Source organism: Streptomyces sp. Ru71 (genome assembly GCF_002920535.1).
Classification (GTDB): Bacteria; Actinomycetota; Actinomycetes; order Streptomycetales; family Streptomycetaceae; genus Streptomyces.
This window is the reverse complement of the sequence record NZ_PQSS01000008.1, coordinates 114,362-161,830: the sequence shown is the minus strand read 5'-3', so window position 1 is coordinate 161,830 and position 47,469 is coordinate 114,362. Positions and strand designations below refer to the sequence as shown.

Annotated in this window: 33 protein-coding genes and 2 pseudogenes (1 of these 35 running past the window's edge); 15 read left to right on the top strand and 20 right to left on the bottom strand. The window is 73.5% G+C overall.

The window, feature by feature from the left end:
• The first annotated feature begins 317 nt into the window (after positions 1 to 317).
• Both C3489_RS07790 and ptsP read left to right on the top strand, forming a co-directional pair.
• Positions 318 to 766, top strand: a pseudogene (locus C3489_RS07790) (PTS glucose transporter subunit IIA).
• Positions 767 to 844: 78 nt separating this feature from the next.
• Positions 845 to 2,515 (top strand): phosphoenolpyruvate--protein phosphotransferase, encoded by a 1,671-nt coding sequence (gene ptsP, locus C3489_RS07785; protein WP_103781023.1) that lies wholly within the window; start codon positions 845 to 847, stop codon positions 2,513 to 2,515.
• Positions 2,516 to 2,597: 82 nt separating this feature from the next.
• On the opposite strand, the gene C3489_RS07780 is transcribed toward ptsP, so the two are convergent.
• Both C3489_RS07780 and C3489_RS07775 read right to left on the bottom strand, forming a co-directional pair.
• Complete coding sequence (locus C3489_RS07780) at positions 2,598 to 3,491, bottom strand: hypothetical protein (protein ID WP_103781022.1); 894 nt, start codon at positions 3,489 to 3,491, stop codon at positions 2,598 to 2,600.
• A 22-nt stretch (positions 3,492 to 3,513) separates the two neighbouring features.
• On the bottom strand, positions 3,514 to 4,722 hold the full coding sequence (locus C3489_RS07775; protein ID WP_103781021.1) for an MFS transporter: 1,209 nt from the start codon (positions 4,720 to 4,722) through the stop codon (positions 3,514 to 3,516).
• Between the two features lie 111 nt (positions 4,723 to 4,833).
• Between C3489_RS07775 and C3489_RS07770 the strand changes: the two genes are divergently transcribed.
• Complete coding sequence (locus tag C3489_RS07770; RefSeq protein ID WP_103781020.1) at positions 4,834 to 6,153, top strand: aminotransferase class I/II-fold pyridoxal phosphate-dependent enzyme; 1,320 nt, start codon at positions 4,834 to 4,836, stop codon at positions 6,151 to 6,153.
• Between the two features lie 13 nt (positions 6,154 to 6,166).
• On the opposite strand, the gene C3489_RS07765 is transcribed toward C3489_RS07770, so the two are convergent.
• Entirely contained in the window at positions 6,167 to 8,134 is a 1,968-nt protein-coding gene (locus C3489_RS07765; protein WP_103781019.1) for an acetoacetate--CoA ligase, read from the bottom strand.
• Positions 8,135 to 8,347: 213 nt separating this feature from the next.
• On the opposite strand from C3489_RS07765, the gene C3489_RS07760 reads away from it, so the two are divergent.
• The gene (locus tag C3489_RS07760) at positions 8,348 to 10,714 is read left to right on the top strand and encodes a glycoside hydrolase family 31 protein (protein WP_103781018.1); all 2,367 of its coding nucleotides are present in this window, start codon (positions 8,348 to 8,350) and stop codon (positions 10,712 to 10,714) included.
• Between the two features lie 16 nt (positions 10,715 to 10,730).
• On the opposite strand, the gene C3489_RS07755 is transcribed toward C3489_RS07760, so the two are convergent.
• Together C3489_RS07755 and C3489_RS07750 are read right to left on the bottom strand one after the other, a co-directional pair.
• A complete protein-coding gene (locus tag C3489_RS07755; protein WP_103781017.1) occupies positions 10,731 to 11,267 on the bottom strand; it encodes an NUDIX domain-containing protein in 537 nt (178 codons plus the stop codon).
• A gap of 35 nt (positions 11,268 to 11,302) precedes the next feature.
• Positions 11,303 to 12,121 carry a M15 family metallopeptidase gene (locus C3489_RS07750; RefSeq protein WP_103781016.1) on the bottom strand — a complete coding sequence of 273 codons (819 nt, stop codon included), beginning with the start codon at positions 12,119 to 12,121 and terminating at the stop codon, positions 11,303 to 11,305.
• A 171-nt stretch (positions 12,122 to 12,292) separates the two neighbouring features.
• On the opposite strand from C3489_RS07750, the gene C3489_RS07745 reads away from it, so the two are divergent.
• Positions 12,293 to 13,915, top strand: a complete 1,623-nt coding sequence (locus C3489_RS07745; RefSeq protein WP_103781015.1) for a GGDEF domain-containing protein — start codon at positions 12,293 to 12,295, stop codon at positions 13,913 to 13,915.
• A gap of 558 nt (positions 13,916 to 14,473) precedes the next feature.
• Entirely contained in the window at positions 14,474 to 15,997 is a 1,524-nt protein-coding gene (gene glpK / locus C3489_RS07740; RefSeq protein ID WP_103781014.1) for a glycerol kinase GlpK, read from the top strand.
• 99 nt (positions 15,998 to 16,096) lie between these two features.
• Here glpK and C3489_RS07735 read toward each other — a convergent pair whose 3' ends face one another.
• The 5 genes and pseudogenes from C3489_RS07735 to C3489_RS07715 all read right to left on the bottom strand — a co-directional run bounded on the left by C3489_RS07735 (position 16,097) and on the right by C3489_RS07715 (position 24,065).
• The gene (locus C3489_RS07735; protein WP_103781013.1) at positions 16,097 to 16,702 is read right to left on the bottom strand and encodes an ATP/GTP-binding protein; all 606 of its coding nucleotides are present in this window, start codon (positions 16,700 to 16,702) and stop codon (positions 16,097 to 16,099) included.
• Positions 16,683 to 20,307: pseudogene (locus C3489_RS07730) on the bottom strand (hydantoinase B/oxoprolinase family protein). Before C3489_RS07730 ends, C3489_RS07735 begins: the two are co-directional and overlap by 20 nt.
• Positions 20,308 to 20,331: 24 nt before the next feature.
• A complete protein-coding gene (locus C3489_RS07725; RefSeq protein ID WP_103781012.1) occupies positions 20,332 to 20,727 on the bottom strand; it encodes a DUF742 domain-containing protein in 396 nt (131 codons plus the stop codon).
• A 9-nt stretch (positions 20,728 to 20,736) separates the two neighbouring features.
• A complete protein-coding gene (locus C3489_RS07720) occupies positions 20,737 to 21,168 on the bottom strand; it encodes a roadblock/LC7 domain-containing protein (protein ID WP_103781011.1) in 432 nt (143 codons plus the stop codon).
• Positions 21,165 to 24,065, bottom strand: coding sequence for a nitrate- and nitrite sensing domain-containing protein (locus C3489_RS07715; RefSeq protein WP_103781026.1), 2,901 nt, complete (start codon positions 24,063 to 24,065; stop codon positions 21,165 to 21,167). Before C3489_RS07715 ends, C3489_RS07720 begins: the two co-directional genes overlap by 4 nt.
• A 417-nt stretch (positions 24,066 to 24,482) precedes the next feature.
• On the opposite strand from C3489_RS07715, the gene C3489_RS07705 reads away from it, so the two are divergent.
• A complete protein-coding gene (locus tag C3489_RS07705) occupies positions 24,483 to 25,016 on the top strand; it encodes a hypothetical protein (RefSeq protein WP_103781009.1) in 534 nt (177 codons plus the stop codon).
• A gap of 27 nt (positions 25,017 to 25,043) precedes the next feature.
• On the opposite strand, the gene C3489_RS07700 is transcribed toward C3489_RS07705, so the two are convergent.
• The 4 genes from C3489_RS07700 to C3489_RS07685 form a co-directional block, all read right to left on the bottom strand.
• A complete protein-coding gene (locus tag C3489_RS07700) occupies positions 25,044 to 29,657 on the bottom strand; it encodes a hypothetical protein (RefSeq protein ID WP_103781008.1) in 4,614 nt (1,537 codons plus the stop codon).
• Between the two features lie 49 nt (positions 29,658 to 29,706).
• Positions 29,707 to 30,585 carry a hypothetical protein gene (locus tag C3489_RS07695; RefSeq protein WP_103781007.1) on the bottom strand — a complete coding sequence of 293 codons (879 nt, stop codon included), beginning with the start codon at positions 30,583 to 30,585 and terminating at the stop codon, positions 29,707 to 29,709.
• An 82-nt stretch (positions 30,586 to 30,667) separates the two neighbouring features.
• On the bottom strand, positions 30,668 to 32,194 hold the full coding sequence (locus C3489_RS07690; RefSeq protein ID WP_103781006.1) for a hypothetical protein: 1,527 nt from the start codon (positions 32,192 to 32,194) through the stop codon (positions 30,668 to 30,670).
• Positions 32,195 to 32,397: 203 nt separating this feature from the next.
• Positions 32,398 to 33,105, bottom strand: a complete 708-nt coding sequence (locus C3489_RS07685) for a GntR family transcriptional regulator (protein WP_103781005.1) — start codon at positions 33,103 to 33,105, stop codon at positions 32,398 to 32,400.
• Positions 33,106 to 33,230: 125 nt separating this feature from the next.
• Here C3489_RS07685 and C3489_RS07680 point away from each other — a divergent pair, with 125 nt between their 5' ends.
• Genes C3489_RS07680 through C3489_RS07660 form a run of 5 tightly spaced genes read left to right on the top strand, consistent with a single transcriptional unit; the run spans position 33,231 to position 37,655 of the window.
• Positions 33,231 to 34,532, top strand: a complete 1,302-nt coding sequence (locus tag C3489_RS07680; protein ID WP_103781004.1) for an MFS transporter — start codon at positions 33,231 to 33,233, stop codon at positions 34,530 to 34,532.
• A complete protein-coding gene (locus C3489_RS07675) occupies positions 34,529 to 35,380 on the top strand; it encodes a putative hydro-lyase (protein ID WP_103781003.1) in 852 nt (283 codons plus the stop codon). Before C3489_RS07680 ends, C3489_RS07675 begins: the two co-directional genes overlap by 4 nt.
• Positions 35,381 to 35,398: 18 nt before the next feature.
• A complete protein-coding gene (locus C3489_RS07670) occupies positions 35,399 to 36,157 on the top strand; it encodes a LamB/YcsF family protein (protein ID WP_103781002.1) in 759 nt (252 codons plus the stop codon).
• A complete protein-coding gene (locus C3489_RS07665) occupies positions 36,154 to 36,780 on the top strand; it encodes an allophanate hydrolase subunit 1 (protein ID WP_103781001.1) in 627 nt (208 codons plus the stop codon). Before C3489_RS07670 ends, C3489_RS07665 begins: the two co-directional genes overlap by 4 nt.
• Positions 36,777 to 37,655 carry a biotin-dependent carboxyltransferase family protein gene (locus tag C3489_RS07660; protein WP_103781000.1) on the top strand — a complete coding sequence of 293 codons (879 nt, stop codon included), beginning with the start codon at positions 36,777 to 36,779 and terminating at the stop codon, positions 37,653 to 37,655. Before C3489_RS07665 ends, C3489_RS07660 begins: the two co-directional genes overlap by 4 nt.
• A gap of 136 nt (positions 37,656 to 37,791) precedes the next feature.
• Here C3489_RS07660 and C3489_RS07655 read toward each other — a convergent pair whose 3' ends face one another.
• From C3489_RS07655 to C3489_RS07630, 5 genes are all read right to left on the bottom strand, one after another.
• Positions 37,792 to 38,640, bottom strand: coding sequence for an SGNH/GDSL hydrolase family protein (locus C3489_RS07655; RefSeq protein WP_103780999.1), 849 nt, complete (start codon positions 38,638 to 38,640; stop codon positions 37,792 to 37,794).
• Positions 38,637 to 39,794, bottom strand: coding sequence for a glycosyltransferase (locus C3489_RS07650; RefSeq protein ID WP_103780998.1), 1,158 nt, complete (start codon positions 39,792 to 39,794; stop codon positions 38,637 to 38,639). Before C3489_RS07650 ends, C3489_RS07655 begins: the two co-directional genes overlap by 4 nt.
• On the bottom strand, positions 39,791 to 40,918 hold the full coding sequence (locus C3489_RS07645) for a glycosyltransferase family 1 protein (protein ID WP_103780997.1): 1,128 nt from the start codon (positions 40,916 to 40,918) through the stop codon (positions 39,791 to 39,793). The genes C3489_RS07650 and C3489_RS07645 overlap by 4 nt, the downstream gene beginning before the upstream one ends.
• Before the next feature lie 363 nt (positions 40,919 to 41,281).
• Entirely contained in the window at positions 41,282 to 42,700 is a 1,419-nt protein-coding gene (locus C3489_RS07635; RefSeq protein ID WP_103780996.1) for a HEAT repeat domain-containing protein, read from the bottom strand.
• Between the two features lie 337 nt (positions 42,701 to 43,037).
• The gene (locus C3489_RS07630; RefSeq protein WP_103780995.1) at positions 43,038 to 43,430 is read right to left on the bottom strand and encodes an ankyrin repeat domain-containing protein; all 393 of its coding nucleotides are present in this window, start codon (positions 43,428 to 43,430) and stop codon (positions 43,038 to 43,040) included.
• A 320-nt stretch (positions 43,431 to 43,750) separates the two neighbouring features.
• On the opposite strand from C3489_RS07630, the gene C3489_RS07625 reads away from it, so the two are divergent.
• Positions 43,751 to 43,945, top strand: coding sequence for a hypothetical protein (locus C3489_RS07625; protein WP_103780994.1), 195 nt, complete (start codon positions 43,751 to 43,753; stop codon positions 43,943 to 43,945).
• Positions 43,946 to 43,985: 40 nt separating this feature from the next.
• Entirely contained in the window at positions 43,986 to 45,578 is a 1,593-nt protein-coding gene (locus C3489_RS07620; protein WP_103780993.1) for a hypothetical protein, read from the top strand.
• Positions 45,579 to 45,728: 150 nt separating this feature from the next.
• Here C3489_RS07620 and C3489_RS07615 read toward each other — a convergent pair whose 3' ends face one another.
• Positions 45,729 to 47,234 carry a PLP-dependent aminotransferase family protein gene (locus C3489_RS07615; RefSeq protein ID WP_103780992.1) on the bottom strand — a complete coding sequence of 502 codons (1,506 nt, stop codon included), beginning with the start codon at positions 47,232 to 47,234 and terminating at the stop codon, positions 45,729 to 45,731.
• A gap of 102 nt (positions 47,235 to 47,336) precedes the next feature.
• Here C3489_RS07615 and C3489_RS07610 point away from each other — a divergent pair, with 102 nt between their 5' ends.
• On the top strand, positions 47,337 to 47,469 hold the 5' portion of the coding sequence (locus C3489_RS07610) for a YitT family protein (RefSeq protein ID WP_103780991.1). 521 nt of this gene lie beyond the right edge of the window; the window shows 133 of its 654 coding nt (coding positions 1–133); the start codon lies at positions 47,337 to 47,339; its stop codon lies beyond the right edge, outside the window.

The window sequence follows — 47,469 nt, the reverse complement described above, 5'->3', positions numbered from 1 at the left end:
GTTTCCAACTCTACCAGGCTTTTTCCGCCCCCCTGACCACCGTCCCGCAGGCATGCGGAAGGTGATCCCGGGATAGGATCTGACGAGTTGGGTTGCTGCTCGGGCGATGACGCTCGATCGCGTCGCTCAGCCCGTCGCAGGAGTACGACTGTACACGGAGCCGCGGAGCGGGTGCAAATCCGTGGGAGATGTGGTCTAGACCTCTATTCGGATCTCTCGTGCGGAACCGGTACTACCTATGACATACCCTGCTGCCCAGTGCGCCGTCCGGGACAGGCGAGACGGCCCTTTTGATCTCCACCCCTGGGAGGTTTCCCATGACCACCGTGACGTCCCCTCTTGCAGGACGTGCCATCGGACTGGCGGCCGTGCCGGATCCGGTCTTCTCCGGGGCCATGGTCGGCCCCGGTACCGCGATCGACCCCGACCGTGACGCCTCCGAGGCGGTCTCGCCGGTTGACGGAGTCATCGTCTCCCTGCACCCGCACGCCTTCGTGGTCGTCGACGAGAGCGGGCACGGCGTGCTCACTCACCTCGGCATCGACACCGTGCAGCTGAACGGCGAAGGCTTCGAGCTGCTCGTGAACAAGGGGGACACGGTCACGCGCGGCCAGGCCATCGTGCGCTGGAACCCCGCGCCGTGGAGGCCGCCGGCAAGTCCCCGGTGTGCCCCGTGGTCGCTCTGGAGGCCACGGCCGAGGCGCTCTCCGAGCTTCGTGAGGACGGCGAGCTGAAGACCGGCGACAGTCTCTTCGTCTGGAAGTGACGTCGGCGCCGTCCTGTGACGGCTGGTAGGACAACCACCGCGGCGGCGGGACCCGCCGCACTATCGGAGACGGGTGAGATGGAGACAACGCTGCGAGGCGTCGGCGTGAGCCACGGTGTGGCGATCGGCGAGGTTCGGCACATGGGAACGGCGGTCCTCGAACCGCCGGCCAAGCAGATCCCGGCGGAGGAAGCGGAGCGCGAACAGGGGCGTGCCCGCAAAGCCGTGGAGGCTGTGGCTGCCGACCTGATGGCGCGCGGCAATCTGGCGGGGGGCGAGGCCCAGGCCGTGCTTGAGGCGCAGGCCATGATGGCCCAGGACCCCGAGTTGATGGCGGACGTGGACCGTCGTATCGCGGTGGGGAGCACGGCCGAGCGCGCGGTGTACGACGCTTTCGCGGCGTACCGCGAGCTGCTGGCCGCGGCGGGCGAGTACCTCGCCGGCCGGGTGGCCGACCTCGACGATGTGCGGAACCGTATCGTCGCCCGTCTGCTCGGGGTGCCGATGCCGGGCGTGCCGGACAGCGACGAGCCGTATGTGCTGGTCGCCCGCGACCTCGCGCCCGCCGACACGGCGCTGCTGGATCCGACGCTGGTGCTGGGCTTCGTCACCGAGGAGGGCGGGCCGACCAGTCACAGTGCCATCCTGGCGCGTGCCCTCGGTGTGCCGGCCGTCGTCGCTCTGCCCGGTGCCGGTGAGCTGGCCGAGGGCACGGTGGTCGCGGTCGACGGCAGCACCGGTGAGATCTTCGTGAACCCGGGCGAGGACCGGAAGGCGCAGCTGCAGGCTGCCGCCGCCGAGCGCAAGGCCGCGCTGGCCGCCGCGACCGGTCCGGGCGCCACCGCCGACGGGCACAAGGTGCCGCTGCTCGCCAACATCGGCGGTCCGGCGGATGTGGCCGCCGCGGTAGAAGCCGGTGCCGAGGGCGTCGGGCTCTTCCGTACCGAGTTCCTGTTCCTGGACGACAACAAGAACGCGCCGTCCGAGGAGAAGCAGGTCGAGGCCTACCGTCAGGTCCTGGAGGCGTTCCCCGAGGGCCGTGTGGTCGTGCGGGTGCTGGACGCGGGTGCGGACAAGCCGCTGGACTTCCTCACCCCGGCCGACGAGCCGAACCCGGCGCTGGGTGTGCGGGGTCTGCGCACCCTGCTGGACCACCCCGAGGTGCTGCGCACGCAGCTGACGGCGCTGGCCAGGGCCGCTGAGGGGCTGCCGGTCTACCTTGAGGTCATGGCCCCGATGGTGGCCGACCGCACCGACGCCAAGGCGTTCGCCGACGCCTGCCGGGAGGCGGGTCTGCGGGCGAAGTTCGGCGCGATGGTCGAGATCCCGTCGGCCGCGCTGCGGGCGCGGTCGATCCTGCAGGAGGTCGAGTTCCTGTCGCTGGGGACGAACGACCTGGCGCAGTACACGTTCGCCGCGGACCGTCAGGTGGGTGCGGTGTCACGTCTGCAGGACCCGTGGCAGCCGGCGCTGCTCGACCTGGTGGCGCTGTCCGCCGAGGCGGCGAAGGCCGAGGGCAAGAGCTGTGGCGTCTGCGGTGAGGCCGCGTCCGACCCGCTGCTGGCGTGTGTGCTGACCGGTCTGGGTGTCACCTCCCTCTCCATGGGTGCGGCGTCCCTTCCTTATGTACGCGCGACCCTGGCGAAGTACACGCTCGCTCAGTGCGAGCGGGCCGCCGCGGCCGCGCGGGCAGCGGACAGTGCCGAGGAGGCGCGCAACGCGGCTCAGGCGGTGCTGTCCGGCGAGTAATCGCGTCGCGCGCACGCTTCGTGTCGTTGGAGGGGCGCTCCGCTTCGGGCGGGGCGCCCCTTCGCGTCGCTGTGGGGGGTCGTCAGCGTCGGTGGCGGTGGAGTGTGTCGTCGGCGCCGAGGTCGGGGGGCTCGCAGTAGTCGACGTCGGATTCCGGGGAGAGCAGATCGCCGGACTCGATGTCGGTGCAGTAGGCGTCGAAGACCTCGCCGGCGGTCAGCGGGTGCAGGGTGTTGTCGCGCAGGCGCCATCCGTAGATGCGGTCGGGGCTGCCGGGTGTGCTGGTGCGCATGACGAGGCCGCCGGGGCTGTCGGTGGCGAGGCCGAGGGCGAGGACGGTGGTGAACTCCAGGGCTTCGGCTTCGTCGAGTGGGGTGGTGCCGTCGGCGACCTGGTCGGCGTGGAGCACGGCGGTCAGGGTTTCTGGTGGGCCGGAGACGCTGCAGACGAGGTGCCGGTTGCCGGGTGAGGCGGTGTCGAGGACGCGCATGAGGAGGTCGGAGGCGTGTGCGAAGGCGGCGCGTCCGATGTCCTCGCCGCAGGAGGCGCAGCTGCCGAGGCGGGCGAGCAGGGTGGCGGCGTACTCCCAGGTGGCCTGACGGACGGCTTCGTCGACGAGGGCGGGGACGAGTTCGGTCAGCGGTTGTCCCTCGTACAGGACCGTGGGGCCGGTGGCGGCGAGTTCGGCGGTGAAGCGGGTCCGGCTCGCCGGGCTGTCGGGGTCCAGTTCGTGCCAGGTGCAGTAGGCGGCGTACTCCTCGGGGTCGAAGAGGGTGACCGTGGTGTGTCCGCCCTGGGTGGCGCGGGACCTGAGCAGGGCTTCCACTTCGCGCAGGTAGGCGGTGTGGTCGTCGAAGGTGAAGGTGCGGTAGCGCCGCATGGCGCGGAAGTCGTGTTCGTCGGTGAGCAGGCCGATGGTGCCGGCGATTTCGCGGCGAAGGACGCGTCGCATGGTCCGGCGGTCGGTGTGCGCCATGTTTCCCCCTGTGCGCAGTCGATCAGTGCTCACTCACAGTAACCGGGGGCACTGACAACGGGGTCCGGCTGAGCCGCTCGCGGACGAGCCGGTGCTGGATTGCGCAGGTCAGGGCGATGGTGGCGCCGAAGACGGTCCAGCCGGCGGGGCCGGTGGCGATGGCCGCGGTGACTGCGAGCGGGCCGGCGCTGCGCTGGGCGGCTTGGGCCAGGCCGTGCACGCCGAGGTAGGCGCCGAGGGCGCTGTCGGGGGCGAGGGCGACCGACAGTTCCCAGGAGACGGTGGCGTGGAGCATTTCGGCGACGGTGAACGCGACGGCCGCGGCGGTGAGCAGGGCGATGGCCGCCGGGGTGGTGTCGGTGGCGGAGAGCGCCAGGGCCAGGCCGCCCAGCGCGAAGGCGGCGGAGAGCGGGATCAGGAGTGCGCGGGCGGCGGCTGTCGTGGTGCCGAATCGGGCCAGGGGGACCTGGAGGGCGACGACCATGACGTTGTTGAGGACGAGCAGCAGCGGGGCCAGTCCGTGCGGGACGTTGCCGGTGTGGGCGATCCACAGGGGCAGCCCGACTTTGAAGATGGCGTCGTCGAGGGACAGGACGGTCTCGGTGGCGACGTAGGCGAGGTAGGTGCGGTCGCGCCAGGGGCTGCGGGGGGTGGTGGGTCGGGCCGGGGTCGTCGAGGTGGTGACGGTCCGCCGGGTGGAGGGGGGTTCGTTGCAGCGCAGGGTGAGCAGCGCGGAGAGCAGGAAGGACAGGGCGTCGCCGGTGAGCAGCCAGCGGTAGGCGGTGGTGGTGCCCAGGGCGAGGGCGGCTGCGGCGGCGAGGCCGCCGAGGGCCCAGCCGGCGTTGGCGAGGGTGCGGTGCAGGGCCTGGTACCGGACGCGGTCGGGGCCGGCGATGCGGGTGGCGTAGAGCTTGGTGAGGACGCTCGCGGCGCGATCGCCGAGGCTGCCGACGGCGGAGAAGACGAGCAGCGGGGCGAAGTGGTCGGTGGTGAGCAGGGCCAGGGAGGCCAGGGCGCGCACGAGCTGGACGGTGACGAGGACGCGGGTGACCGGGAACCGGTCGGCGAGCCGTCCGCCGAGGGGTGAGCCGGCGATGCCGACGGCTCCGGCCGCTGCGGCGAGGGTGCCGATCTGGGCGATGGACAGGTGGGCGACGTAGGTGAAGTACAGGACGGAGACGGAGGCCCACAGTCCGCTGCCGATGCGGTCGACGAGGGCGATGACGAGCATCGCGCGTCCGTCTCGTCCTCCGGGTATGCGTGCCTTGCCCGTGGCTGTGCGGTGCGTCCGGCGCACGGTTCCCCCTTGTCTCCAGTTATGTATTGGTACATAGTTACCAACGTGGCAACACAATATGGGATCGTCGGTACGACGGCCAAGGCAATTGCCGCGTCCGTGGAACGAGGCGTGGCCGAAGGGGCGTTGGCGCCGGGCGCGGCACTGCCGCCGGTGCGGCGGCTGGCGGACGAGCTGGGCGTGAGCCCGGGGACGGTCGCCACGGCGTACAAGGAGCTGCGGCAGCGGGGCATCGTGGTCACGCGCGGCCGGGGCGGCACCGTGGTGGCGCCCGCGCCGGCGGTCGCCTCACGTCGGCCGCCCAGGGTGCCGGAGGGCCTGCGTGACCTGGCGGGCGGGCACCCAGATCCGCGGCTGCTGCCGGCCCTCGTGCCCCCGTCACGCCTCTCCCCCGGCGCCCGTCCGCACCGTGCGACGCCCCGGCTGGCGCCTCTGGAGGAGGCCGTACGCGACTGGCTGCGGCCCGACGGGGTGCCCGTGGAGCAGGTGACGTTCGCCCATGGGGCGCTGGATCTGATCGGCCGGCTGCTGTCGGTGGAGCTGCGGCCCGGGGACGCCGTGGCGATGGAGGATCCTGGCTACCACCATCTGCTGGATCTGGTCGCGGCGCTCGGGCTGCGGACCGTCGCGGTGGCGGTGGACGACGAGGGGATGCGTCCCGACGCCCTGGAGGAGGCGCTGGGTGCGGGAGTTCGGGCGGTGGTGTGCAGTCCGCGGGCGCAGAATCCTTACGGCGGCTGCTTCTCCGCCGAGCGCAGGGACGCGCTCGCGCGGGTGCTGCGCGAGGCCGGCGATGTGCTCGTCGTCGAGAACGACCACGCCTCCGAGATCGCCGACGCGCCCCTGTGGACGCTCGCCGCATCCGGCCTCGCCCGGTGGGTGCACGTGCGCACGGTGAGCAAGTTCCTGGGCACGGATCTGCGCTGGGCGGCGGCGGCCTGCGATCCGGTGACGTCGGCCCGGCACGACGGGCGGCTGCTGCTGACGTCCGGCTGGGTGAGCCACCTTCTGCAGGACACCGTCCACCGGCTGCTGACCGACGACGGCACGCGCGCGTTGGTGACACGCGCGCGGGAGGCGTACGCACAGCGGCGGGAGGCCCTGAAGGCCGCGCTCGCGGAGCGGGGCATTCCCGCGCACGGCGCGAGCGGGATGAACGTCTGGGTGCCGGTGCGGGACGAGTCGGCGGTGGTGAACGGGCTGCGGTCGTACGGCTGGTGGGTCGCGGCCGGAGCCCGGTTCCGGCTGGCGGCGCCTCCGGGCGTGCGGATCTCGGTCGCCGGGCTGGAGGCAACCGAGGCGGTGCGGCTGGCCTCGGACTTCGCCGCCGTGCTGGGCGAGTCCGAGGCCACCTACGGAGGCTGACCCCCGGGGAGGCTCAGGCGCGCTTGCGGGCCAGGTCCTCGTAGAAGTGCAGCAGGCCGAGGTCGTCGATGGAGCCGGGGTTGACGGCCTTCTCCAAGGGAGTGCCCTGGAGGAGCCGCTTGACCGGGACCTCGATGCGCTTGCCGGTGAGGGTGTGCGGCACGCCGGGCACCTCGATGATCTCGTCGGGGAGGTGGCGCGGGGAGAGCTGCTCGCGGATGGTGCGCTTGATCCGGTCGGTGAGGGCGTCGTCGAGGACGGCACCCGGAGCCAGGTGCACGAACAGCGGCATCCAGTAGCCGCCGTCGGGCTGCTCGATGCCGATGACGAGGGACTCCTTGATCTCGGGCAGGCGCTCGACGGCCTCGTAGATGTCGGCGGAGCCCATGCGCACGCCCTGGCGGTTCAGGGTGGAGTCCGACCGGCCGTGGATGATCACCGAGCCGCGCGAGGTGAGCGTGATCCAGTCGCCGTGGCGCCAGACACCGGGGTAGGTGTCGAAGTAGCTGTCGTGGTAGCGGCTGCCGTCGGGGTCGTTCCAGAAGTGGATCGGCATGGACGGCATGGGGTTGGTGACGACCAGCTCGCCGACCTCGTCGGTCAGGGGCTTGCCGCTGGGGTCCCAGGACTGCAGATCGGTGCCCAGACAGGGGGCCTGGAGTTCGCCGATGTACACCGGGAGGGTCGGCACCGCGCCGGCGAAGCAGGAGCACACGTCCGTGCCGCCGCTGACGGAGGCGATCCACAGGTCGTCGCGCACCTCGTCGTGCAGCCAGCGGAAGCCGTCGGGCGGCAGCGGGGAGCCCGTGGTGGCCACGCAGCGCACCGTGGAGAGGTCGAAGTCGCGCGCCGGGTGCACGCCGGCCTTGCGGCAGGCCATGACGTAGGCGGCCGAGGTGCCGTAGAGGGTGGCGCCGGTGCGTTCGGCGACCCGCCACTGGGCGCCGGTGTCGGGGTAGCCGGGGCTGCCGTCGTAGAGCACGATCGTGGTGCCCGTCAGCAGGCCGGAGACGAGGAAGTTCCACATCATCCAGCCCGTCGAGGTGTACCAGAAGAAACGGTCCTCGGGGCCGAGGTCGCAGTGCAGGCCGAGCTGCTTGAGGTGCTCGACCAGGATGCCGCCCTGGGACTGGACGATGGCCTTGGGCAGGCCGGTCGTGCCGGAGGAGTACAGCACCCACAGCGGGTGGTCGAAGGGCACCTGCTCGAAGACCGGTTCGACGTCGGCCGCGGTCAGCGCCGACCACTCCAGGGCGCCCTCGGGGGCCGGCGTGCCCAGCAGCGGGATGTGCACCACCGCGCGCAGCGTGGGCAGCTCGCGGCGCAGTTCGGCGACGATCTCGCGGCGGTCGTGCTCCTTGCCGCCGTAGCGGTAGCCGTCGACCGTGAACAGGACGACCGGTTCGACCTGCTGGAAGCGGTCCAGGACGCTGCGGGCGCCGAAGTCGGGGGCGCAGGAGGTCCATACGGCGCCGACGGCGGCCGTCGCGAGCAGGGCGACGACGGCCTGCGGGATGTTCGGCAGGTAGCCGCTGACGCGGTCCCCGGGGCGTACACCGAGGGCGCGCAGTTCGGCGGCGAGGGAGCCGACCTGGCGGCGCAGTTCGGCCCAGCTGACCGGGCGGGGCTCGTGCGTCTCGTCGACGTGGAGCAGCGCCGGGGCGTCGGGGCGGTCGGCGGCGGCGCGCAGGGCGTGTTCGGCGTAGTTGAGGGTCGCGCCGGGGAACCATTGGGCCCCGGGCATGGCGCGGTCGCCGAGCACACGCGTGTACGGCGTCGAGAACCGTACGTCGAACCACTGCGTGACGGCCGTCCAGAAGGACTCCAGGTCGTCGACGGACCAGCGCTGCAGCGCGGGGTAGCCGCCCTCGGCCGGTGCGCCGTGGTGCTCGGCTGCCCAGGCCTGGAACCTGGTCACCTGAGCCTGGGCGATGCGCTCCGGATCCGGCTGCCAGAGGGGTTGCGGGTTCACGGTCGTCATTGGGGTGCTCCCGGGCTGTGCGCTTCGTGTGCGTCCTCCGCGCACGGGCTGGGGTGTGCGCGTGACGCGGCTGACACGGACGATGCCATGTGATCGACTGCAGCACCAGGGCTCACCGCACATAGTTCGTGTCGTGAAGATGTGGTCCGATCACGGGTGAACGGCAGTTGAACGACACCCGCGCGTGGGGCCGTCAATGGCAGGGTGAGCAGCATGGACGGTCGTGACCTGGTGCGTTCGGTGAAGCTGGTCGGTGCGGTGGGGGCGGCCCAGGCCGTGCGGACCGTGCGGGCCGCCTGGCGCCGGAGGCGGACCGACGCCGCCGGGCTGCCGCGTCCGGCGGCCGAGCGGGCACGGATGCCCGGCACCATCGAGGAGGTGGAGCCCGGTCCGGGCGGGGGCGTCATCCGGTTCGGCCGCTCCGAGCTGCGCATCCTGGTCGCGGTCAACGGGGCCGCCTTCTGGGCCTGGGACGGGGCCGCCGCCGAGCCGTCGTACGCCCTGGCGGGCCGCTGCCCGGAACCCGATCCGCGGGCGTCGCTGGAGCCCGACAAGGAGGGCGGCTGGCGGGTGGTGGCCGAGCGGGTGACGGTCGCCGTCTCGCGGCACGGCGCGGTGGAGATCCGCACGCCCGGCGGTGTGACGCTGCGCCGCGATCTTCCGCCCCGGTGGTGGGAGCCGGCCGACGGCGGTCCGGGACGCTGGATGGTCCGCTCGGAGGTGGCCCCGGAGGCGCGGTTCTTCGGCCTCGGCGGACGGGCGGGCGGTCCCCGCCTGCGCGACGGCACCTACCGCCTGTGGAACACCGATCCGGGTCACGCCTTCTCCCCGGGAGACGACCCGCTGTACATCACCATGCCGGTGCAGATGGTGGTGGCGGACGCGGGGACGCATCTGCTGTTCCACGACAACTCCTGGGACGGCACCGTGACCCTGCGCGAGGGCGAGGAAGGGGCCGGCTCGGGCCACGACCGGGCGGGGACCAGCGAGCTGCGCATGCAGGGCGGCCCGCTGCGCTGCTGGGTGATGGTGGGCACCCCCGCGCGCGTGCTGCTCGCCTGGGCCTCGCTGACCGGGGCGCCCGCGCTTCCGCCGCGGTGGGCGCTGGGCCATCAGCACGCGCGGTGGGGTTTCGGCAGCGAGGGAGAGGTGCGGCGGATCGTCGCGGGCTACCGGGAGCGCGGTCTGCCGCTCGACGCCGTCCACCTCGACATCGACCACTACGACGCGCACCAGGTGTTCACCGTCGACCGGGAGCGCTTCCCCGCGCTGCCCAGGCTCGCAGAGGAGCTGCGCCGGGACGGGATCCGGCTGGTGTCGATCGTGGACCCGGCGGTCAGGGCGGCGCCGGGCAACGCCGTGTACGACGGCGGCACGGACCTGGACGCGTTCGTACGGGACGCTTCGGGGCGGCTCGTCGAGGGGGTGGTGTGGCCCGGGGACGCGGTGTTCCCGGACTTCACGCACGCGCGTGTGCGCAAGTGGTGGGGCGGCCTGTACGCGGAGCGGCTGGCGCAGGGGTTCGCGGGTTTCTGGCACGACATGAACGAGCCGACCTCGTTCACCGCGTTCGGCGAGTCGACCCTGCCGCGGTCGGCCCGGCACTGCCTGGAGGGACGCGGCGGCGATCACCGGGAGGCGCACAACGTCTACGGCCTGAGCATGGCGCGGGCCGCGTACGAGGGCCTGCGGGAGCTGTCGCCCCGGGAGCGGCCGTTCCTGTTCTCCCGCTCGGGATGGGCCGGGATGCAGCGCTACGGCGGCACCTGGTCCGGGGACGTCGCCACCGGCTGGCCCGGGCTGCGGGCGTCGCTGTCGCTGGTGCTCGGCCTCGGGCTGTGCGGGGTGCCGTACTCGGGCCCGGACATCGGCGGGTTCGACGGCAGCCCGTCGCCCGAGCTGTTTCTGCGGTGGTTCCAGCTGGGCGCGTACCTGCCGCTGTTCCGTACGCACGCGAGCCGGGACGCCGGGCGCCGGGAGCCGTGGGAGTTCGGGGCCGAGGTGCTGGAGCACGCGCGCGTGGCGCTCGTGGAGCGCCGGCGGCTGCTGCCGTACTTCGTCACCCTGGCGCATCTGGCCCGGCGCACCGGGGCTCCCTATGTGCGGCCCCTGTGGTGGGGCGCCCCGGAGGACCGGGCGCTGCGCGAGTGCGAGGACGCCTTCCTGCTGGGTGACTGTCTGCTGGTGGCGCCGGTGCTCGCGCCGGGGGCGGACCGGCGGGCGGTGCGGCTGCCCCGCGGTCGCTGGTACGACACGGCCACGGGACAGGCGTACGAGGGGCCGGGGCAGGTGCTGGTCGAGGCGCCGCTGTCGCGGATCCCGGTCCTGGCACGCGCGGGTGCGGTGATTCCGGTGCGTGGGGACGACGGAGGGCCGGAGCTGGAGGTGTGGGCGCCGGCGCCGGGCCGTGCCGGGGGCGGGCTGGTGGTGGCGGACGCGGGCGACGGCTGGGAGGAGCCGGAGATCGAGCACTACGTCACCCGGTGGGACGGCTCGCGCGTGGTCGTGGGGCTGCAGGGCCCGGACGGGCCGCGTGAGCCGTCCCTGCCGGTCCGGGTGCGGGGGCTCGCCGGGCGCTGAGGCCGCAACGCGACGGTCAGACGTAGCGGCCCTCGAACCACGCCCGTACGGCGGCCGTGTGCAGCGGGAAGGCGAGTTGCTCCGGGCGGCGCAGGAGTTCCCAGCCCTGGGTCTCGTCCGTGGCCGCCGACGCGGGAAGACCGTGGACGGGGCGTTCCGGCAGGAGTCCGAACAGCAGCAGATGGCCGTCGGGAGAGCTCATGGCGTCGACGAGGCGGACGTCGCGGCTCGCGGCGTCGATGCCCGTCTCCTCCTTCAGCTCGCGGACGACGGCCTGCCGCCAGTCCTCGCGGTCGTCGACGTAGCCGCCGGGCAGGGCGATGCCCCCGCGCGCGGGATCGACGGTTCGGGTGATCACGACCAGGGCGGTGCCCTGGGTGTCGTAGACGGGCTGGAGGGCGACCGCCACCGGCAGGGGGTTGCGGTAGGCGACGGTGCCGCAGCCGGGGCAGGTGCGCGGCCAGCCGGTGACGCCCTCTCCATAGGGCGTGCCGCAGCTCGAACAGTGGGAGCCGGGACCGGAGTTGGAAGTGGAGTGCTGGATTTCGGACACGCGCGGACTGTATCCGATCGGAGAGGGCGCCGACTTCAGGCGGTTGGCCGTGCCTTGGTGAGCGACTTGGCGGAGACCGGGAAGTCGAAGTAGGTGTCCGGATAGGGCTCCGGCTTGTAGGTGTAGTGCCACCATTCCTCGGCCAGGTTCACGAAACCGAGGTGCTCCAGGGTGTCCTTGAGCAGCAGTCGGTTGGCGCGCTGTTCGCCCTGGACACGCGGATCCAGGGTGTGCGAAAGAGTGTCGAAGCAGTCGAATCCGGTCCCCATGTCGAGGGAGTTGTCCGGAAAGCGATCCTTCTTGGGGGCGTAACAGGGCACGAGCGGTTGCCCGGGGACGTAGGGATGCGTCGGCCTGGCGGGCAGCCGCACGACCGTGAGGTCCATGGTGGAGCCGCGGCTGTGGCCGGACTTCTCCGCGATGTAACCGTCGGCGAACAGCCGGGTCTTGTCGACGTCCGGGTAGAACTCGGCCTTCATGCGCTGGTCGTCGAGGTCCTTGGCCCAGCGGACGAAGTGGTCGACGGCGCGCTGCGGCCGGTAGCAGTCGTACACCTTGAGGCTGTACCCCTCGCGCAGCAGCTGCTGCTGCGCCTTGTGCAGTGCCTGGGCGGCGGGCCGGGTGAGGATGCACATCGGCTGCTCGTAGCCGTCGATGCGCTCGCCGACGAAGTTGTGCGGGGTGAAGTAGCGCATCTCCTGGATGATCGTCGGGTCCACGGATCTGAGGGCGACGAAGTCGGCGGGGGCCTTGGGCTCGGTGGACGCCCGGGCCGTGGCGGAGGCGAGGGTCGCGGTCAGCAGGGCGGTGAGCGCGATGATCAGCGCCCGCACGGGGCGGTGCAGTCGTGTCATGTCCCTTGCATCTACCAGGTCCGGACGGCCGCCGGGGGCCGAACGCGTGCATCGCGCACTGACCGGGTGAGAGCGGGCCGGAGCTTCTACGCTGTGTGATCGCGCCGGAATCCTGCGTGAACGTCTCATGAACTGGGCCTGGGCGGGCTCCCACGGCGCCATCATGCTCCCGTGCACTCCTGGACGGATACTCTCCGCTTCGCCTTCCAGCCGGTGGTCAACCTCACCACGGGCGGGGTCGCGGCACTGGAGATCCTCGCCCGACCGGAGGCCGGTGACATCCTGGCCGAGGCACGCCGCGACCCCGAACTGGACGGCAGGCTCGCGGTGCTGGCCTTCCGCGCGGCCGTGCGCAAGGAGACCCTGCTGCCGCTGCATGTGAACGTGTTCGCCGGGACCCTGGCCGACCTGGGCGGACTGTCCGCGCTGCACGACGCCGTGCGTGAGGCGGGACGGCTGCCGTGGGAGGTCACCGTCGACATCGTCCCGCCGTACACGCACGTGCCGCAGCGGGCCCTGCTGGAGGCCGTGACCGTGCTGCGCCGCCAGGGCTTCCGGATCAGCGCCGACGGGGTCGGCGACGGGGACGTGCCGCTGCGACTGCTCACCGACCTTAGCCCCGAGCTGGTCAAGCTCGACGCGTCGCTGCTGGCGCGGCCCGCCGCCGTACGCGCCATGCGGACGCTGTGCGACGAACTGGGCGCCCTGCTGGCCGTCGAGGGCGTGGAGACCGAGTCGCAGTGCACGGCCGCGCTGGCGGCCGGGGCGCAGCTGGCGCAGGGCGAGCTGTTCGCACCGCCCGCCCGGCTGCCCGCCGCGGACGTATACGTTCCGCCCCGCTCCCCCGGCGTCGTCCCGGTGCCCCGCTCAGGGCCGTCGGTACGGCAGTTCGTGCGGCCGGCCGCGCTGCTGCCCGCGCACGCCTCCGCCGGGCAGGTGCGGGCCCTGCTGACCGGCTCGCCCGACGTGTCCGGGGTGCTGCTGGTGGACGCGGCCGGGGTGCCGGTGCGGTCGGTGCACCGCTCGCGGTTCCTGCTGACCATGTCCGGGCGGTACGGCCACGCCCTGTACGCCGACCGGCCGGCGGCCAAGCTCGGGGACCCGCCGCGGACGGTGGGGGTCGACGCCACCGCCTGGGAGGTGCTGGACGTGGTGGCGGTCGGCGGCCGGGACCGCACCTCCGACGACGTCGCCGTCGTCGACGGCCGCGGGCGGTGCGTGGGCGTCGTGCGCCTGGCGGATCTGGTGCGGGCGCTCGCGGAGAGCCGTGTGGAGGAGGCCGCCGGGCTCAATCCGCTGACCCGGCTGCCGGGGTCGGACGCGATCACCGGTGAGGTGGACCGCCGGATCGCGGGGGGCCGGGCGTTCGCGTTGAGCTGGCTGGACGTCGACCACTTCAAGCAGGTCAACGACGGGGCCGGGTTCGCGGCGGGCGACGAGCTGATCCGCGCGGTGGGGCGGACGCTGGAACTGGCCGCGTCCGGGGCGACGCGGGTGGGGCACATCGGCGGGGACGACTTCCTGGTGCTCAGCGATCCCGACGGCCTCGGCGAACTGGCCTCGGCCGTGCTGGATGTCCCCTGGGCGGCCGGCGGCCTGCCGGTCACGCTGTCCCTGGCCACGGTCGTGTGCGGGCCGGGGAGCGTCCACGACCACCGGCAGGCGGCGGCTTCGCTCGCGCCCCTGAAGAAGGCCGCGAAGGCGCTGCGCGGCGCCAGCTGGGTGCTGGCCCGAGCGGGAGCGCCCGGCCATGAGGTGCTGCGGGGCTCTGAGGGGGCTTCAGTGGCTTCCTGAGGGGCTGTGGGACCTTGCGGAGGGTCAAAGTTCGGCCGGGGCCCGTCCGGGCGCTCCGGGGGGATTCTGCGGGGCTTTGGGAGGCTGAAGGTCACCCACATCCCGCGGGCCTGTTCGAACGGGTGGGCGATCTCTCTGTGTGAGGGGTCCGATGCACGCGGTCGCTCGCCTTGACGCTCCCTGAGCACGGGGGAAGACTTCCCGGTGTCAGCCGACATCGCCGTACATTCTCGGCGTATCACGCACGTGCCGCGTGGGCTCTCTGCGTACCAGGCCTGTCTCGGGGCGGGTCGGCTGCGATGGCAACGCTCGTCACGGACGGACGCCGGACGGGGCGCCGCAGGCTCCCCGCCCACGACCTGAGCGGCCACGGAAAGCGCACCCTGCACGGAGCACCGAGGTTGATCATCGGCCGGACCCGGGAGCCGCCATGAGCAGCGCAGCCACCGCACCTTTGATCGGAGCGACTCCTGGTCCCGGCGCCGGCCCGCTGACGGCAGGACACGCGCGGGCCTCGTCCACCACCCAGCCTGTCGAGCCGAAGCCCAAGGGGTAGCCATGACGGACAACGCCGAGAAGTATGTAGCCGCCATCGACCAGGGCACCACGTCGAGCCGCTGCATCATCTTCAACCACTCGGGCGAGATCGTCGCCGTGGACCAGCGCGAGCACCGCCAGATCTTCCCCAAGCCTGGTTGGGTCGAGCACGACGCCACCGAGATCTGGTCGAAGGTGCAGGCCGTGGTCGCCGGCGCGGTCGCCAAGGCCGGGCTGCGCGCGGACCAGCTTAGCGCGCTCGGCATCACCAACCAGCGCGAGACGACGGTCCTGTGGGACCGCGCCACGGGCAAGCCCGTGCACAACGCCATCGTCTGGCAGGACACCCGGACCGCCGGGCTCTGCCGGGAACTGGGGGGATCCGACGGCCAGGACCGCTTCCGCGAGCAGACCGGACTGCCGCTGGCGAGCTATTTCTCGGGCCCGAAGGCCGCCTGGCTGCTCGACAACGTGCCCGACCTGCGGGCCCGCGCCGAGAGCGGTGAGATCGCGTTCGGCACCATCGACTCCTGGCTCATCTGGAACCTCACCGGCGGCACGGACGGCGGGCGGCACGTCACCGACGTGACCAACGCCGGGCGCACCATGCTGATGAACCTCGAAACGCTCCAGTGGGAGCCCTCCATCCTGTCCGCGATGAACGTGCCGGAAGCGGTGCTGCCCGAGATCCGGTCCTCCTCGGAGGTGTACGGCACGGCCGTCGGCCAGCTCGCGGGCGTACCCGTGGCGTCCGCGCTGGGCGACCAGCAGGCGGCCGTGTTCGGGCAGGCCTGCTACGACGTGGGCACGGCGAAGAACACCTACGGCACGGGCAGCTTCCTGCTGCTCAACACCGGCAACCGGCCGGTGCCGTCCAAGAGCGGACTGCTGACGACGATGGGCTACAAGATCGGGGACGAGGCGCCGGTCTACTGCCTGGAGGGGGCCATCGCGATAACGGGCGCGCTGGTGCAGTGGTTCCGCGACCAGCTCGGCATCATCCGTACGGCTGACGAGATCGAGCCGCTCGCGGCGAGTGTGGAGGACAACGGCGGCGCGTACATCGTCCCCGCGTTCTCCGGACTGTTCGCCCCGTACTGGCGCTCGGACGCGCGGGGCGTGGTCACCGGCCTGACCCGGTACGTGACCAAGGCTCACCTCGCCCGCGCGGTGCTGGAGGCCACGAGCTGGCAGACGCGTGAGGTCGTCGACGCCATGTACCAGGACTCCGGTGTGGAGATCACCAGCCTGAAGGTCGACGGCGGCATGACCAAGAACAACCTGCTCATGCAGCACCAGGCCGACGTTCTCGGGGTGCCGGTGATCCGGCCCAGGGTCTCCGAGACCACCTGCCTGGGCGCGGCCTACGCCGCCGGCCTGGCCACCGGGGTGTGGAACGACCTGGACGAGCTGAAGGCGCACTGGCAGAAGGACGCCGAGTGGACGCCGTCGATGGAGGACTCGGTGCGCGAGCGGGAGTACCACAACTGGCGCAAGGCGGTCGAGAAGAGCTTCGGCTGGCTGGAGGACGGTGACGGCGCCTAGGCACAAGCGCGTGGCGCAGCGCCCGGGCACGCGCGCGTAGGCGTGCACGGGACCGCGGCTCGTACCCCGGTCGGCGGGGGTACGAGCCGCACCCGTGCGTCAGGTGGTGACGGCCTGGCGCTGCTCCGCCGCGTACGCCATGGCGTGCTGGACCACGCCGATCAGCACGTCCCTGACCGACGCGCGGTCGCGTGCGTCGCACAGCACCAGGGGGACGTGGTCGTCCAGGTCGAGGGCCGCGCGGACGTCCTCGGCGGGGTAGCGTGCGGCGCCCTCGAAGCAGTTCACGCCGACCACGAACGGGATGGCGCGGCGCTCGAAGTAGTCGATCGCCGCGAAGCAGTCCTCCAGGCGGCGGGTGTCGGCGAGGACGACCGCGCCGAGCGCGCCTTCCGACAACTCGTCCCACATGAACCAGAACCGTTCCTGGCCGGGGGTGCCGAAGAGGTAGAGCACGAGGTCCTCGCGGAGCGTGATGCGCCCGAAGTCCATCGCGACGGTGGTGGTGTGCTTGCTTTCCACGCCGCGGGTGTCGTCGACGGGCCGTCCCACCTCGGTGAGCAGTTCCTCGGTGCGCAGCGGTCTGATCTCGCTGACCGCGCCGACCAGGGTGGTCTTGCCCACGCCGAAGCCGCCGGCCACGAGGATCTTGAGCGTGACGGGCTCGACCGGGGGCTTGCCGCGTTCAGAGCGCCCGAAGATCATCGGTCTCTTCTCCTGCTCGATGGTTCGTTCGGATGGGACGGAGGGGTGCCGTAGCCCCCGCCGCCGGGGGTCTCGATGACGAGAACGTCGCCGGGTGCGACGTCGGCCGAGTCGCTGCCGCGCAGTTCGGTCACGGTGCCGTCGGCGCGTTCGATGCGGTTGGCGCCCAGGGCGCCCGGCTCACCTCCCGCCATCCCGTAGGGCGGCACCCTGCGGTGCTGGGACAGCGTGGAGACGGTCATGGGGGCGCCGAAGCGGATGCGGCGCACCGCGCCGTCACCGCCGCGCCACTGTCCGGCGCCGCCGCTGCCGTGCCGGACCGCGAACTCCTCCAGCCGCACCGGAAGCCGCCACTCCAGCACTTCCGGGTCGGTCAGCCGGGAGTTCGTCATATGGGTCTGGACGACGCTCGCGCCGGGGAAGCCGTCGCCGGCGCCGGACCCGGAGGCGACGGTCTCGTAGTACTGGTGCCGGTCGTTGCCGAAGGTGACGTTGTTCATCGTGCCGGACCCCTCGGCCTGCACGCCCAGCGCCGCGTACAGCGCGCCGGTGATGGCCTGGGAGGTCTCCACGTTGCCCGCGACCACGGCGGCGGGCGGCTCGGGCGCGAGCATGGAGCCGGGCGGCACGACGATCCTCAGCGGCCGCAGGCAGCCGTCGTTGAGCGGGATGTCGTCGGCGACGAGGGTGCGGAAGACGTACAGGACGGCCGCGTTGACGACCGAGAAGGGCGCGTTGAAGTTGGTGTCCAGCTGGGCGGAGGTGCCGGTGAAGTCGATGGTGGCCGAGCGCTGTTCGCGGTCCACGCGCACGCGTACCCGGATGACCGCGCCGGAGTCGGTCTCGTAGGCGTACTCGCCGTCGTCCAGGGCATCGATCACCCGGCGGACGGCTTCCTCCGCGTTGTCCTGGACGTGTCTCATGTACGCCTGGACGACGTCGAGGCCGTAGGTGTCGATCATGCGGCCGACCTCTTCGACACCCTTGTGGTTGGCGGCGATCTGGGCGCGCAGGTCGGCGAGGTTGGTCCCGGGGTTGCGGGAGGGGAAGGGCGCGTCGGTGAGCAGGCGCCGTGTCTCCTCCTCGCGGAAGCGGCCGCCCTCGGTGAGCAGCCAGTTGTCGAAGAGGACCCCTTCCTCCTCGATGGTCCGGCTGTTGGCGGGCATGGAGCCCGGCGCGATGCCGCCGATCTCCGCGTGGTGGCCCCGGGAGGCGACGTGGAAGAGGACGCGCTCACCCTCCGTGTCGAAGACGGGGGTGATCACCGTGACGTCGGGCAGGTGGGTGCCGCCGTGGTACGGGTCGTTGACGGCGTAGGTGTCCCCGGGCCGCATCAGCGCGCCGCGGCGCCGGATGACCTCCTTGACGCTGGTGCCCATCGAGCCCAGGTGGACGGGGATGTGCGGGGCATTGGCCACCAGGTTTCCGTCGGGGTCGAACAGGGCGCAGGAGAAGTCCAGGCGCTCCTTGATGTTGACGGACTGGGCCGTGGACTCCAGGCGGGCGCCCATCTGCTCCGCGATGGACATGAACAGGTTGTTGAAGATCTCCAGCAGAACCGGGTCGGCTTTTGTGTCGGCTTCGGAACTCTGCGTGACCGCGACGCGTTCCATGACCAGATGCCCGTCGTCGCGGGCGGCGGCCCGCCAGCCGTCGTCGACGACGGTGGTCGCGCCGGCCTCCGTGATGATCGCGGGGCCGGTGACGGCGCGGCCGGGAGGCAGGTGCTCGCGGCGGTGCAGGGGTACGTCGCGCCAGGCGCCGCCCGTGTGCAGGCGGACGGTCTCGGGCGCGGCGGGACGGCCTTCGTACGGGGCGAGGGCGGACAGATCGGGGGGTTCGGTGATGCCGGTGGCTTCGACGGAGAGGGCTTCGACGACGATCGGGCGGTCGAGCGTGAAGGAGTACGTGGCGCGATGACGTTCTTCGAACGCCTGCCGCATGCGGTGCGGCTCGGTCAGCTCGACGGTGAGGGTGGTGTCGGTGCCGTCGTAGCGCAGCTGGGCGCGGCGGCTGACGCGGATGCGGTCCTCGGGCACCTCCTCGGCGAGGAGTTCGGCCCGGGCGGCGGCCTCAAGCTCGTCTGCCGTGCGGTGCACGCCGGGCATGGCGGAGGGTTCGAGCGGGGCCTCGACCGACTGCTCGCGCATGGCGGTGGTGTCGGCGAGGCCGATGCCGAGGGCGGACAGGAGGCCGGCCATGGGCGGGACGAGCACGGTGCGGATGCCGAGGGAGTCGGCGACCATGCAGGCGTGCTGCCCGCCCGCGCCACCGAAGGTGGTGAGGGTGTAGCGGGTGACGTCGTGGCCCTTCTGCACGGAGATCCGCTTGACGGCGTTGGCGATGTTGGCCACGGCGATCTGCAGGTAGCCCTCGGCGACCTGCTCGGGGGTGCGGTCGTCGCCGGTGTCGTCGCGGATCCTCCGGGCGAGCGCGGTGAAGCCGTCACGCACGACGCCGGCGTCCAGAGGCTGGTCGCCGTCCGGGCCGAAGACCTCGGGGAAGTGCGCGGGCTGGATACGGCCGAGCATGACGTTGGCGTCCGTCACGGCGAGGGGTCCGCCGGCGCGGTAGCAGGCCGGGCCGGGGTCCGCGCCCGCCGAGTCCGGCCCTACGCGGTAGCGGGAGCCGTCGAAGTGCAGGACGGAGCCGCCGCCGGCCGCGACGGTGTGGATGTCGAGCATGGGGGCGCGCAGCCGGACCCCGGCGATCTGTGTGGTGAAGACCCGCTCGTAGGCGCCGGCGAAGTGGGAGACGTCGGTGGAGGTGCCGCCCATGTCGAAGCCGATGACCCGGTCGAAACCGGCCAGCTGCGACATGCGGGCCATGCCGACGATGCCGCCCGCGGGACCCGACAGGATGGCGTCCTTGCCGCGGAACTGCCCGGCCTCCGCGAGGCCGCCGTTGGACTGCATGAACATCAGCCGGACGCCCGTCAGTTCGTCGCCGACATGCTGGACGTACCGGCGCAGCACGGGCGAGAGGTAGGCGTCGACGACGGCGGTGTCCCCGCGCGGGACGATCTTCATCAGCGGGCTGACCCCGCTGGACAGCGAGATCTGCGGGAAGCCGATGCGCGCGGCCAGCGCGCCGACGGCCTGTTCGTGGGCCGGGTGGAGATGGCTGTGCAGACAGACCACGGCCACGGCGCGGATCCCGTCGTCGTACGCCTGCTCAAGGGGTCCGGCGAGAGCGTCCAGATCGGGGGCGCGCAGCACGGTTCCGTCGGCGGCCATGCGTTCGTCGACCTCGACGACCCGCTCGTAGAGCGACTCCGGGAGCTCGATGCGGCGGGCGAAGATGCGGGGGCGGTTCTGGTAGGCGATGCGCAGGGCGTCGCGGAACCCTCGGGTGATCACCAGCAGGGTGCGTTCGCCTTTGCGTTCGAGCAGGGCGTTGGTGGCGACCGTGGTGCCCATGCGTACGGCCTCCACCGGATCCGTGGAGCCGGCGAGCAGCGCGCGCACCCCGGCGACGGCTGCGTCACCGTGGCGTGTGGGGCTGTCCGAGAGCAGCTTGTGCGTCAGCAGACGGCCGTCCGGGCGGCGCGCGACGATGTCGGTGAAGGTGCCGCCCCGGTCGACCCAGAACTGCCAGCCCGTCATGTCCTCACCCCGCTTCCGCGCTGTTCACAGCGCTCGCAGGCCGTTGATCACGTCGCGCAGAATACTCTCGTCCGGCAGTTCGGCCGGGGGGACCGGCCGGTTCACATGGACGAGTTCGGCGGCCACGAGATCGCCGACGAGGACCCGGACCACGCCGATGGGCAGATCGAGTTCGGCGGCCAGCTCGGCCACCGACTGCGGAGCGGTGCGGCAGAGCTCGACGATGTGCACGTGCTCCGGGGAGAGCGTGGGATCGGCTTCCGGGTCGTGCGCGTCCGGTTCCGTGACGACCACCGCGATCAGGTCGAGGCGGTGCTGGGCCGCACTGGTGGTGCGGCCGCGCGTCATGGCGTACGGGCGGACGACCGGTCCGGCGTCCTCGTCGAACCAGCGGCTGCTTGCCTGACCGTCTGCGCTCATGACCTCTCACTACCCGCCGGAGGGCAGATCGGTGCGCGGCGCGGTGCCCAGATGCACTCCGACGCGCTTGACGAGGAGGGTCATCTCGTAGGCGACCTGACCGACGTCCGAGTCGGCGTCCGACAGCACGGCGAGGCAGCTGCCGTCGCCCGCGGCGGTGACGAAGAGGAAGGCGTCGTCGAGTTCCACCACGGTCTGGCGTACGTTGCCGGCCTCGAAGTGCCGGCCGACGCCCTTGGCGAGGCTGTGGAAACCCGAGGCGACGGCGGCGAGGTGCTCGCTGTCCTCCCTGGTCAGATCCTTGGACACGCCTGTCGGCAGGCCGTCGCCCGAGAGCACGATGGCCTTGCGGATGCTCGCGACCCGGTCCACGAGGTCGTCGAGCAGCCAGTTGAGCTCCCCGTTGGTGTGCGTGCGGCCGGTCGGCTGCGGTGCGGTCATCGACCGTCCCCCTTAGTCGTTCCCTGTGGTGCTGTGCCGCGCTGGGCGTCGTCGCCCGCGGCGTTCTCCTCGCGGCCGCGCTGCCAGCCGCGCTGGAGCGAGGCCATACGGCTGCGTACTTCGTCCGCGTCCCGGTCCGCGGGCTCGCTCGCCGTGGCCGGGGTGTCGCGGACGGGTGCCTTGAGCTGGGGTGCCAGGTTGGCCTGGCGCACCCTGCGGGGCAGCGGGCCCAGGCCGGCGCCGGGCGGTGCGGCCTCGGCGGCGGGCGGGGCGGTCCGGGTGGTGTCCGTGCCGCCGGGCGGGGTGAGGTCGCCTTCGGGGGCGCGGTCACCGGCCGAGGTGTCCTCCGGCGGCGTCGGGGAGAGCGGTTCGGCCGGCCGCCGGTCGTCCGTGCCGCGGCGGTGCGGGGCGGGGCCGCCCCGCCGACGGGTCGGCAGCGGCGCCAGGTTCTCCCCGCCGGACGAGGTGCGCCGCGGCTGCCGGGGCTCCGCCTCGGCGTCGGACGACGGGCGCCGCCCCGGCCGGGGCGGCGGCTCCTCGTCCGGCTCGTCCCGTCGCGGACGCCGCTCGCCGACCGGGCGGCCGTGCGAGCTGACCAGCTTGGGCGTGTGGCGTCGGGGCAACGGCACGGGGCCGGCGCCGGCGGCCCGGTCGTCCGCGTCGGAGCCGTCCAGGGCGGGGCGGGAGACGCGGTTGCCGCGCAGCGACCCGCGGTGCTCGTCGGCGGCACCGTCGGGACCGTCCAGCGACCCGGTCAGGGAGCGGCGAGGCCGGAAGAGACCGCCGCTTTCGCTGTCCGCGTCGAGGATGTCGGGCAGGTCGCCGAGCGCGTCCAGATCGACGGGGGCGTCCAGCTCGACCGGTCCGTCCAGCAGGGAGGCGGGCAGGCCCGGCAGCTGCGCGGACCCCTGGGTCAGGGCGGCCTTGCGCCCGCCGGCCGCCTTGGCCTCCTTGGCGGCGTGCGGGCGGTCGAGGCGGAAGCCGATGCCGTTGGTGTCGGGGACGTCGTCGCTCAGCAACGCGTCGGGGATGAAGACCACCGCGGTGGTGCCGCCGTAGGGGGACGGCTGAAGGGAGACCCGGACGTTCTGGCGCTGGGCGAGGCGGCTGACCACGAACAGACCGAGCCGGTCGGTGTCCGACAGTTCGAACTCGGGTGTCTCGGCGAGGCGCAGGTTGGCGTCCAGCAGGGCCTCGCCCGTCATGCCCAGGCCCCGGTCGTGGATCTCCAGGGTGAAGCCGTTGGCGACCCGCTCGCCGACGACCTGGACGGCGGTGTGCGGAGGCGAGAAGACGGTGGCGTTCTCCAGGAGCTCGGCCACCAGGTGGGTGAGGTCGGCGACGGCCGGGCCGGTGACGGCGACCCGGGGCAGGCGGCGCACCTCGATGCGCTCGTAGTCCTCCACCTCCGCGACGGCGGCCCGGACCACGTCCATGAGCTGGACGGGTTTGCGCCACTGCCGGGAGGGCGCGGCGCCGGAGAGGATCACCAGGCCCTCGGCGTGCCGGCGCATGCGGGTGGTCAGATGGTCGAGGCGGAAGAGGTCGGCGAGTTCCTCGGTGTCCTCGGTCCTGCGCTCCATGGTGTCGAGCAGGGTGAGCTGCTTGTGCAGCAGGACCTGGCTGCGGCGGGCGAGGTTGACGAACACCTCGGAGACGCCGGCCCGCAGCTCGGCCTGCTTGACGGCGGCCTCGACGGCGGCGCGCTGCAGGGTGTTGAGGGCCTGGCCGACCTCGCCGATCTCGTTCTTGTCGTACTCCAGGCGCGGAACCTCGGTCTCCACGTCGACCTGTTCGCCCGCCGACAGGCGCCGCATCACACTGGGCAGCCGGACGCCGGACGCCTCGTGCGCCTCCATGCGCAGCTGGCGCAGGTCGCGGACGAGGGTGCGCCCGATGCGCACCGACAGCAGCAGCGACAGCAGCAGGGCGACAAGGCCGAGCGCGGCGGCGAAGACGGCCTTGACGATGACGTTCATGGCGACGGGGCGGACCCGGTCCTGGTAGCGGTCGCTCACCTGGTCGTCGAGGGCGCCGAGTTCCTGGAGCACGTTTCCGGCGGTGGTGTCCCAGTTCCTGGCGGTGACACCGCGGGGCATGTCTCCGGGGGTCGCGGAGGCGACGGACTGCTCGGCGGTGCGCAGCGGTGCCGTGGTGGCGTTCTTCCAGAAGCGTTCGTAGCGCTCGCGCTCGGAGGCGGGCAGCTGCGGCAGGCTGACCTCGTAGAGGACCTCCCGCTGGGCGACGAGTTCGGAGACGTGGCGCAGCTCGGCGCGGCTGATCCTCCCGACCACCAGGGCGGATCCTAGGAGGGCGTCCTCGCGGGAGAGCAGCTCGCGGGCCCGGGCGGTGCTGACGAGGGCCCGGTACTCCTTGTCCATCTCGACGCTGTCGACCACGTCGAGTTTGGACAGCAGCGCGTAGCACGGGTCGACCAGGCGGTTGTAGAGGTCGTAGGCCTGGGAGCGGGTGACGGTGCCCTGTTCGACGCTGTGACGCAGCGAGTCGATGCCGTCGAAGGCGTCGAGGATCGCGGTGACGCCCTCGCCGTCGTCCGTGTCGAGGTCCTCGCGCAGATCGGAGTCGGCGGCGTTGCGGCGTACCTCGGCGACGGCCTTGTCGGTGGCGGTGCGGGTGCGCCGCAGTGCGGACAGCGCGTCGGCGGCGCGCGGGTCGGCGAGGTAGACGAGGGTCTGCCGGCGCTCCTGCTGCAGGACACGGGCGGTGTCCTCGACGGGGTAGCCGATGTTCTCCATCACGGAGGACACGCTGAACAGCCGGCTGGCCTCCCGTCCGGTGAGCACCGTGGCGAAGCCCCATATCGCGGTCAGGGACAGCAGCGGCACGAGAAGCAGCGCCACGATCTTCCGGCGGATCGACTTCCCGCGAAAGCGCATGGCCTCCCCCAGCTCAACCCCCACCGGCAGGGGGTACACATGTGCGTCAACAAACGGCGCGAGCCTACTACCGACGCACAGGTAACTCGAAGAGCCGTCCGGAACCTGAACTTCCGTACTGGTGGCACGACATGGGGAGGTGTCCGGGCAATGCGGGAGATTGTCGCCTGGGTTCGGCGGTGCGAGGCGGACTCGGCCTGTGTACCCCAAGGGGTGAACTGGCCGAATTCTTTCGTGTCGTGGGAATCTTCGGACGGTCCCGTTCGTCCTTCTCTACGGGAAATGGGGGCGGAAGGGGTCACAGGAGCCGCATCCCGTCTCTCGGCGGCATGAAACAGCGCAAGCCGGGCAGCCAGTGGAGAGCCGGACGTCTTCCGGCACCGGGTGGTCCGACCGGCAGTGGGGAGGGGCACGTTGATGGGCACGGCGGAGCGGGGCCAGGCGCCTGGGGACGTCGCGGCGGAACGCTCGACGGCGCGGCGGGACGCTCAGCGGCCGGATCTCGACATTCCAGCCGGTGGGGAGCCGACCGGGCGAGCCACACCCCAAGAACGGCCGGTTTACCGGCCGTTGTGGGTCGAGGAGCCCGCGCGACGGCGGCGGCTGCCCGATCCGGTGCGTACGGCCGCCGTGCGGGCGGTACTGATCATCGCCGTGACGCTGATACAGGCCGTGGTGGCCTTCCTGTGCACGATGGCCGGGTCCTGGCTCGCCTTCCCGATGGTGCTCAGCAGCCTCGCCAGTACGGTGGTGGCCACCTGGGGCGCCGTCGATGTGTGGGTGACGCGCCAGGTGTGGAACCAGCGCAACGGCGTGGTGTCGGCGCCGAGCAGCTCCGCGCGGGCGCTGCGCCGCGAGCGGCGCCGGACCCGGCGGGAGATGCGTGCCGCCGAGCGGAGCCAGGGGCGAATACGGCGGCGCGGGGGCGCCGGGCAGCTGTCCCACCCGTGACGCCGCTCCGCACCACCGGGCGCGTACCTAGGAAGTGGCCGGCGTCGGGCGCTTGTACATCCGGGTCGCCGTGATCTCGCTGTGCGCCGCCTCCCCGGCGGGGATCTGCTGCGGCAGCCCCGGCCGCAGATGTTCCTCGACGCTGATGTACTTCAGGCCCGCCCGCAGGTCGGCGTCGTTGCGCAACCGGATGACCAGCGGGAACTCCGCGAGGGCGGTGGTGTCGAACAGGCCGGTGGTGTACAGCAGCTGCACGCCGAGCGCGTCGGACACGGCCCGCTGGAGCTCCAGCAGGTAGGTGGCGTTGGCGCGGCCGATGGGGTTGTCGAGGAACAGCGTGCCGGCGTGCCGGTGCTTGTCCCGGCCCCGGTCGTTGGAGCGCAGCGCGGCCATCGTGCAGTACAGCGCGATCGCGGCGGTGAGCAGCTGGCCGCCGGAGAACACGTCGCCCATCTGCCCGACGGGCACCCGCTCGGCGCGCAGCACGGCGTCCGGCTTGAGGATCTCCACGGCGACGCCCTTGGGCTGAAGGGCGGCCGCCACCCCGCGCAGCAGCAGGGACATGCCGTCGCGGCGCAGGTCGGAGTTCTTCTTCACCGCCGCACGGGTGGCCTCGTCGACGACCTCGCCGAGCCGCTCGGTGAGGGTGGCCTGGTCGGGTTCCTCGAAGCGGATGCGCAGGAACTCCTGACCGGACCACTCGCCGAGCCCTTCGGGCAGCCGGGACAGCCTCTGGGCCGAGCGCAGGGTGGCCAGCGCGGACTCCACCAGTCCGCGCAGCCGGTCCACGATGGAGTCGCGGTTGCGCTCCAGCTGGGCCAGCTCGTCGGTGAGGACGCGCAGGCGGGGCGCGAAGGCGTCGGCCCACTTCTGGGCGTGCTCGGGCAGCGCGGAGGCGGGCAGCTCGCGGATCTGCTGCCGGGCCGGGGTGCGGACCTGCTCGTAGCGGGTGGAGTTGGCGTGCCGGACGAGGACGTCGCTCGCCTCGCGGACGGACGCCTCGGCGGCGGACAGGTCGGCGGCGCAGCCGCGCAGCGAGCGGCGGGTCTCGGCGGCGGCCTGGCGGGCCTCCTCCAGGGTGCCGGGGTAGGGCTCGGGCTCCTCCTGCTCCTCGTCGCTCGCGTGCTCGCGCAGCAGGTCGCGGAGCATCGCGGCGAGTTCCTCGAAGCCGCCGACGGCGTCCTCGGCGGCGCGGTGGGCCTGGAGCAGCTCGGCGTGCGCGTCGCGGGCCTGGGCCAGCGCCTCGGTATGGGAGGCGAGTTCGGCGGTGGCCGTGCGCAGCAGGGCCTGGGCGTGGTCGGCGTCGCGCGGGATCAGTTCCTCGGGCAGTTCGGTGTGGGCCTCGCCGTCCTCGGGGGCGTGGCGTTCGGCCTCGCCGCGCAGCCGGCCGAGCTGTTCGCTGGCGTTGGACATGCGGGTCTCCAGGAGCTGCACCAGCTCCTCCGCGCGGGCGGCGGCCGCCTGCCGGGACGGCCCGTCGGAGCCGTCGGGGGACTGCAGGAGCTGCTCGGCGCGGGTGCGTACCTTGTTGCTGAGCCGGTCCAGTTCGGCGCGGGCGGCGCTCTCGTCGCTCTCGGCGCGGGCCTGCTCGGCGCGCAGGTCGGCGCCGACACCGACCTTCTCGTACACCTGGGAGGCGGCCCGGTAGGCCTCGCGCAGGGCGGGCAGGGACGACTTGGGCGCGTCCCCGTCGCTCTCCGGTACGTCGTCGGGGGCGCCGGCGATCTCGGAGCGCTCGGCGCGCAGTGCGCGGGCGGTGCGGCGGGCGTCGTCGGCGGCGCGCTGGGCGGCGCGGCGGTCCTCGTCGGCGGCGCGGGCCCGCTCCAGACAGGCCTGGGCGCGGGCCTCGGACTCGGTGGCCTCGTCGGCGAGTTCACGCAGGCGGGCCTGCCAGCCGGCGCGTTCGCGGAGCCGGAAGGCGAGTCCGGCCAGGGCGTCGGCGGCGCGGCGGGCCTTCTGCGCGGCCTCCTGCCGCTCGTCGCGGACGCGGACCGCCTCGGCGGCCGTCTCCTCGGCCTCGGCGCGGGCGGTGCGGGCCTCGGCCAGCTCGGCCTCGGTCTCCTCGGCGAACGCGCGCGCCTCGCGGGCGGTCTCGGCGAGTTCGACCAGCCGGCCGGGCGGGCAGCCGGTGCGCCAGGAGGCGAGCCGGGCCGCCAGCTCGCGGTCCTTGCCGAGGCGGGCGGCGAGCGCACGGATCTCCTCGTCGCGCTCGGTGGCCCGGGCGCGCAGCGCCTGGCGTTCCTCGTCGGCGGCGTGCTCGTCGTGCATGGCCGGGTTCGGCGGCACGAGGAACACGTCCCCGGTGTCCGATTCCGCTGCCGGGGTCGGGGCGAGCAGCGCGGCGGCCGTGCCGACGGCGACGGCGGAGCGGGGCAGCAGGGCCGCGTCGCCGAGCGCCTGGCGGGCGCGGGCGTGCGAGTCGGGGTCGGTGATGATCACGCCGTCGACCAGTTCGGGCCGGGCGGCCAGCACGCGCGCGTGGTCGGCGGGGTCGACGGCCTGGGCGAGGTAGCGCCAGCCGGGCAGCGCGGGGATGCCGTGCTCGCCGAGGAACTCGACGGTGGCGAGGACGTCCGGGCCGGGCGGCAGCAGCCCGCCGTCGCCGAGCGCGCCGAGGATGCGGGCGTCGTCGGCGGCGGCGGTGCGCAGCTCGAACAGCTGGCGTTCGGCGGAGGAGACGGCGTCGTCGAGGAGTTCGCGCAGTTCGTCGGCGCAGCGGTCGAGCTCCTCCGGCGTGAGGGCGCCGCGCCCGCCGTCGTCGTCGCCCTGCCGGGGCTGCGGGATGGCGGAGCGCGTGTCGGTCAGGCCGAGCAGCTCGGCGAGCCGTTCCTCGCGGGCCAGTGCCTCGGCGGTGCGGCGCTCGCCGTCGTAGGAGCGTTCGGCGGCGGTGGCGGCGTCGGCGGCGCGGGCTGCGGTCAGTTCGGCGCGGGTCTCGGCGGCGGCCGCCTCGCGCGCGTGCTCGGTGGCCCGGCGGGCGGCCTCACGGGCGGTGTCCCAGGCGGCCACGGCGGTCTTCTCGGCGTCGCTGGCAGCGAGGGCGGCACGCGCCGGGTCGGCGTCGGGTGTGCTGTCGTCGAGCCAGCCGGCGCGCACGGCCTCGGCGGTCTCCTGCTCGACCTCGGTCAGGCGCTGGCGCAGATGCCCGGCCTCGCTGCGGGCGCGCTGGGCTTCGGTGGCGGCGGAGGTGGAGTCCCGGTAGGCCGCGTCGCTGACCTCCTGGAGTTGAGCGGAGCGCTCCTCCTCCTCGTTGGCGAGGGTCTCGGCGCTCTCGGCGGCCGCGTGCAGGGCCCGCACGAGGTCCACGGCGGCCTTGGTGCGGGCGGCCAGCGCGGGAGCCGCGTCGCGTTCGGCCTCCTGGATGGCGGCGGACACCCGGGCGACCCGGTCGGCGGCGGCGCGGTGCCGCAGCACGGCCTCGGCGGCCTGCCAGGCGGCGTGCAGGGTGCGGGCGTCGGCCAGCTCCCGCTTCTGCGCGGCGGCGGCCTTCTCGGCGGCGGCGAGCGCCAGCGAGGCGTGGCGGTAGGCGAGTTCGGCCGCGATGAGGGCGCTGTGCTCGCGGGCGGACTCGGCGTGGGTGACGGCGTAGGCGGCGGCCGTGACCCGCTGGGCGAGGTCGGTGGCGCGGGCGCGCTCCTGCACCGCCCGCGCCGTCAGCCGGCGGGCCAGGGTCCGGGTGCGTCGCTCGGCGCCGGTGTGGACGTCACGCGCGCGTGCGCGGGCGTCGGCGGCTTCGACGATCCGGCCGAGCAGGTCGACGGAGCCGGCGGTGAAGTCGCGTTCGGCGATCAGCTCCGCGCGCCGGCCGAGCTTGTTGCCGAAGCCGCCGACCAGGTCGGCGAGCCCGTCGGTGTCGCGGGTGTCGGTGACCGCGCGCAGCAGCAGGTCGGTGAAGTCGGAGTCCTTCTTCACCGCGAACAGGCCGGCCGCCTCGCCCTCGTCGGCGTTCATCTCCCGCTGGTAGCGGAAGAGTTCGGGGTCCAGGCCGAGGTCGCCGAGGTGCTCGGTCCAGCGTTCGTGGATCTCCTCCCAGTGCACCTCAAGGTGCGGGTACGCCTTGCCGGCCTCGGTGAGCGCGTCGCGGAAGCCCTTCATGGTGCGGCGGCGGCCCTGCGCCCCGGACTGCCCCTCGGCGGGCGGACGCATGGCGGTGGCCTCGGCGACCGGCAGGTTGTCCAGGGTGAGGCCGGGGCCGGGCCGGAAGGAGTACCAGGCCTCGGCGAACTTGCGCGGGTCGTTGGAGACCTGACGCCCGCGCCATTCGCTGACCTTGCCGACGACGACGCACTCGCCGGTCTGCACGTGCTGCCACTCCAGCGCGACGTGTCCGCAGTCGTCGGCGAGCAGGAACTTGCGCAGCACACCGGAGCTGGCGCCGCCCAGGGTGTTGCGGTGGCCGGGCAGCATCACCGAGAAGATCAGCTTGAGCAGGACGGACTTGCCGCCGCCGTTCTCCAGGAAGAGCACGCCGGCCGGTGCGGGGCGGCGCGGCGGGCCGACCGGCTCCTCCTCGAAGAACTCCGCCTGGGTGGGCGCGGGATCGGGCACCGGCTCGCCGACGCCCCGCAGGTCAAGCACGGTGTCGGCGTAGCGCGCACCGGCGGGACCGATGGAGTAGAGGCGGACCCGGGACAGCTCGTACATGGCGGACTCTCGTCAGTCTTCGAAAAACGGTGCGGTGGTTCGGCGCGGCTCAGGAGTGGAACGGCAGACCGGCGTCGGCCACCAGGTCCAAGTCGTCGGTGTCCTCGGCCGGCAGCAGGGTCGGCGTGCCGTCGGTGACCGGGACGACGCCCAGCTCCAGCAGTTCGGCCATGGCGGCGCTGCCCGCCATGTCGCGCACCTGGAGCTGGTAGCGGGCCGTGGTGCGGTAGGTGCCGCCGTGGTCGTCGCCGGTGCGCTGCAGGAACCCGGAGTCGGTGAGGAACGCGACGGCCTTGGCGACGATGCCGGTGGTCGAACCGGCGAGCCTGCGGGCGTCCTTGGTGGCGCCGGTGGCGCTGCGTCTGGCCCAGATCCGCCAGGCGGCCTCCAGACCGGGCGCGTCGGTGGCCGGGTCGGTGTTCTCGCCCTGTTCGGCGGCCCGCTCCTCCAGGCGGCGGCAGGCCTGCCGGACGAAGGCGTCGACGCCGTTGACGCTGACGCGGCCGATGTAGCCGTCGTCGGCGAGGTCCTCGGGGCGCGGGAAGGCGAGGGCGGCGACGGCGAGGTGGGCGAGGCCGTGCAGGAAGCGGTCGCCGGAGTCGGCGGAGGCGCGACGCGCGTAGTCGCCCATGCGGACGGCGAACACCGAGTCCTCGGCGGCGGTCACGGCCATGCCGGCGCGGGGGGAGACCTCCAGCACCACCAGGCCGAGCCCGGCGGCGACGGCGTCGGCGAGCCGGGCGAACGGCGGGTCCTCCCGGTAGCGGCGCAGCAGGTCGGCGTACTCCTGGTCGCGGGCGGGCTGCAGCTTGGGCTGCAGGCCGAAGGAGACCAGCCGGGCCGCGTCGGCGGCGTCGGCGGGGGTGACGGCGGCGGCCGCCGGCGCGGGTCCGGCTTCCGGCTCACTCCACTCGACGTGCTCGGTCACGGCTGTCGCTCCTTGTCGTGCGGGTCGCGGTCGCGCGAGTCGTGCGGATCGTGCGCGTCGCGTGGGTCGTGCGGGTACTGGCTCATGCTGCTTCCGTCCGGTCCGCGGCCATCCCCGCCGCGTCCAGCAGGGCCGTGCCGACGATGAGGTCGGCGCCGCCGAACTCCGGATCGTCCAGTTCGGTGCCGTCGTCGACGGCGAACAGCAGCTTCTGCTCGCCCTGCCGGTAGGCGGTGCCGACCGGCGGGCTGGCCGCGTGGACCGCGAGCAGGGCGACCAGATACGGAAGGTCGGGGTCCTTGCCGCGGGCCTCGGCGAGCAGGCCGGACAGCCGCCGGGGCGCGTCGTGCGGCAGGTCGAGCAACTCCTGTGCGGCGGCCATCTGCTCCTCGCTGAACCGGCTGTCGTCCGGGGTGGCGACGAGGTCGGGCTCGGGCATCTCGGCGCCGAGGTGCTCCCGCTCGACGGGCGGGGTGAGCAGTATGTCGACCAGGTCGCCGACCCGGACGGCCACCGGGGTGCGCAGGCCGGTGCCGCGCCGGAAGAACGCGTCCGTCACCCGTGTGGCCTGCTCCAGCGGGAGCGGCAGGGTGGGTGCGAGGAGGTGGCCGTACAGGTCGAGGCCGGAGGTCGTCAGCGGTGTGGCGAAGGCCTGCCGGTCCTGCTCGGCGCGGAAGAGGGGGCCGGCCTCCAGCAGGCGGGACTGGAGCTGGGTGTGCCGGCGGATGCAGTCCTTGACGATGTCGACGAGTTCGGCGGCACGCCGCTTGTGCTCGGGCTCCTCGGACTCGTCACGGGCCTTGCGGATGTTGGTGAGGATCGCGTTCTCGTGGCGGTAGCGCTCGGCGACGTGGTCGAGGGCCTCGGCGATCATGTCGGGTACCGCGTTGAGCCAGTCCACCGCGCGGACGTTGCGCCGGGTGGCGTCCAGGGCGCGGCGCAGGGTCTCGGAGTACTGCACGGTCCGGTAGCGGGCCTGCTCCGCGGCGAGCTGCGCGTCGGCGAGCCGGCCGCGGCTGATCAGCACCTCCAGCTTGACCTCGGCCGCGATCTGGGCGCTGGTGACGTCGGTGTCGAGGGCGCCGACCAGGACGTTGACTGCCTCGTCGGTGGTGCGCAGGTACACCGTGCCGCCGGGGCCGGGGACCTCCTCGATCAGCTTGAAGTCGTAGTCGCGGCGGACGTAGGAGCCGTCGGCGGCGAAGGTGCCGTAGACCGCGCGGAAGCCGCGGTCGACGCTGCCGACGTTGATCAGGTTCTCCAGCACCCAGCGGGCCACCCGCTCGTGCTCGGCACTCGGCCGCCGCGGGGCCTGGGCGGCGATGCGCGGGATGAGGCGGGCGACGATCTGGTCGTGGTCGGCGCCCGTGTCGAAGTCCATGTTCAGTGTGACGAGGTCGATGGCGGCCAGGGCGATCTCCGCCATGCCGTACACCGAGTACTCACCGGCGAGGTTGGCCTTGCGCGCGTCGAGGTCGTGGATCGGCGCGGTGCACGCGAGCGCGCGCAGCCGCCGCGCCAGCCCCTCGTCGGCGGCCGGGCCCGGTGCGGGGCGCGGCCCCGCGCTGAGCTGGGGCGGAGCGGTGTCCGTCGATGCTGGCGAAGTCACGGTGCACAGACTAGGTCCTTGGTCTGACAACAGCCCAAACGAGCGGCTCCGCCGGATTGTCCGCGTGGGTTTGGGTGGGCTTGTGCGGTCTTGCGGGTGCGGGTCGTGGTGGGTTGCTCGCGCAGTTCCCCACGCCCCTGGGGGGTTGCACAGCCGTCAGCCCGTGGCTGGGTTCCCCGCGCCCCTGGGTGGCCGCACAGCCGTCAGCCCGTGAGGGGGCCCTCGTCTCCGACCCGTCGGCGGTAGACCTCGACCACTCGGTCCAGCGAGTCCTGCAGGTACACCGCGAGCAGCTGTTCCGCCGCGTCCCGGTCGCCGTCCTGCAGCGTCCGCAGGATCTGCCGGTTTCGCGCCAGGTACGGCTCGTGCAGTTGCCGGGGATCGTCCACCACGTGGAACGCCAGGCGGAGTTCCGCGAAGACGCTGCGCATCACCTCGTCGGTGCGTTCGCTGCCGGCCAGGGCGACCAGCTCCTGGTGGAAGTGGATGTTGGCGGTGCCCAGCGTTTTCCAGTCGTTCTCGGCACTGGCCCGCTCGCCCTCCGCGACGGCGGCGGCGAGGCCGTCGAGGGCGTAGGGAGGTTCGCCGAGACCGCGCACGACCGCGCACTCCACCAACGCGCGCGTGCGGTAGATGTCCTCCACGTCCTCGACGGTCAGGACCCGGACGAACACGCCCCGGTTGAGCTCGTGGACGAGCAGCCGTTCGTGCGTGAGCAGCCGGAACGCCTCGCGCAGTGTGTTGCGCGACACACCGAGCGCGCCTCCGATGCTGTCCTCCGACAGCCGGGTGCCGGGCGGGAAGAAGCCGTCGGCGATGCGGCTCCTGAGGATGTCCGAGACCCGCTCGGCCGTGCTGGTACGGCCCAGGAGGGCGCGGTCGTCGGCCAGTGACGCCAGCTGCTCTGCCATGCCCGGAATTCAATCGCAGATACAAGGACGAGACAACGTGGGTATTGAAGGATCGTTGAACGATCCTCTACGGTCCTGGGCACGCTCTTCCCTCCGCTCCCCCGTCACCCCTCAGCGAGGTGTCCATGAGCACGACCCCTCCACGGCAGGCAGCGACCACCGACCCCCGCTCCGCCGCGACGGAACCCGGCGCCGCGGACGGCGCGTTCGGCTGGCTGCGCGACCTCGGCCCGCGCGGCCGGCGTGCCTTCGCGGGCGCGTTCGGCGGCTATGCGCTGGACTCCTACGACTACTTCACGCTCCCGTTGAGCATGGTCGCGCTGGCCGCGTACTTCGGCCTGGACAGCGGCCAGACCGGCCTGTTCACCACGGTCACCCTCGTCGTCTCCGCGGTCGGCGGCGCCCTCGCGGGCGTGCTCGCGGACCGCGTGGGCCGGGTACGGGCGCTGCTGCTCACCGTGATCACCTACGCGGTCTTCACGGTCGCCTGCGGCTTCGCGCCGAACTTCGAGACGCTGCTGGTCTTCCGCGCCCTGCAGGGGCTCGGCTTCGGCGGCGAGTGGGCCGTCGGCGCGATCCTGGTCGCCGAGTACGCGAGCGCCCGGCACCGCGGCCGCACGCTCGGCGCGGTGCAGAGCGCCTGGGCGGCCGGCTGGGCGCTGGCCGCGGTCGTCTACACGCTGGTGTTCTCGTTCGTCGACGACGACCTCGCCTGGCGTGTGATGTTCTGGACCGGCGCGCTGCCCGCCCTGCTCGTGGTCTGGGTACGGCGCCGGGTGCACGACGCGCCGGAAGCCGTCGCCGCCCGCGAACACAGCACCGAGAAGGGCTCGTTCGCGGCCATCTTCAAGCCGGGTCTGCTGCGCACCACCGTCTTCGCCGGCCTGCTGTCGACCGGCGTGCAGGGCGGCTACTACACGCTGGCGACCTGGGTGCCGACCTATCTGAAGTCCGATCGCGGCCTGTCGGTCGTCGGCACCGGCGGCTACCTGACCTTCCTGATCTCCGGCGCCTTCACCGGCTACCTCACCGGCGGCTATCTGACGGACCGGCTGGGTCGGCGGCGCAACATCTGGCTGTTCGCGCTGCTGTCGGCGGTCTGCGTGGTGGCCTACGCGAACATCCCGAGCGGCGCCGACACCCTGCTGCTGGTGCTCGGCTTCCCGCTCGGGTTCTGCATGTCGGCCATCTTCAGCGGCTTCGGCTCGTATTTGAGCGAGCTGTACCCGACGGCGGTGCGCGGCACCGGCCAGGGCTTCACGTACAACACCGGCCGGGCCGTGGGCGCCGTCTTCCCGACCACGGTCGGCTTCCTGGCCGACAGCTGGGGCGTGGGCGGCGCGCTGGTCTTCGGCGCGATCGGTTACGGGCTGGCCGCCCTGGCGCTGCTGGGTCTTCCGGAGACGCGTGGGAAGGAACTGGTGTGAACCGTACGGACGACAGCGCGGCCCTCGCCGTGGCCGCCGACGACCGCCCCGTCACCCTCGTCGACCCGCACGCGCACGCGTGGAGCCCCGCCGCCGCGCGCGCCCGCTTCCGGGAGGGGCTGACCGGACCGACCGCGGGTGTCGCCGCCGGCCGCACCCAGGTGAACCTCATCTCGGTCCCGGCCGACTGGGCGTACGAGACACTGCTGTTCTGCACCCGCAATCCCAAGCCGTGTCCGGTGCTCGACGTCACCGACGCGGGGTCCTGGACGACCGCGCTCGCCGACGGCGCCGATCTGCGCACCGATCTGCCGCGCTACCGGGTGTGGGAGCACGGGCGGCTGGTGGACGAGCCGACCGACGTGCGCGCGTACTGGCGCGAGGACCTGGTGTCGTTCCTCATCGGGTGCAGCTTCACCTTCGAGTGGGCGCTGACCGAGGCCGGTGTGCCGCTGCGTCACATCGAGCAGGGCCGCAACGTGCCGATGTACACGACCAGTTGGCGATGCCGTCCGGCGGGGCGGCTGCACGGCCCGTTGGTGGTGTCGATGCGCCCGGTGCCGCCGCAGCACCTGACGGCGGCGATCCGGGAGACCCGGCTGCTGCCGGCGGTGCACGGCGGCCCCGTACACTGCGGCGATCCGTCGGCGCTCGGCATCGACGACCTCGGCCGCCCCGACTTCGGCGACCCGGTGGAGACGGCACCGGACGACATCCCGGTGTTCTGGGCCTGCGGCGTGACCCCGCAGGCCGCGGTGATGGCCTCCCGGCCGCCCTTCGCCCTCACCCACGCACCGGGGCAGATGTTCCTCACCGACGCCCGCGACGAGCAGTACCGCGTGGCCTGACCATCCCAGGAAGAACCCATGACCTCGATCGATCTGAACGCCGACCTCGGCGAGGGCTTCGGCCGCTGGCAGCTGACCGATGACGAGCGCCTGCTGTCCGTCGTCACCAGCGCCAACGTGGCCTGCGGCTTCCACGCGGGGGACGCGGCCACCATGCGCAGGGTGTGCGAGCTGGCGGCCGAGCGCGGGGTGCGGATCGGCGCCCAGGTCTCCTACCGGGACCTGGCCGGGTTCGGGCGGCGCGCGATGGACGTGCCGCCCGCCGAACTGGCCGCCGAGGTGGCGTACCAGATCGGCGCCCTGGAGGTGTTCGCGCGGGCCGCCGGGGCGCGCGTGGCCTACGTCAAGCCGCACGGCGCGCTGTACAACCGGGTGGTGCGCGACGAGGAGCAGGCGCAGGCGGTCGTCGACGGGGTGCTCCTCGCCGACACCACACTGCCGGTGCTGGGGCTGCCCGGCTCGAAGCTGCTGGACATGGCGGACAAGGCCGGACTACCCGTCGTCACGGAGGCGTTCGCGGACCGCGCGTACACCGACGAGGCCACCTTGGTGCCGCGCGGCCGGGACGGCGCGGTGATCACCGATGCGGAGGCGGTGGTGGAGCGGTCCATGAGCATCGCCCGCTCCGGGACGGTCACCGCGCACTCCGGGTCGCGGATCGAGGTACGCGCGCGTTCCCTGTGCCTGCACGGCGACACACCGGGCGCGGTGGAGCTGGCCCGCCGGGTGCGCCGGCGTCTTCAGGAGGCCGGTGTGCGGGTGGAGGCGTTCGCGTGAGGGCGCTGCCCGTGGGCGACGACGCCCTGCTGATCGACGTGGCGTCCGGGCAGGATGCCGAGGCGCTGCACGCCGAACTGGTGCGCCGGCGTGCCGAGGGGCTGCTGAGCGTGCGGGAGATCGTCCCGGCCGCCCGTACCGTGCTCCTGGACGGCCTGTCCGATCCGGGGCGGCTGGCCGCCGAGCTGACCGCCGCCGACGTTCCGCCCGCGCCCGCACGCGCGCGTGACGCCGTCGAGATCCCGGTGCGCTACGACGGCCCGGACCTGGCGGAGGTCGCGGCGCACTGGGGTGTCTCCCCGCGGGAGGCGGCCCGGATCCACGCGGCTACCGAGTTCCGGGTGGCGTTCTGCGGATTCGCCCCCGGCTTCGGCTACCTCACCGGCCTGCCGTCCCGCTACGACGTGCCGCGCCGGGCCACTCCGCGCACGGCCGTCCCGGCCGGTTCGGTGGCGCTGGCCGGGCCGTACACCGGGGTCTACCCGCGCTCCTCCCCCGGCGGCTGGCAGCTGATCGGCACCACGGACACCGTGCTGTGGGACCACACGCGCGTACCGGCCGCGCTGCTCGCGCCGGGCACGCGGGTGCGGTTCGTGCCGGAGGGCCGGGTGGGCGCCGTATGACGGATCGTGCGCTCGTCGTCGTACGCGCGGGTGCGCTGACGACCGTGCAGGACCGGGGGCGTCCCGGCTACGCGCATCTCGGGGTGCCGCGCTCCGGGGCACTCGACCCGCCCGCCGCCGAGCTGGTCAACCGGCTGGCCGGCAATCCGCCGGACGCGGCCGTCCTGGAGACGACCCTGAGCGGTTGCGCCCTGCGACCGCGCTCCGCGGTCACCGTGGCCGTCGGCGGCGCCCCGTGCCGGGTCAGCGTGGACGGGCGGCCGGCCGCCTGGGCCGCGCCGGTGCGGGTGCCCGCGGGTGCGCTGCTGGACGTGGGCCCGGCGGTGCGCGGGGTGCGCTCTTATGTGGCCGTCTCCGGTGGCTTCGCCGTCGACCCGGTGCTCGGCAGCCGCTCCACCGACCTGCTGTCGGGGCTCGGCCCGGATCCGCTCACGGACGGCACGGTGCTCCCGCTGGGGCCGGAGCCGGACCCGGTGACGGCGTACCCGCGCGTGGACGTCGCCCCGCAGCCCTGCCCGCCGGACGAACTGGTGCTGCGGGTCACCCTGGGCCCGCGCGACGACTGGTTCACGGCCGAGGCGGTGCGCGCCTTCACCACGCGCGCGTACCGGGTGTCGGCGGCCGGCAACCGCATCGGCCTGCGCACCGAGGGAGTGGCCCTGGAGCGCGCCCGGCCGGGCGAACTGCCCAGCGAGGGCATGGTCCTGGGCGCCGTCCAGGTGCCGCCCGACGGGCGTCCGGTGGTCTTCCTCGCCGACCATCCGACCACCGGCGGCTACCCGGTGATCGGCGTGGTCCGCACCGCTGACCTCCCGGCGGCGGCGCAGGCCGTGCCCGGGACACCGGTGCGGTTCGTGGCGGTGCGCCGACGGTAGGGCGCCCGGACGATATGCCGTCGGCCGGGCGCCCGGGCGCCGACCGGCTGGGCGCCCGCACGACGGGCCGCCGGCAAGGCGCCCGGACGGTACGCCCGCCGGCCGGGCGCCCGCACGGCTTCCTGGGGAGGTGTCCCTAAGCCGCCTCCTCCACCTCCCCCACCGACAGCGCGGTCAGGGCCGCCGAGACCGCCGCCGACGTGCGCAGGTCGAGGCGGGCGCTGATGCCCCGGGCCCGGTGGTGCAGTTCGTCGGCGGCGAGGGTGAGCAGCTGGGGCAGCAGGTCGGTGCAGCGCCGGGCCACCCAGCCGGTGCCGGCGGTGGCCAGCCACCACAGGCTCGCAGTCCGGGTGGGCGCCGGGAACTCCGGCTCGGGCGAGGGCGCGGGCCCGCTCGCCAGTCCCGCCCGGGCCAGCAGGGCGTGGCAGCGCACGGCGAGCTGCCGGTGCCCGCGCTCGCCGGGGTGCAGACGGTCCGCGCTCCACATCGCGCGGTCGGCGATCCACTCCCCGCTGTCGGCGTGCAGGTGCAGGGCGCCGTACCGGCCGGACAGGGCGTGCACGACGGCGTTGACGGCGCGCTGGCGCCGGGCCAGCGGCCGGGCGAGGGCCCCGGGCAGGCCGAGCATCGCGCCCGGGTCGGGCAGGCAGGCGGTCAGCACCGTCGCACCCCGCCGGGTGAGGGCGCCGTACACCGTGTCGAGGCGTGCGGCGACCTCATGGATGTCGAAGGTGCAGCGGAGGGTGTCGTTGACGCCGATCAGGACCGACACCAGGTCGGGGCGCAGCGCGAGGGCGGCCGGCAGCTGTTTCTCCAGCACGTCACGCGTCTGCGCCCCGCTGACCGCGAGGTTGGTGAACTCCACCTCGGATGCGGCCAGCGAGGGCGCGAGCAGGGCGGCCCAGCCGCGCCACCCGCCCTCGACGGGATCGCCCACGCCCTCGGTCAGCGAGTCGCCGAGCGCCACGAACCGCACGGGTCTCATGCCACGCCCTCCGGCACACCGGCCCGCGGCGCGAGCGGCACGTCGTGCGCGGCGAGGAAGGAGTCCACGGCACGCTGCCAGCCGAAGCACTCCGCACGCGCGCGTGCCGCCGCCCGCCGCTCCCGCTCGGGGCGGGCCAGCAGCAGCTCCACGGCGTCCGCGAACCCCTCGCCGTGGTCGCCCGCGACGGCCCCCGCCGGCCCGACGACCTCCGGCAGCGCCGAGGACGCGCTCACAGCCACCGGGGTGCCGCAGGCCAGCGTCTCCAGAGCGGCGAGCCCGAACGTCTCGGCGGGTCCCGGCGCCAGGGACACGTCGGCGGACGCCTGGAGGGCGGCCAGCTCCCGGCGGTCGGCGACGTGTCCCAGGAAGGTGACGGGCAACTCCCGCTCCCTGGCCCGCTGTTCGAGCCGCGTCCGCAGCGGGCCGTCGCCGGCGACCACCAGCGCCGCCCGGCGTCCGCGCGCCAGCAGCACCTCCAGGGCGTCCAGGGCGGTGCCGGGGCGCTTCTCCACGGACAGCCGGGAGCACATGAGCAGCAGCGTCTCGCTCCCGCGCGCGTGGAGGGCCCGCACGCCCGCGTCCCGCAGTGCGGGGTGCCGTTCGACGAGGTCGACGCCGAGTGGAGCGCGTACGACGTTGCGGGCGCCGATCCGTACGAACTCGCGCTCGGCGAACTCGGTCGTGCAGACCACGCGCGCGTACGTGTGCGCCGTACGGACGTTGAGCGCGTCGGCGGCACGCCGGGCGGCGCCCTCGGGCAGGCCCCAGGTGCGCAGCACGCCGTCGGCGGACTCGTGCGACACCATCACGGCCGGCACCCGCGCGCGGCGTGCCCATTTCCCGGTCCACCTCAGCGTCGTACGGTCGGACACCTCCAGCCGGTCGGGGGCCAGTTCCTCAAGGAGCCGGGCCACCCGCCGCTTGTCGGTGAGGACGCGGTAACCGCCGGTTCCGGGCAGCACGGGCCCCGGCACGGTGATGACACGGCCCTGCTCGGTCTCCTGGTCGCTCTCGTGCTCGCCGGGGATCACGAGGACGGGTTCGTGTCCGGCCGCCCGGTAGCCCTTGCCGAGCTCGCGCAGGGCGGTGCGCAGCCCGCCGGAGGCAGGGGTGACGAAGTTGGCGAGCCGGACGATCCGCAGGCCGCTCATGCCGCCACCACCGGCCTGCGGGTGGCCAGCACGTCGGCGTAGTGGCCGATCAGCTGGTCCCCGACGGCCGCCCAGGTGCGGCCCTCGACCATGGCACGCCCGGCGGCGCCGAAGGCGGTGCGCAGGCCGGGGCCGGCGGCCAGGGCGCGAACCCCCTCCCGTACGGCCGTGGCGTCGCCGGCCGGGAAGAGCAGCCCGGTGTGCCCGTGGGCGACCAGGTCGAGCGGGCCGCCGGCAGCCGGTGCGAGGACGGGCACGCCGCTGGCCATGGCCTCCTGCACGGTCTGGCAGAAGGTCTCGAAGGGTCCGGTGTGAGCGAAGACGTCGAGGGAGGCGAAGATCCGGGCGAGGTCGTCGCCGGTGCGGCGGCCCAGGAAGACGGCGCCGGGGAGCGCCTCCTGCAGCCCGGGGCGGCTGGGCCCGTCGCCCACGACGACGACCCGCACGCCGTCCAAGCCGCACACGCCGGCGAGCAGCTCGACCTGCTTCTCGGGGGCGAGCCGGCCGACGTAGCCGACGATCACCTCGCCGTTCGGCGCGAGTTCGCGGCGCAGTGCCTCGTCGCGGCGGTCGGGCCGGAAGCGCTCGGTGTCCACGCCACGCGGCCACAGCCGCAGCCGGGGCACGCCGTGGCCCTCCAGGTCGCGCAGGGCGGCGGTGGACGGGGCGAGGGTGAGGTCGGCCGCGGCGTGCACGGAGCGGATGCGGCGCCAGGCGGCGGCCTCGCCGGCGCCCATGTAGGTGCGGGCGTAGCCGGCCAGGTCGGTCTGGTAGACGGCGACGGCCGGAATGCCGAGCCGGGCGGCGGCGGCCATGCCGCGCACGCCGAGGACGAAGGGGCTGGCCAGGTGGACCAGGTCGGCGCGGTGCTCGACGAGCGCGGCGGCCAGGCGCCTGCTGGGGAGGGCGACGCGGACCTGGGGGTAGCCGGGGAGCGGGAGGGAGGGGACGTGGACGACGGGGCAGGGGACGGAGTCGTCGGGCTTGGTCCCCGGGGCGGGGGCGGGCGCGACGACGAGCGGGGCGTGACCGCGATCGACGAGGTGCCGCGCGGTCTGGAGCGCGCAGTGGGCCACGCCGTTCACGTCGGGGGGAAAGGATTCGGTCACGATGACGACACGCATAGGGGTGTTGTCGCCGCGCCGGACGTGGCCGCGTCAACGTGGATCTTTCCGGCCGGGGAACGTCCTGTGAGCGTTGCGCTGCGGACCCGAGGAGGTCGAATACCGGCCATGCCCGGACGACGCCCGGGTCACCCGGAGTTCACCCGCGCGGGCGACACACCGCCTCGGCGTCAGTGCCCGCGGGCATCACACACAGTCCCCGCGCCGACCCCCGCGGCACCCCACAGCGCCCCCACACCAGCCGCACCCGGCACCACAGCGCCTCGCCGGCCCCCACCGGCGCCACACAGCGCCCCCACACCGCCCCCGTCGACCGCGCGACCCCGGCGTCCCGCTCACCGCCCGGCTCGCGCGCCCGTCTCGTCAGGCGGCAGAGGCGTCCGGGCCGATCCGGCTGCGGACCGCCGTCTGGACCTCGTCCTCCTCGGCCGGATCCGCGGCCAGCCGGCGCAGGCGCTCCACCACGCGCGCGTCGCCGGTCTCGGCGTGCCGGGCGGCGATCTCGCGGGTGGTCTCCTCGCAGTCCCACAGGCACTCGACGGCGAAGCCGGTGGCGAAGGAGGGGTCGGTGGCGGCGAGGGCGCGGGCGCAGCGGCCGCGCAGATGGGAGGAGGCCGTCTCCCGGTAGACGTGCCGCAGGACGGGTGCGGCGCAGCCGATGCCGAGGCGTCCGGCGCCGTCGACGAGGGTCCACAGGGTCGGCGCGTCGCAGCCCTCGCCCCGTACGGCCTCGCGCAGCGCGCCGAGGACGAGGTCGCTGTCCTGGGCGCCGCCCCGGCAGGCGAGGACGCGTCCGGCGGCGGCGCCGAGCGCGTCGGGCCGGCGGGCCCAGCCGCGGGCCCGGTCGACGGCGGCATCGCTGCGCATGCGTTCGAAGGCGTCGAGTGCCGCCTCGACGACGGGTGCGGTGCCGCCCGCCACGGCCGCTTCGATCAGGTCGAGGGCGTCGGGGTCGTCGCTCTCGGCGAGGTAGCGCAGGGCGGTGCACCGGGCTCCCTCGGTGCCGTCCTGGGCCGCGCGCACGATCTCCGGACGGTCCTCCGGGCCGGCGACGGCGGTGAGGCAGCGGGCGGCGGGGACATGGAGGGCGGCGCCGCGTTCGACGCCCTGCTGGGCCCACTCCAGTACGGCGCGCACGCTCCAGCCGGGCCGGGGTCCGGTGGGCCGCATCTGCCGCTGCCAGCGGTCGAAGCAGCCGGCCTCGTGGGCGGCACGCACGCGTGCGGCGATGTCCTCGCGGGTGTCCTCGGCCCACAGCCGCCAGGGCCGGGGTTCGAAGGCGTCGCGTACGGCGGTGGCCAGCGCGGCCTCGCCCTCGGCGTCGGTGCCGAAGCGGGCGAGCACGGGCGCGGCCAGGGCGCGCAGCCCGGCGTCGTCGTCGCGCAGGGCGAGCTCGTCCAGGGCCCAGGCCCAGTTGGAGCCGGTGGCGGCGTACCGGCGCAGCAGTTCCAGGGCGTCGCGCCTGCCGTAGGAGGCGAGGTGGCCGAGGACGGCCAGGGCCAGGCCGGTGCGGGACTCCTCGGCGTCGAAGGCGTCCTCGACGTCGAAGAGGTGGGCCTCGATCTCCTCCAGGTCGCCGTGCAGGTCGAGGAAGAGACGGGCGTAGTAAAGGGAGCGGTTCTCCACCTGCCAGTCGTGGCGGGGGTCGCGCAGCACGCAGTGGTTCAGCGCCGCGAGCGCCTCGGAGCGGGGGGAGGTGAGCGCGTGCAGCGTGCCGTCGCCGCGGCCCCGCTGCAGCAGGCCGAGCAGCGTACCGCTGGGCGCTATGACCGGATCGAACATGGGAAACAGCCTCACATCAAGCGTCGACGCAACCGGGGACGTGCACTACCTGGCCGCGTGACAACACGTCGGGGCGCCCGCCGTTTCCTGCTTGCTGTAAGCCATTTTCCTCTGCCTCTCGTCAGTGGCCCTCGCGGACCGCATCACGGTCCGCGCGGTGCGGCAACACCTGCCCAGCCATCGCGTCCGTGAATCACGACGTCATGATGACCCGGCGGTTCTGCCCACCGCGACCGAAATTTCCGGCGGCCTGTTACCGCCTCCCCCGTGGTCGGTGATCTATCTGGTCAAAGTTTCGATTCCCGCTGGTCAGAGCGGGTGTGCCGAGCGGGTGCGCTCAGGACGCGCCGAACAGGGCGAGCAGGTCGCTCTTGCCGAACATGCGCGCCGTGTCGACGGCCGACGGGGTGCCCGCGGCCGGGTCGGCACCGCCCTCCAGGAGGGCCTTGATGACACCCTCCTCGCCCTTGAAGACGGCACCGGCGAGCGGGGTCTGCCCGCGGTCGTTGGCGCGGTCGGCCTCGGCGCCGCGCTCCAGCAGCGCGCGGACGGTCTCTGCGTGGCCGTGGTAGGCGGCGAGCATCACGAGGGTGTCGCCGCGGTCGTTGGTGAGGTTGGCCGGAACGCCCGCGTCGACATAGGCCACGAGCGCCTCCGTCTGCCCCTGCCGGGCCAGATCGAAGATCTTGGTCGCCAGCTCCACGACCTCGGGGTCGGGGGCTTCAGTCATCGGCCGGACCGCCTCTCACTGCGTTGTTGGGGACTGTTGTCGCACTGCGGGGAGCAGCGTACGGCCGCGAGCGGTCGGCCGTACGAGTGAATCGCCAGGGTACTGGCTCGTCGGTCACATGTCGGGCGCCGTCGACGGCAAAGATCACCGACATACCTGTTCGACGCCAATTGTCCTGCTCGGACAGCGCAGCCGACGCTCCGCCGAGTGGGGGAAAACGCCGGAATTTCCCCCATTTGCACCTTTAATCGTATAGATACATCCTGTGAGCCTGGAAGTACTCATGGTGACTGTCCCCACCGAACACCAGGAGAGCCCAAATGATCCTGTCCATGTCAGGCGTCGTCCTGCTCGGCATCGTCGTGTTCATCTTCTTCCGCAAGGACGGCCTCAAGGCGTCGCACGCGCTGATCTCGGCGCTGTTCGGCTTCTACCTGGCCAGTACGGCGATCGCGCCGAGCATCAAGGCAGGCGGCGAGAGCCTGGCCAGTCTCCTCGGCGGCATCAGGTTCTGACGCCGTCCTCCCCGTCCGTACGCATCACAAGGAGGCAGCAGTGGCCCGGCGCCCCCTCCCCCGCATCCTGAGCACAGGCAGCGCGCAGATCGCCCGGAGCCGGGAGCTGGCCCGGACGGCGGCGGACAGCGCCACCGACGTCCTCCATCCGCTGATCACGATCACCCGCGGACTGCGCCGGCTGGCCTCGGCCGGGCGGCGCAGATGGGCCGACACCCCGAAGGACAAGCGCGGCCAGCTGCTGTTCCTGGTGGCCGCGGTGATCCTGGGCGTGGCCCTGGTGCCGTACGGCCTGCTGCTCGCCGTCATCACCCTGATGGCGGCGGCAGCCTGGCAGGGCCGCGACCGCACGCCCCCGGCGCCCGAAGGACCGGACGAGTCGCAGACGCAACGACTGAAGGCGCTGTACGAGGCACTGGTGCCCTACTTCTCCACCGCCGAGGACCCCGCGCCGCTGTACGCGCACGGCGGCGAGTGGGAGAAGGCCTTCCCCGCGCACGAGTTCGACGAAGCGGGCCGCATCACCCATCTCCAGATCCGCTACCCGGCGTACTTCCCCGACGGCCGGGCGGAGGCACGCGCGCGTGTCGAGCAGCTGCTGACCGCCAAGTCGGGCCGTGGCCGCGAGTACCACTTCGCGTGGGACGAGGAGGGCAACGAGCTGACGGTGACCGTCCTCGCGCCGCTGCCCACCGACATCGCCGCCCAGCGGTTCGTCACGACACCGGGCGAGACCGTCCTCGGCTTCACCGACTCCCTCCAGGTGCAACGGACCCTCCCGCTCTCCTTCGGCGAGGACCGGCGCGACATGCCGCCGGTCGTCTGGCGCACCGGCTTCCGCTCCACCGAGCCGCACCTGCTGGCCATGGGCCAGCCCGGCAGCGGCACCTCCACCCTGCTGCGCTCGATCGCGCTCCAGGCCCTGCAGTACGGCGACGTCCTGATCGTCGACGGCGGCAGCACCGGCGAGTACGCGTGCCTGACCGGCCGGGACGGGGTGCTGGCCGTCGAGTGCGGGCTGAGCGGGGCGCTGGCCAGCCTGGAGTGGGCGGCCACCGAGACCGAGCGCCGGCTGATCGCCGCCAACCGGGCCCGCCAGGAGGGCCACCCGCCGCCGGACGACACCCGGCGCCCGCTGTGGATCCTGCTCGACCGGCCGACCGCGTTCGCGCCGCTGGCCGTCGCCGACGGCCGCAAGGACCCGCAGGCCCTGCTGCAGGTGCCGCTGCGGCACGGCCGCGCGGCGAACGTGACCGTGGTGATCGCCGAGCAGTTCGACGCCGTGGACGCCCTGAGCGACCCGGTGCGGCAGCACACCCGCGCGCGTGTCGTCCTCGGACCGGCCACGGTCGCCCAGCTGGAGGCCGTCCTGGGGGTACCGCCGTGCACCACGCCGACCGCCCATGTCCCGCCCGGCCGCGGCTACGCCCGCCTGGGCAGCGGTCCGGTGCACCGCCTGCAGGTCCCGGCGACGCCCGACCCGTACGACGACGCGACGAGCGACGCGCACCGGCAGGCCGTACTGGAGCTGCTGCCGCCGCGCACCACTCCCGCGGACGGCGAGAAGGTCCCCATGGACAAGCTCCCCGAGGAGCCGCTGACCACGGAGGCCGCGGTGGTGGAACAGGCGTAACCGTCCCCGCCATGCCCCTGCGATCCCCCGCGGCGACCGAGGCCCCGCTCACGCCACACGCGTGTGCGGCGCCTCGGTCGCGTTCCGGACCAGGACCATCGCGCCTCACGCCACACGCGTGTGCGGCGCCTCGGTCACGACCATCACACCTCACGCCACGAACGTGCGCGGCGCCTCCGTGCCCGCTGTTCCGCCGTCGGCCACCAGCCGGGCCGCGGCCGCCAGGCGCACCGCCGCCTCCTCCGCGACCGCGCCGCCCACGGTGAACGGCAGCCGCACGAACCCCTCGAAGGCCCCGTCGACCCCGAAGCGCGGCCCGGACGGCACCCGCACGCCGACCCGCTCCCCCGCCTCGGCGAGCCGCGACCCGGACAGTCCCCCGGCCCGCACCCACAGCGTCAGCCCGCCGCGGGGCACCTCGAACTCCCAGTCCGGCAGCTCCCGCCGCACCGCGGCGACCAGGGCGTCCCGGTTCTCCCGTGCCTGGGCACGCCGCAGGAGCACGGCCTCCTCCCAGCCGCCGGTGCTGAACAGCCAGTTCACCGCGAGCTGCTCCAGCACGGGGGTGCCCAGGTCGGCGTAGGCGCGGGCGGCGACAAGGCTGCGGATCACGTCGGGGGCGGCCCGCACCCAGCCGATACGCATCCCGGCCCAGAACGCCTTGCTGGCCGAGCCGACGGTGATCACGGTCGAGCCCGCGGGGTCGAAGCCGCAGACCGGGCGCGGCATGGCGCCCGCGAGGTCGTCGTCGAGCCACAGCTCGGTCATCGTCTCGTCGGCGATGAGCACGGTCCCCGCCGAGCGGGCCGCCTCCACCAGCCGCCGCCGCTGGTCCTCGTCGGCGAGCGCGCCGGTGGGGTTGTGGAAGTCGGCGACGACATAGGCGATGCGCGGCGCGGCCTCGCGCAGCACCTGCCGCCAGCGGTCCAGGTCCCAGCCCGTGAGGCCCTCGGCCATGGCGACCGGGACGAGCCGGGCGCCCGCCTCGCGCATCAGCTGCAGGATGTTGGCGTACGACGGCGACTCCACGGCGATGCGCTCGCCCCGCCCGCCGAAGAGATGGCAGATGGCGTCGATGGCGCCCATCGCGCCGGTCGTCACCATGATCTGCTCCGGCATGGTCGGGATGCCCCGCGCGGTGTACCGCTCGGCGATCATCGACCGCAGCGCGGGCAGCCCGGCCGGATAGTCGCCGTGAGTGTGGGCGTACGGCGGCAGCTCCTCCAGGGCGCCCTGCACCGCGCGGGTCAGCCACGGCTCGGGCGCGGGCAGCGCGGCACAGCCGAGGTCGATCATCGACCCCAGGGCCTCGGGCGGCAGCGGCTCCAGTCCGCGTGCGGGCAGCGGGTTGCCGGCCGGTACGGCGGTCCAGCTCCCGGCGCCGCGCCGGGACTCCAGGAAGCCCTCGCTGCGCAGGGCCTCGTACGCCGCCGCCACCGTCGTACGGCTGACGGAGAGGGCGAGGGCCAGCTCCCGTTCGGCGGGCAGCCGGGCCGCCACCGGGACGCGGCCCTCCAGGACGAGCAGCCGGATGCCGTCGGCGAGCGAGCGGTAGGCCGGGGGCCGGCGGGTGCCGGGGCCCGCCGGGCGGTCCTGCTGCGACTTGAGCAGCCGGGCGAGCTGTGCCGCGCCCACCGCAGAAGTCCACTGGGCCATGCCGATCAGTCCACCTTCCCCGAATTGGCCATGGATGGCTTTTCTCCTCAAGCCACAGAGTGTCATGCGTCAGGCCACTCACACCACCCAGGGGGGACACCCGTGTCCACACCACGCCGGCTGACCCGGCGGCTGATCCAGCTCTACGTCGGTCTCACCCTCTACGGCGTCAGCTCCGCGCTCCTCGTCCGCGCCGGGCTCGGCATGGAACCGTGGAACGTCCTGCACGAGGGCC

What these genes read in the sequence shown, in the direction of transcription:
- C3489_RS07700 (WP_103781008.1), bottom strand. Translation starts at nt 29,657, where the DNA reads ATGTACGAGCTGTCCCGGGTCCGCCTCTACTCCATCGGTCCCGCCGGT.
- C3489_RS07625 (WP_103780994.1), top strand. Translation starts at nt 43,751, where the DNA reads ATGATCCTGTCCATGTCAGGCGTCGTCCTGCTCGGCATCGTCGTGTTC.
- C3489_RS07775 (WP_103781021.1), bottom strand. Translation starts at nt 4,722, where the DNA reads ATGCTCGTCATCGCCCTCGTCGACCGCATCGGCAGCGGACTGTGGGCC.
- C3489_RS07765 (WP_103781019.1), bottom strand. Translation starts at nt 8,134, where the DNA reads ATGACGACCGTGAACCCGCAACCCCTCTGGCAGCCGGATCCGGAGCGC.
- C3489_RS07670 (WP_103781002.1), top strand. Translation starts at nt 35,399, where the DNA reads ATGACCTCGATCGATCTGAACGCCGACCTCGGCGAGGGCTTCGGCCGC.
- C3489_RS07715 (WP_103781026.1), bottom strand. Translation starts at nt 24,065, where the DNA reads ATGCGCTTTCGCGGGAAGTCGATCCGCCGGAAGATCGTGGCGCTGCTT.
- C3489_RS07655 (WP_103780999.1), bottom strand. Translation starts at nt 38,640, where the DNA reads ATGAGACCCGTGCGGTTCGTGGCGCTCGGCGACTCGCTGACCGAGGGC.
- C3489_RS07680 (WP_103781004.1), top strand. Translation starts at nt 33,231, where the DNA reads ATGAGCACGACCCCTCCACGGCAGGCAGCGACCACCGACCCCCGCTCC.
- C3489_RS07630 (WP_103780995.1), bottom strand. Translation starts at nt 43,430, where the DNA reads ATGACTGAAGCCCCCGACCCCGAGGTCGTGGAGCTGGCGACCAAGATC.
- C3489_RS07725 (WP_103781012.1), bottom strand. Translation starts at nt 20,727, where the DNA reads ATGAGCGCAGACGGTCAGGCAAGCAGCCGCTGGTTCGACGAGGACGCC.
- C3489_RS07635 (WP_103780996.1), bottom strand. Translation starts at nt 42,700, where the DNA reads ATGTTCGATCCGGTCATAGCGCCCAGCGGTACGCTGCTCGGCCTGCTG.
- C3489_RS07705 (WP_103781009.1), top strand. Translation starts at nt 24,483, where the DNA reads ATGGGCACGGCGGAGCGGGGCCAGGCGCCTGGGGACGTCGCGGCGGAA.
- C3489_RS07780 (WP_103781022.1), bottom strand. Translation starts at nt 3,491, where the DNA reads ATGGCGCACACCGACCGCCGGACCATGCGACGCGTCCTTCGCCGCGAA.
- C3489_RS07760 (WP_103781018.1), top strand. Translation starts at nt 8,348, where the DNA reads ATGGACGGTCGTGACCTGGTGCGTTCGGTGAAGCTGGTCGGTGCGGTG.
- C3489_RS07660 (WP_103781000.1), top strand. Translation starts at nt 36,777, where the DNA reads ATGACGGATCGTGCGCTCGTCGTCGTACGCGCGGGTGCGCTGACGACC.
- C3489_RS07750 (WP_103781016.1), bottom strand. Translation starts at nt 12,121, where the DNA reads ATGACACGACTGCACCGCCCCGTGCGGGCGCTGATCATCGCGCTCACC.
- C3489_RS07645 (WP_103780997.1), bottom strand. Translation starts at nt 40,918, where the DNA reads ATGCGTGTCGTCATCGTGACCGAATCCTTTCCCCCCGACGTGAACGGC.
- C3489_RS07615 (WP_103780992.1), bottom strand. Translation starts at nt 47,234, where the DNA reads ATGGCCCAGTGGACTTCTGCGGTGGGCGCGGCACAGCTCGCCCGGCTG.
- C3489_RS07735 (WP_103781013.1), bottom strand. Translation starts at nt 16,702, where the DNA reads ATGATCTTCGGGCGCTCTGAACGCGGCAAGCCCCCGGTCGAGCCCGTC.
- glpK (WP_103781014.1), top strand. Translation starts at nt 14,474, where the DNA reads ATGACGGACAACGCCGAGAAGTATGTAGCCGCCATCGACCAGGGCACC.
- C3489_RS07685 (WP_103781005.1), bottom strand. Translation starts at nt 33,105, where the DNA reads ATGGCAGAGCAGCTGGCGTCACTGGCCGACGACCGCGCCCTCCTGGGC.
- C3489_RS07650 (WP_103780998.1), bottom strand. Translation starts at nt 39,794, where the DNA reads ATGAGCGGCCTGCGGATCGTCCGGCTCGCCAACTTCGTCACCCCTGCC.
- C3489_RS07720 (WP_103781011.1), bottom strand. Translation starts at nt 21,168, where the DNA reads ATGACCGCACCGCAGCCGACCGGCCGCACGCACACCAACGGGGAGCTC.
- ptsP (WP_103781023.1), top strand. Translation starts at nt 845, where the DNA reads ATGGAGACAACGCTGCGAGGCGTCGGCGTGAGCCACGGTGTGGCGATC.